This is a genomic window from Vibrio penaeicida (genome assembly GCF_019977755.1).
GTDB lineage: Bacteria > Pseudomonadota > Gammaproteobacteria > Enterobacterales > Vibrionaceae > Vibrio > Vibrio penaeicida.
In genome coordinates, this window is record NZ_AP025145.1 from 2,191,518 (window position 1) to 2,248,028 (window position 56,511).

The 56,511-nt window shown below is 45.1% G+C and carries 58 protein-coding genes and 1 pseudogene (1 of these 59 cut by a window edge); 20 read left to right on the forward strand and 39 right to left on the reverse strand.

Annotated features, from left to right (window positions below; all coding sequences use genetic code 11):
- The 3 genes in view from LDO37_RS28015 to LDO37_RS28025 are tightly spaced (at most 3 nt apart) and all read left to right on the forward strand, a layout consistent with a single transcriptional unit that may run on beyond the window.
- Window positions 1-703, forward strand: the 3' portion of a protein-coding gene (locus LDO37_RS28015) for a hypothetical protein (protein ID WP_224056074.1). 2,633 nt of this gene lie to the left of the window's left edge; the window shows 703 of its 3,336 coding nt (coding positions 2,634-3,336); its start codon lies beyond the left edge, outside the window; its stop codon occupies window positions 701-703.
- Between the two features lie 3 nt (window positions 704-706).
- Window positions 707-2,113, forward strand: a complete 1,407-nt coding sequence (locus tag LDO37_RS28020; protein WP_224055668.1) for a hypothetical protein — start codon at window positions 707-709, stop codon at window positions 2,111-2,113.
- Window positions 2,114-3,046 (forward strand): polymorphic toxin type 4 domain-containing protein, encoded by a 933-nt coding sequence (locus LDO37_RS28025; RefSeq protein ID WP_224055669.1) that lies wholly within the window; start codon window positions 2,114-2,116, stop codon window positions 3,044-3,046.
- Between the two features lie 56 nt (window positions 3,047-3,102).
- Here LDO37_RS28025 and LDO37_RS28030 read toward each other — a convergent pair whose 3' ends face one another.
- The 3 genes from LDO37_RS28030 to LDO37_RS28040 all read right to left on the reverse strand — a co-directional run bounded on the left by LDO37_RS28030 (window position 3,103) and on the right by LDO37_RS28040 (window position 7,745).
- Window positions 3,103-5,010: a methyl-accepting chemotaxis protein gene (locus tag LDO37_RS28030; protein ID WP_224055670.1), complete on the reverse strand. Its 1,908-nt coding sequence runs from the start codon at window positions 5,008-5,010 to the stop codon at window positions 3,103-3,105.
- A gap of 277 nt (window positions 5,011-5,287) precedes the next feature.
- Window positions 5,288-6,514: a sodium/glutamate symporter gene (gltS, locus tag LDO37_RS28035; protein WP_224055671.1), complete on the reverse strand. Its 1,227-nt coding sequence runs from the start codon at window positions 6,512-6,514 to the stop codon at window positions 5,288-5,290.
- 220 nt (window positions 6,515-6,734) lie between these two features.
- On the reverse strand, window positions 6,735-7,745 hold the full coding sequence (locus LDO37_RS28040; protein ID WP_224055672.1) for a D-cysteate sulfo-lyase: 1,011 nt from the start codon (window positions 7,743-7,745) through the stop codon (window positions 6,735-6,737).
- 233 nt (window positions 7,746-7,978) lie between these two features.
- Here LDO37_RS28040 and LDO37_RS28045 point away from each other — a divergent pair, with 233 nt between their 5' ends.
- Entirely contained in the window at window positions 7,979-8,869 is an 891-nt protein-coding gene (locus LDO37_RS28045; RefSeq protein WP_224055673.1) for a LysR family transcriptional regulator, read from the forward strand.
- Between the two features lie 36 nt (window positions 8,870-8,905).
- Here LDO37_RS28045 and LDO37_RS28050 read toward each other — a convergent pair whose 3' ends face one another.
- Window positions 8,906-9,826: a LysR family transcriptional regulator gene (locus LDO37_RS28050; RefSeq protein WP_224055674.1), complete on the reverse strand. Its 921-nt coding sequence runs from the start codon at window positions 9,824-9,826 to the stop codon at window positions 8,906-8,908.
- A gap of 339 nt (window positions 9,827-10,165) precedes the next feature.
- Between LDO37_RS28050 and dctP the strand changes: the two genes are divergently transcribed.
- From dctP to LDO37_RS28070, 4 genes are all read left to right on the forward strand, one after another.
- Window positions 10,166-11,161 carry a TRAP transporter substrate-binding protein DctP gene (gene dctP / locus LDO37_RS28055; protein WP_101111741.1) on the forward strand — a complete coding sequence of 332 codons (996 nt, stop codon included), beginning with the start codon at window positions 10,166-10,168 and terminating at the stop codon, window positions 11,159-11,161.
- Window positions 11,162-11,315: 154 nt separating this feature from the next.
- Window positions 11,316-11,822: a TRAP transporter small permease gene (locus tag LDO37_RS28060; protein WP_224055675.1), complete on the forward strand. Its 507-nt coding sequence runs from the start codon at window positions 11,316-11,318 to the stop codon at window positions 11,820-11,822.
- On the forward strand, window positions 11,822-13,123 hold the full coding sequence (locus tag LDO37_RS28065; RefSeq protein ID WP_101111743.1) for a TRAP transporter large permease: 1,302 nt from the start codon (window positions 11,822-11,824) through the stop codon (window positions 13,121-13,123). The genes LDO37_RS28060 and LDO37_RS28065 overlap by 1 nt, the downstream gene beginning before the upstream one ends.
- 8 nt (window positions 13,124-13,131) lie before the next feature.
- Window positions 13,132-13,887: an alpha/beta fold hydrolase gene (locus LDO37_RS28070; protein ID WP_224055676.1), complete on the forward strand. Its 756-nt coding sequence runs from the start codon at window positions 13,132-13,134 to the stop codon at window positions 13,885-13,887.
- Window positions 13,888-13,959: 72 nt separating this feature from the next.
- On the opposite strand, the gene LDO37_RS28075 is transcribed toward LDO37_RS28070, so the two are convergent.
- The 3 genes from LDO37_RS28075 to LDO37_RS28085 all read right to left on the reverse strand — a co-directional run bounded on the left by LDO37_RS28075 (window position 13,960) and on the right by LDO37_RS28085 (window position 15,814).
- Window positions 13,960-14,400, reverse strand: coding sequence for a GNAT family N-acetyltransferase (locus LDO37_RS28075; RefSeq protein ID WP_224055677.1), 441 nt, complete (start codon window positions 14,398-14,400; stop codon window positions 13,960-13,962).
- A 61-nt stretch (window positions 14,401-14,461) separates the two neighbouring features.
- Window positions 14,462-15,028 (reverse strand): chloramphenicol phosphotransferase CPT family protein, encoded by a 567-nt coding sequence (locus tag LDO37_RS28080; RefSeq protein WP_224055678.1) that lies wholly within the window; start codon window positions 15,026-15,028, stop codon window positions 14,462-14,464.
- Between the two features lie 18 nt (window positions 15,029-15,046).
- On the reverse strand, window positions 15,047-15,814 hold the full coding sequence (locus LDO37_RS28085) for an alpha/beta fold hydrolase (RefSeq protein ID WP_224055679.1): 768 nt from the start codon (window positions 15,812-15,814) through the stop codon (window positions 15,047-15,049).
- 185 nt (window positions 15,815-15,999) lie between these two features.
- On the opposite strand from LDO37_RS28085, the gene LDO37_RS28090 reads away from it, so the two are divergent.
- On the forward strand, window positions 16,000-16,662 hold the full coding sequence (locus tag LDO37_RS28090) for a CatA-like O-acetyltransferase (RefSeq protein ID WP_224055680.1): 663 nt from the start codon (window positions 16,000-16,002) through the stop codon (window positions 16,660-16,662).
- Between the two features lie 61 nt (window positions 16,663-16,723).
- Here LDO37_RS28090 and LDO37_RS28095 read toward each other — a convergent pair whose 3' ends face one another.
- The 3 genes from LDO37_RS28095 to LDO37_RS28105 form a co-directional block, all read right to left on the reverse strand.
- Window positions 16,724-17,320, reverse strand: coding sequence for an HAD family hydrolase (locus LDO37_RS28095; protein ID WP_224055681.1), 597 nt, complete (start codon window positions 17,318-17,320; stop codon window positions 16,724-16,726).
- A complete protein-coding gene (locus tag LDO37_RS28100; protein WP_224055682.1) occupies window positions 17,317-18,000 on the reverse strand; it encodes a hypothetical protein in 684 nt (227 codons plus the stop codon). The genes LDO37_RS28095 and LDO37_RS28100 overlap by 4 nt, the downstream gene beginning before the upstream one ends.
- Before the next feature lie 160 nt (window positions 18,001-18,160).
- Window positions 18,161-18,733 carry a MarR family winged helix-turn-helix transcriptional regulator gene (locus LDO37_RS28105; RefSeq protein ID WP_224055683.1) on the reverse strand — a complete coding sequence of 191 codons (573 nt, stop codon included), beginning with the start codon at window positions 18,731-18,733 and terminating at the stop codon, window positions 18,161-18,163.
- Window positions 18,734-18,896: 163 nt separating this feature from the next.
- On the opposite strand from LDO37_RS28105, the gene LDO37_RS28110 reads away from it, so the two are divergent.
- Window positions 18,897-19,664 (forward strand): hypothetical protein, encoded by a 768-nt coding sequence (locus LDO37_RS28110; protein WP_224055684.1) that lies wholly within the window; start codon window positions 18,897-18,899, stop codon window positions 19,662-19,664.
- Window positions 19,665-19,934: 270 nt separating this feature from the next.
- Entirely contained in the window at window positions 19,935-20,480 is a 546-nt protein-coding gene (locus LDO37_RS28115) for a redoxin domain-containing protein (RefSeq protein WP_101111754.1), read from the forward strand.
- Window positions 20,481-20,857: 377 nt separating this feature from the next.
- Here the strand turns inward: LDO37_RS28115 and LDO37_RS28120 are convergent, their stop codons facing one another.
- The 4 genes from LDO37_RS28120 to LDO37_RS28135 all read right to left on the reverse strand — a co-directional run bounded on the left by LDO37_RS28120 (window position 20,858) and on the right by LDO37_RS28135 (window position 22,975).
- A complete protein-coding gene (locus LDO37_RS28120; RefSeq protein WP_224055685.1) occupies window positions 20,858-21,133 on the reverse strand; it encodes a hypothetical protein in 276 nt (91 codons plus the stop codon).
- Window positions 21,134-21,204: 71 nt separating this feature from the next.
- Window positions 21,205-21,897 (reverse strand): alpha/beta fold hydrolase, encoded by a 693-nt coding sequence (locus tag LDO37_RS28125; RefSeq protein WP_224055686.1) that lies wholly within the window; start codon window positions 21,895-21,897, stop codon window positions 21,205-21,207.
- 59 nt (window positions 21,898-21,956) lie between these two features.
- A complete protein-coding gene (locus LDO37_RS28130) occupies window positions 21,957-22,400 on the reverse strand; it encodes a GNAT family N-acetyltransferase (protein ID WP_224055687.1) in 444 nt (147 codons plus the stop codon).
- 86 nt (window positions 22,401-22,486) lie between these two features.
- Window positions 22,487-22,975: an RDD family protein gene (locus LDO37_RS28135; RefSeq protein WP_224055688.1), complete on the reverse strand. Its 489-nt coding sequence runs from the start codon at window positions 22,973-22,975 to the stop codon at window positions 22,487-22,489.
- Between the two features lie 179 nt (window positions 22,976-23,154).
- Here LDO37_RS28135 and LDO37_RS28140 point away from each other — a divergent pair, with 179 nt between their 5' ends.
- Both LDO37_RS28140 and LDO37_RS28145 read left to right on the forward strand, forming a co-directional pair.
- Window positions 23,155-23,757, forward strand: coding sequence for a LysE family translocator (locus tag LDO37_RS28140; protein WP_224055689.1), 603 nt, complete (start codon window positions 23,155-23,157; stop codon window positions 23,755-23,757).
- 3 nt (window positions 23,758-23,760) lie between these two features.
- On the forward strand, window positions 23,761-24,582 hold the full coding sequence (locus LDO37_RS28145; protein WP_224055690.1) for a helix-turn-helix domain-containing protein: 822 nt from the start codon (window positions 23,761-23,763) through the stop codon (window positions 24,580-24,582).
- A 24-nt stretch (window positions 24,583-24,606) separates the two neighbouring features.
- Here LDO37_RS28145 and LDO37_RS28150 read toward each other — a convergent pair whose 3' ends face one another.
- From LDO37_RS28150 to LDO37_RS28165, 4 genes are all read right to left on the reverse strand, one after another.
- Window positions 24,607-25,173 (reverse strand): SOS response-associated peptidase, encoded by a 567-nt coding sequence (locus LDO37_RS28150; protein WP_224056075.1) that lies wholly within the window; start codon window positions 25,171-25,173, stop codon window positions 24,607-24,609.
- A gap of 186 nt (window positions 25,174-25,359) precedes the next feature.
- Window positions 25,360-25,962: a TfoX/Sxy family protein gene (locus tag LDO37_RS28155; RefSeq protein ID WP_224055693.1), complete on the reverse strand. Its 603-nt coding sequence runs from the start codon at window positions 25,960-25,962 to the stop codon at window positions 25,360-25,362.
- 105 nt (window positions 25,963-26,067) lie between these two features.
- On the reverse strand, window positions 26,068-26,886 hold the full coding sequence (locus LDO37_RS28160) for a TSUP family transporter (RefSeq protein ID WP_101111765.1): 819 nt from the start codon (window positions 26,884-26,886) through the stop codon (window positions 26,068-26,070).
- Window positions 26,887-26,959: 73 nt separating this feature from the next.
- Entirely contained in the window at window positions 26,960-27,817 is an 858-nt protein-coding gene (locus tag LDO37_RS28165; RefSeq protein ID WP_224055694.1) for a TauD/TfdA dioxygenase family protein, read from the reverse strand.
- A gap of 109 nt (window positions 27,818-27,926) precedes the next feature.
- On the opposite strand from LDO37_RS28165, the gene LDO37_RS28170 reads away from it, so the two are divergent.
- Window positions 27,927-28,844 (forward strand): LysR family transcriptional regulator, encoded by a 918-nt coding sequence (locus LDO37_RS28170; RefSeq protein WP_101111767.1) that lies wholly within the window; start codon window positions 27,927-27,929, stop codon window positions 28,842-28,844.
- A 101-nt stretch (window positions 28,845-28,945) separates the two neighbouring features.
- On the opposite strand, the gene LDO37_RS28175 is transcribed toward LDO37_RS28170, so the two are convergent.
- Entirely contained in the window at window positions 28,946-30,616 is a 1,671-nt protein-coding gene (locus tag LDO37_RS28175; RefSeq protein WP_224055695.1) for an amidohydrolase, read from the reverse strand.
- A 252-nt stretch (window positions 30,617-30,868) separates the two neighbouring features.
- On the opposite strand from LDO37_RS28175, the gene LDO37_RS28180 reads away from it, so the two are divergent.
- Window positions 30,869-32,431 carry a methyl-accepting chemotaxis protein gene (locus tag LDO37_RS28180; RefSeq protein ID WP_224055696.1) on the forward strand — a complete coding sequence of 521 codons (1,563 nt, stop codon included), beginning with the start codon at window positions 30,869-30,871 and terminating at the stop codon, window positions 32,429-32,431.
- A 111-nt stretch (window positions 32,432-32,542) separates the two neighbouring features.
- On the opposite strand, the gene nirD is transcribed toward LDO37_RS28180, so the two are convergent.
- The 12 genes and pseudogenes from nirD to LDO37_RS28240 all read right to left on the reverse strand — a co-directional run bounded on the left by nirD (window position 32,543) and on the right by LDO37_RS28240 (window position 46,702).
- Complete coding sequence (nirD, locus tag LDO37_RS28185; protein WP_317982783.1) at window positions 32,543-32,908, reverse strand: nitrite reductase small subunit NirD; 366 nt, start codon at window positions 32,906-32,908, stop codon at window positions 32,543-32,545.
- Window positions 32,905-35,403, reverse strand: coding sequence for a nitrite reductase large subunit NirB (gene nirB / locus LDO37_RS28190; protein WP_224055697.1), 2,499 nt, complete (start codon window positions 35,401-35,403; stop codon window positions 32,905-32,907). Before nirB ends, nirD begins: the two co-directional genes overlap by 4 nt.
- Before the next feature lie 14 nt (window positions 35,404-35,417).
- Window positions 35,418-36,308: an ABC transporter ATP-binding protein gene (locus tag LDO37_RS28195; RefSeq protein WP_224055698.1), complete on the reverse strand. Its 891-nt coding sequence runs from the start codon at window positions 36,306-36,308 to the stop codon at window positions 35,418-35,420.
- A 9-nt stretch (window positions 36,309-36,317) separates the two neighbouring features.
- The gene (locus tag LDO37_RS28200; RefSeq protein ID WP_224055699.1) at window positions 36,318-37,331 is read right to left on the reverse strand and encodes an ABC transporter permease; all 1,014 of its coding nucleotides are present in this window, start codon (window positions 37,329-37,331) and stop codon (window positions 36,318-36,320) included.
- A 1-nt stretch (window position 37,332) separates the two neighbouring features.
- A pseudogene (locus LDO37_RS28205) lies at window positions 37,333-38,726 on the reverse strand (CmpA/NrtA family ABC transporter substrate-binding protein).
- 294 nt (window positions 38,727-39,020) lie between these two features.
- A complete protein-coding gene (locus LDO37_RS28210) occupies window positions 39,021-39,620 on the reverse strand; it encodes an ANTAR domain-containing response regulator (RefSeq protein ID WP_224055700.1) in 600 nt (199 codons plus the stop codon).
- Window positions 39,621-39,669: 49 nt separating this feature from the next.
- Window positions 39,670-40,647, reverse strand: a complete 978-nt coding sequence (locus LDO37_RS28215; RefSeq protein WP_224055701.1) for a glycosyl transferase family protein — start codon at window positions 40,645-40,647, stop codon at window positions 39,670-39,672.
- 40 nt (window positions 40,648-40,687) lie between these two features.
- Window positions 40,688-41,557 carry a uroporphyrinogen-III C-methyltransferase gene (gene cobA, locus LDO37_RS28220; protein WP_224055702.1) on the reverse strand — a complete coding sequence of 290 codons (870 nt, stop codon included), beginning with the start codon at window positions 41,555-41,557 and terminating at the stop codon, window positions 40,688-40,690.
- A gap of 13 nt (window positions 41,558-41,570) precedes the next feature.
- The gene (locus LDO37_RS28225) at window positions 41,571-44,225 is read right to left on the reverse strand and encodes a nitrate reductase (protein WP_224055703.1); all 2,655 of its coding nucleotides are present in this window, start codon (window positions 44,223-44,225) and stop codon (window positions 41,571-41,573) included.
- 266 nt (window positions 44,226-44,491) lie between these two features.
- Window positions 44,492-45,238: a transglutaminase-like domain-containing protein gene (locus LDO37_RS28230; protein WP_224055704.1), complete on the reverse strand. Its 747-nt coding sequence runs from the start codon at window positions 45,236-45,238 to the stop codon at window positions 44,492-44,494.
- A gap of 92 nt (window positions 45,239-45,330) precedes the next feature.
- Window positions 45,331-46,071, reverse strand: coding sequence for a helix-turn-helix domain-containing protein (locus LDO37_RS28235; protein WP_224055705.1), 741 nt, complete (start codon window positions 46,069-46,071; stop codon window positions 45,331-45,333).
- Window positions 46,061-46,702 (reverse strand): LysE family translocator, encoded by a 642-nt coding sequence (locus LDO37_RS28240; RefSeq protein ID WP_224055706.1) that lies wholly within the window; start codon window positions 46,700-46,702, stop codon window positions 46,061-46,063. The genes LDO37_RS28235 and LDO37_RS28240 overlap by 11 nt, the downstream gene beginning before the upstream one ends.
- A 294-nt stretch (window positions 46,703-46,996) precedes the next feature.
- Between LDO37_RS28240 and LDO37_RS28245 the strand changes: the two genes are divergently transcribed.
- The gene (locus LDO37_RS28245; protein WP_224055707.1) at window positions 46,997-47,452 is read left to right on the forward strand and encodes a hypothetical protein; all 456 of its coding nucleotides are present in this window, start codon (window positions 46,997-46,999) and stop codon (window positions 47,450-47,452) included.
- Between the two features lie 49 nt (window positions 47,453-47,501).
- Here the strand turns inward: LDO37_RS28245 and LDO37_RS28250 are convergent, their stop codons facing one another.
- Window positions 47,502-47,828 (reverse strand): hypothetical protein, encoded by a 327-nt coding sequence (locus tag LDO37_RS28250; RefSeq protein ID WP_224055708.1) that lies wholly within the window; start codon window positions 47,826-47,828, stop codon window positions 47,502-47,504.
- A gap of 337 nt (window positions 47,829-48,165) precedes the next feature.
- Here LDO37_RS28250 and LDO37_RS28255 point away from each other — a divergent pair, with 337 nt between their 5' ends.
- Window positions 48,166-49,092, forward strand: a complete 927-nt coding sequence (locus LDO37_RS28255; protein ID WP_224055709.1) for a glycosyltransferase family 2 protein — start codon at window positions 48,166-48,168, stop codon at window positions 49,090-49,092.
- Between the two features lie 33 nt (window positions 49,093-49,125).
- Here LDO37_RS28255 and LDO37_RS28260 read toward each other — a convergent pair whose 3' ends face one another.
- Window positions 49,126-49,530 (reverse strand): GFA family protein, encoded by a 405-nt coding sequence (locus LDO37_RS28260; protein WP_224055710.1) that lies wholly within the window; start codon window positions 49,528-49,530, stop codon window positions 49,126-49,128.
- A gap of 301 nt (window positions 49,531-49,831) precedes the next feature.
- Here LDO37_RS28260 and LDO37_RS28265 point away from each other — a divergent pair, with 301 nt between their 5' ends.
- The 3 genes from LDO37_RS28265 to LDO37_RS28275 are packed head-to-tail and all read left to right on the forward strand — an operon-like array spanning window position 49,832 to window position 50,951.
- Window positions 49,832-50,326, forward strand: coding sequence for a GNAT family N-acetyltransferase (locus tag LDO37_RS28265; protein WP_224055711.1), 495 nt, complete (start codon window positions 49,832-49,834; stop codon window positions 50,324-50,326).
- A 21-nt stretch (window positions 50,327-50,347) separates the two neighbouring features.
- A complete protein-coding gene (locus LDO37_RS28270) occupies window positions 50,348-50,602 on the forward strand; it encodes a hypothetical protein (protein WP_224055712.1) in 255 nt (84 codons plus the stop codon).
- 46 nt (window positions 50,603-50,648) lie between these two features.
- Window positions 50,649-50,951, forward strand: coding sequence for a TM2 domain-containing protein (locus LDO37_RS28275; protein ID WP_224055713.1), 303 nt, complete (start codon window positions 50,649-50,651; stop codon window positions 50,949-50,951).
- A 285-nt stretch (window positions 50,952-51,236) separates the two neighbouring features.
- On the opposite strand, the gene LDO37_RS28280 is transcribed toward LDO37_RS28275, so the two are convergent.
- From LDO37_RS28280 to rbsK, 6 genes are all read right to left on the reverse strand, one after another.
- Window positions 51,237-52,799 carry a flavodoxin domain-containing protein gene (locus tag LDO37_RS28280; RefSeq protein ID WP_224055714.1) on the reverse strand — a complete coding sequence of 521 codons (1,563 nt, stop codon included), beginning with the start codon at window positions 52,797-52,799 and terminating at the stop codon, window positions 51,237-51,239.
- A 4-nt stretch (window positions 52,800-52,803) separates the two neighbouring features.
- Window positions 52,804-53,232, reverse strand: a complete 429-nt coding sequence (locus LDO37_RS28285) for a PAS domain-containing protein (protein ID WP_224055715.1) — start codon at window positions 53,230-53,232, stop codon at window positions 52,804-52,806.
- A gap of 168 nt (window positions 53,233-53,400) precedes the next feature.
- The gene (locus LDO37_RS28290; protein ID WP_224055716.1) at window positions 53,401-53,682 is read right to left on the reverse strand and encodes a class I SAM-dependent methyltransferase; all 282 of its coding nucleotides are present in this window, start codon (window positions 53,680-53,682) and stop codon (window positions 53,401-53,403) included.
- Between the two features lie 65 nt (window positions 53,683-53,747).
- Entirely contained in the window at window positions 53,748-54,386 is a 639-nt protein-coding gene (locus LDO37_RS28295) for a CAP domain-containing protein (RefSeq protein ID WP_224055717.1), read from the reverse strand.
- 150 nt (window positions 54,387-54,536) lie between these two features.
- Window positions 54,537-55,544: a substrate-binding domain-containing protein gene (locus LDO37_RS28300; protein WP_101111790.1), complete on the reverse strand. Its 1,008-nt coding sequence runs from the start codon at window positions 55,542-55,544 to the stop codon at window positions 54,537-54,539.
- 12 nt (window positions 55,545-55,556) lie between these two features.
- Window positions 55,557-56,474, reverse strand: coding sequence for a ribokinase (rbsK, locus tag LDO37_RS28305; RefSeq protein ID WP_224055718.1), 918 nt, complete (start codon window positions 56,472-56,474; stop codon window positions 55,557-55,559).
- Between the last annotated feature and the right edge of the window lie 37 nt (window positions 56,475-56,511).

Here is a 56,511-nt window from a genome sequence, read left to right on the forward strand (position 1 = left end):
GCAGTACGATGAAGAAAAAGAGCGCCACCAATCTAAGCTTGCCAGCAGCGACTTAAACCCTAGATTCAAAAAAGACATCATTCAGCGAGAGCTTCGCCAGCTCGCCCTTTATATGATTCAAAAGCCTTTCAACATCAAGGTGGCAAAGAATCACTACCGAGAGAGAAACGACAAGCTACCTAAACTCAAATTGACCGATAAACTGGATGAGCATAGCGATCAAGTCCGATTCTTCGAGCAAGCGTTTGATTGGGATCTGATGGCTTACCACTTATACCCTTATTACTATGCGAAAAACCGAAGTTGGAGTGCCAAACTCAGCACGCAAGTCTCACGTAATCGAACCTTTGATGCTTTTATCAACTCAGGCATGGCAAGGCTGGTTGTACCTATCCGTCTGGGGTTTGAAGACGCCGTAAGCTATTACCTACAAACCGGAAAAATCTGGTTTGGCAAAGGGCTCGTCATGGATTCAGAGAACGACTTATATTTGTCGATAGCTCAAGAATCGATTCAAGAAGAAGGCACTGTCCTAAACGATACTTGGCAAACGAAAGTACCCACCAATTTAACCATTGTGCAAGATCAAGCGGCTGCGCTTGTCGGGAATGGAATGCCATGTATAGACAATGAAGGGGTAGGACAAGGTAACAGCCAGTTAACACCTTTACCTCCTGAACCTGACACCCCAAACGGCGGCTAACCGATGAGCCACCAACGCCTGCATAGATGGGCTGATGAAATTATGGCAGAGCAGCCCATCACTGGTCGCTGCGATTACCAAATCATTAGCCCCGGTCAAACCAATTTGATCAAAATGGCGATCACCTGCGAGTCGAGCGCAACCGATCTGCCCATCATTCCGGACGTATTTGAAAGCCAAGAAACGACAACCAGTGTGTTCCATCTTTACATTGGTTTTAGCGCCGTTGAATTACTGAAGACCTATTACAAAAACGGGAATTCCGCGCAAGATGGTACGTTGTACGTCGAGATAAACGAAGGCGACCGATTCTCCGATGCCTTATTCATTAGCGCAATATCGGGTAACAATCGCGCTCAACAACTGCTCATGAGTTCTAAGCTCGCACACTTACTGCCTATTTTTGTCCGGATGTTTAATGGAAAGTCCGCTACCTCGTTGCTTTCACTAATCGGTCGCTCCCCTGAGCCAAAGGAAAACGAAGACAGTGACTTTTCTGATTTCATTGTTGAATCCATGGAAAGCCTTGTAAAAGCACTGGATAGTGTCAGCAAAGATCTCGCCTCGGATTTGCATGCACCAAAAGAACTCTGGCACCCGTCGGAGCGCCCTGCCGATTTCAATCAAACGGTAAAAAGTGCCGGGGAGTCTATCAACAATGGCATCACGCAGCTTATCGCTGAGCTGCAACGCGTAGTTATCGACGTAAACCAATCGGTCAGCTCGGCATTGGGTGAATTCGAAGTTTGGGCCAACGACGCGATAGACACCATTGCTGACTTATTCATTGGATTTTTCGACGCGGTTGATGAGCGTATTAACGCGGCAAAAGCCCTTATGCACTCCCTAACCGAGCTGATCACCCGATTTAGAAACGGCATCTCATCCTTTCTTGCGTTAGCATCCAGCGCGATCAATTGGCTAGATACCAACAGACCCGATTTCAGCGAAAGTATCGATACCTTGGTGGGGTACTTTAGTGGGCTTTGGGATGGCATAGTGGATGCCATATTAGGATTTATCGATACGATATCACTGGTCTTCCACATCATTATTGCCCTGTTCAAACATGGTGGGAAATTACATGATGTGTTCGAATTAATGCTGGAGATCATCGACGAGTTTCTCGCGGTATTGGAAAAAGTCCCTTGGGGCTCACTTTGGCAGATCATCACCGAGGATCTCTACCCTGAAGTTCGCGATTTCTTTATTGAGTCGACCGATGAGCTGATGTTCTCGATTGGTGATGCTATTTCCAGAACTCCAGCGGCCTCAGGGTATTATTTTGGTTACCTCGTGTACAACTTGGTGGAGATGTTTTTCCCACCAATGAAGTTTTCCAAAATTTCCGGTGTCGCCAACGACGCAGCCAACCTCACCAGTAAGTTCTTTAAGCGAATGGCAGGTTAGATGGCGACCAAACTTTCTAAAAAGGTGGGAGCGCGTAAAGCGGCAAACGCCCTCGATTTAAGCCCTCCCCTTAAAATAACCAAAATCATTAGCGTTGTTGATGTTCTCACTACATCGCTAAGAAAGCGCTTATTCAAGTCATCAAAAGGTTCCAAAAAAGGGTTGAGCGATACCGTTAAAGCGTACGCCAAGCAACTCCAAGCCGCCAAAAAGCGAGGGGCATATTTAAGAGCAAAGTCCATGTTAAACAGTGCGACTCGGCCAGTGAAAGCGATTTTAGACAAAAGTGATGTTGGCACACTTTTCAGCAAAGCCCCAAAAGTCTCCAAAATTTGGCTGCCATTTAAACTGAATCAAAAAAAATGGCATCAGACTCGAAATACTGGGGCAATACAGGAGATGAGGGCGTTAATCTTTCCAGATAAACGCGTCCAGTTTGATATTGCAGGGGAAGTAAAACCTTCGATTTCCCCTTTGCGCTCCGACAAAGGAATGGATTTTAAAGATGACCTTCCTTCTCCTTCAACTAGACGTTTTAACGGGCATTCATTAAAAGGATACGAACGCGCACACCTCTGGGGGCATGGATTTGGCGATGAAGCCAGAATGGGGTTGATGTACGCCCCTAAAGCACTCAATCAAGTGATTCAGAATAACGGGTTTGAAAAGTTCATTCGAGATGTCCAAATGCTGGCTCAACGCGAGGGAAAAAAGGTGCTGTGTAAGTGTAAAGCAGTCAGCCATCCACCAAAGGGGAACAGCAACCTTAGCCCCGGAAAAGGAGAACTACTGCTGTCAGAGGTATTTTATGACGTGGCGTATCAAACGAAAGATGGAAAGACGTTGCTGGCTCGTTTTGTTGCTACGGTATCTGAACCACCAGAAAGTAAAGTGGTGATGAATAAGGCAGAGTCGTTCATTACAGAATTTTAAAAGGCATGCCCGTGAGCATGCCTTTGGATGGTTAAAGTTCGTATTTAAAGCGATAGCTACACTTTGAACTGGCTCAGTAGCTGGTTTTGTTTTTCCACCACTTTTTGCTGTTCACCAATCGACTCCGTTAGGTTGCCCATAAAGTCAGACACCTCGACAGAAATATCTTTGGTAGCCTGCGCATTGCGATTCACTTCTTCACTCACGATGCTTTGTTGCTCAGCTGCTGACGCAATCTGATGAATCATATCTGTAATTTGACCCATTGCATGGCGAATGGCTTGCAGTGCCGTGTCAGCTTCTTGAGAGTGATCTAACGTTTTAGTCACTTCTTTCTGGCTGGATTCCATCACTTCTAACGCTGACTTAGAACCCATTTGCAGTTCATCGATCATGTTGCCAATTTCTTCAGTAGAAGCTTGAGTTTTCTGCGCTAACGTACGCACTTCATCCGCCACAACCGCAAAACCACGGCCCGACTCACCTGCACGTGCCGCTTCGATAGCTGCATTCAATGCCAGTAAGTTGGTTTGATCAGCGATGTCGTTAATTACCCCAAGGACCGACTCAATTCGGTTGGTTGCTTGATTGAGGTCGGAAACAACGGAGACTGCCTCCATCACTTTTTTAGACAAAGCTTCCGTTGATTGAGCTGAATCTTCCACCAGCACGGCACTTTTCTCGATATTGCCATTCGCGCTTTGAACCGCAGTAGATGCTTGCTGTGAGTGGTTTGCCACTTCTCTTGCGCTCACCGACATTTCATTAATAGCGGCTGCCAATTGATCAACTTCGCGCATTTGTTCTGAAATGTAGTTTTGTGCTTTCGCTGTGCCTTCGGTAGAAGATTTCATGCTGACAGAGATATCATCACCCAACGATTTGGTGTCTGAAATCAGGCTCTGTAGCTGACTCATTAATGCGTTGATGCTAAGTGCGACTTTACCTATTTCATCTTCATTATGCACAGCGATACTTTTGGTGAGATCGCCATCGCCTTTTGTCAGATCATCTACTTTAGCTTGCAAACGCTGCATTGGTTTAAACAGAAGTTGAAGCGTTCCCATGAGTGTTAAGCTGGCCAAAATTATTAAACCAAACGCAATCCAAGACATGGTGCTGAATAAATCACTTAAGCTCTTGTACGCGTTCTTTTGGTCAACACTCACAAGGTAATACCAAGATGTGTTCGAACCCAGTTTTACCTCGTTGTGGTAACCGATGCGTGTCAGACCAGAACTATCGAAGGTAAAGGAACCGTATCCCTTGCTGAGAATGATTGGCTTAGATTGGGCCAGTACTGAAATGTCACTAATGTTCGTTTCACCTGCGATACTTTTTGAAGAGGATGACGCAATCACCGTTCCTTTTGCATCAAATAAACTTGCAATCGCGCCAGCGGGCAAATTGTTGTTTATGTGTTCAGCGACAATTTCAAGGGTAAGATCGGCTAGCAGTACACCTTTCAACTCGGTTCCGTCATAGAAAGGTTCCGCAATACTCACCATCAATTTTTTGGTAGATGAACCGCGATAGATACCAGTGATGATGGTAGATCGTTTTGCTTTTGCTTGCTTGTACCACCCACGAACGCGTGGATCGTACTTGTTTGAATCGTATTTACCGGTTCGTGAGCTGAACGCACGTCCATCTTCAAAACCGATAACAATGGCAAAAACCTGTGACGCATTCGCCACCTGCGATATAAGCAACTCAGTATCTTCTTCAGAGAAAGGCTGAGCAAATGTTGGCGCTGATTTCACGAGTGTTTGAGAAACACTGCGCACCCAAGTTTCAATGGAATCACTGACTGCATCTGTTTTAAGGGAAGCACTGTAGTCAATGCTGTTTTGCTTGTCTTGAGCTAGAAAATAATAAGAAATACAAAGCGACACACTCAGTGAGATAACAAGCAGCAAGGCTGCAACCGTAATCACTCGTTGCTTAAATCCAAATTTAATCATTCTTTTACCTGTCTAATCATTCATCAACTCTTAGTGAGCCGATTGCTACAGGGCAAGAAGTGTACAGATCTAAAATAAAAATGGGAGTAACATCACATAAACGGATGGGTGTTCCGATTAATATTTATTAATTATCTTATTGTTTTATAAAAATAAAATATAATATGTTTAAAAGTGTCTATATTGTATTTAAATGTAACATTACTCAATAACACTCATAAAACAAGTATTAACTAGGTTGCTGTACAACCCCATAATGAGCTTTTAAAGAAACACTCTAATTTAGTAAACCAACAAAATATGGAATGATTAGCGCATTCGCTAAGTCAATAAAAAACGCGCATACAAGTGGAACAATAATGAACGCTTGATGGCTATTCCCGTACTTTTGTGCCACCGCTGACATATTAGCCATCGCCGTTGGTGTAGAGCCCAAGGAAATACCACCAAACCCAGCACACACAACAGCGGCATCGTACGTTTTTCCCATCAACGGAAAAACAACAAAAATAGCGACACAAATCGCCACAATAAATTGCACGCCAAGAATGGCGAAAATAGGACCCGCCAGATCAACGAGCGCCCACAGTTGCATGCTCATAAGTGACATGGCAAGGAATGCGCCTAATGCAATATCGGCAATTAATGCAATGGCAGGTGTTCGTTTTGGCCAACGTGTTCCGGTTAAGCGAGGGTACGAGTCTGGAATGAGGTTTGAAATGAGAATACCCGCGAACAAACAAGTCACGAACAATGGCAAGTCCAGTCCGAATTCTGAAACCGCTTCATTAAGAAATGCTCCCAATATCACACAGATATGAATAGCCAGCACAGCGTCTAAAAAGTCGTACGCATTGATACTGGGTTTAGGGTTATTGGGTGAAGTACCCACATCCATTTTTTCAACTTTCGCAGGGCTAAGGTTATGGCGATTAATGAGAAACTTGGCAATCGGTCCCCCCATCACGCTGGCCAAAATAAGCCCAAAGGTGGCACTGGCGATGCCGATCTCCATTGCCGTTTCTAAACCGAAGCTCTCACCAATTTTTGGTGACCACGCAATGGCAGTACCATGCCCTCCTATCAGCGAAACCGTGCCACTCAACAAGCCCACGATATCTGGCTGCCCCAACATGGTTGCAATACCAATCCCCGTTAGGTTCTGGATAAACATGTACCCTATCGTGATGGTGAGCAAGATGATAAGTGGTTTACCACCTTTGAAGAGATCTCTCAGGCTGGCGTTGATGCCGATGGTCGTGAAGAAGTAAACAAGCAGAAGGTCACGCGCCGCCAAATCAAATTCAACATCAATTCCGGATAGGTAGTGCAGAGCAGCAAATAGAATGGACACTAAAATCCCGCCGGATACGGGTTCTGGAATACTGAACTCTCTCAGCCATTTGCTCGCTTGTGTTAACCGACGCCCCAAAAACAGGACGACAATACCAAGTGTGACAGCGAGAAAAGATTCGACGTGCAGTATTCCATCCAAGTAGTTCATGGGCTCTCCATTGCCTAGGGTCTGTTGACCTTAAAGTTACGAACACTCAACATGTTAGGTAAGGTGACACTTATAAGCAACCAAAGGAGTATTAATTTTACAGATTCACCATGGAGCAACGCCCACAACTTCCCTCCCTTTGAATTGTCGGTAAAAACAAAAAAACTGGCGCAACATTTTGAGCCAGTTTTTTAATTAAAATGTTAGGTCGAAGTCTAAATCAATCATATTTTGGGTAGTTGAAGGCTTCACGATACCCATAAAGTGCTTGGCTACCGCCAGTATGAAGAAACACGATGTTATCTTCTTTATCGAAGTGGCCTTTACGCACAAGGTCAATCAGCCCTGCAGCGCCTTTTGCAGAATAAACTGGATCGAGCAGAATGGATTCCTTTCTCGCAAACAATTCAATGGCTTCAATGGCACCTTCTGTTGGGATACCGTAGCCTTCACCAACATAATCGCTGTTAGCCACTACGTCTTCACGCTTCACCACACCTTTAATGCCTAAAAACTCTGCCGTTCTCTCTGCCAAAGCAAAAACATTGTTCTCTTGCGCTTCCTTTGCAGCTCGGACACCAATGCCCAATACGGGTATTTGACTGTTCGACGCCACCAAACCCGTCACTAAACCTGCTTGCGTACCTGCACTGCCCGTCGCATGAACCAAATGATCAATCTTCAAACTCATGTCATTGCTCTGGCACAATAACTCTAATGCCGCATTCACGTACCCCAATGCCCCAATAGGGTTAGAGCCGCCTCCGGGGATAATGTAGGGGTTCTTACCTTCGCTTCGCAAAGACGCTGCAAGCTCTTCCATCGCTTGGTTCATATCAGTGCCCGCTGGAAGTTTTGTAAGCGGAGCGCCAAAGATCTGGTCGAGTAATACGTTGCCATTGTAGTTGTAGTCGATATCTTTGCTGCCAGTGCGATCTTCTAACAGGATATGGCATTCCATACCCAGCTTTGAAGCGATAGCCGCCGTCTGGCGTGCGTGGTTGGACTGTGTCGCACCTTGTGTGATGATGATATCTGCGCCTTTTTTAATGGCATCCCCCATTAAAAACTCTAGCTTGCGGGTTTTGTTTCCTCCGCCAGCAAGACCAGTACAGTCATCTCTTTTAATCCAAAGATTGGGGCCCCCTAAATACTTGCTTAACTCGCGCATTGGTTCGAGTGGCGTATTAAGGTGTGCAAAGTGTGCTCTTGGGTAACGTGATAAATGCATGGATTCATTCCCTTGTTGTCTGCAAATCCGTGTTCAACCGCTATGGTCTGAACACCGCTGTTTAAGAATTCGTATTTCAATCTGATGCGTTCATCGTAAACGTGAAATCCCAACACTCACCAATGCCGATTGTATTGCGACCGGTTACTTTTTGGCATAACCTGATATCCAGTGACCTCAGGATGCTGGATTCTAAGCCTCACATTCTGTTTCAGTTCAAGGAGAAGAACGCCATGGAATTAAAATGGCTGGAAGATTTTATCGCCCTCAACGAGCAAGGCAGCTTTTCAAAAGCCGCGCAGTCGCGTTTCGTCACCCAACCCGCATTTAGCCGAAGAATTCGCGCTCTGGAAAACTGGCTCGGTGTCGATTTAGTGGATCGCGAGCGATACCCAACCACGTTAACCAAAGAGGGGGAAGATTTTGTTTCTATCGCACAAAATTGGCTCACTCAGGTATACGTGACGCAGTCCCAACTTCAGCAGCAACAAAAGAGCGCCCAGCAAATAACACTCTCAGTTCAGCACTCGCTAGCGGTCACGTACTTACCCAAATTCCTAGCGCCACTCAACGAGATAAACCCGCATACGACCGTGAAAGTGAACACGGGCGATCTGCATGACTGCTTTGACGAGTTAATGTCTGGGCGAGCCGATTTCATGCTGAGTTATTACTCCCATCATGGCTTTCCCAATACACAAAATCCGAATCTGGTGTATTTAGAATTGGGGGAAGATTCGCTCGTTCCTGTCTCATTGGTGAACGAGCAAGGGAAGCAGCTTCATTCCATTAATGGTATTCATCCACTCAAACTCATTAACTACCCTGCAGACGCGTTTACCGGAAGAATCGTTCAATCGGATTGTCTTCCTCAAATCCAATCAAAAGTTCGCACACAAACCGTGTTAGAAAATGCCTTAGTGGAAAGCGTAAAAGCTTTGGTTTTGGCTGGGCATGGCGTAGCTTGGGTACCACATTCCATCATAGAGAAAGAGCTTGTAGAGCAACGCCTTAAATTGGTGACGGGTCTTCCTTCGGCCAAAATGAAAATCCGAGTGTATTGTTTAAACCCAGAGCGAACACCGGAAATGAGCAACTTATGGCGACACCTCAGCTCTAAGTAATCGGCGTGCTTTTTAATAGCGGAACACAGTATGCCACTACACCAGCAATTCCTCAGACATCTCTTTGGAGAGTTCCAATACCATTTGCTCGTGCTTGGATCGTGCTTCATGGTGGTAATACAAGCGAACATCGAATTCTATGTCCCATTCTTCCCCAGCGGCGCGACACAACCGACCTTCAGCTAGGTCATTCTCTATGGCGGATTTAGGAAGCCACGCCAAACCAAGGCGCTCCATCACCATCGATTTCAGGTTGTGGGCGAAGGGGTTTTCGTACCGGCGCGACAAATAATAGTCCAAACCGCTTTTCTTTAAGACTTGGTCAATCGATTTCCCAAACATCGACTCATGGGTATACGCGATAAAGGGGACGGGATCATCTGGCTGACCTGGGAAAGAAAAGAGCGGCTGATTGGGAATGTGAGAAGGCACAGAAACCAGTATCAGCACTTCTTTACCTACGGTGGTATACGAAAATCGATTGCCATCAATGGGGACACCCACCAATTCATTAGCGCAACAAAACATGTAATCAACTTTACCTTGGCTGAAAAGTTCGATGCAGTTGGGGAGCTTGTCTGATGTTAACCGTACATAGACTGAACCTAATCGCCTTTCTAGCCGTTTTGCCCACGTTAGGAATAGCGTTTGAGCAATCGAGTTTTGTGCCGCAACGGCAATTTCTTTTTCTTCTGTGTTGCCCATAACACTGAGCGCTTCACGTGCATTATAGAGTTTCCTCAATATTGCCTCCGCTTCCGAGACAAATAGCGCACCTTGAGGTGTCAGCTCAAACGACTTGCACTCTCGGTTGATCAGCTCCGCGCCTAGCCAGTCCTCCAGCGCCTTAATCCGACGGCTAAATGCCGATTGTGTCACCCGTCGCTCTAATGCCGCAGCCGTAAAATTCTGCAAATGAGCCAAACACACGAAATCTTTTAATAACTTAAAATGCACACCTACCTCCTTGCATGGTTCACTCCGTGTGAATACGCGCGTTCGTTACTGATTGTTTTGTCACCAACGAAGTTTGTCAACCAACCAAACGTAAACTTACGCCGATATCCATTCATTTCACTTCTCGTTTTTAATAATTTTTTCAATTTTAAGCACGAGCGATATACCGCGGTATTTAGCTTCAACAATTTTGGAATAGCAGCAGTCCAAAATAGCATTAGCTAATTTTCTAATCTGTGAAGATACTTTTTGTCGAGCTCAAAAACTTTAATTCGCCTTGTCGTTAAGAAAAAGTCGCGAAGAAAAATTCTGAAAGGACATCAAGGAAAGGAGATTCCAATGAAAGTCAGAAAGACCATCTGTACCCTTTTAGCAAGCTCTGTTGCTCTTGCACTCCCAATCACGGCAGTGCAGGCAAAAGAAATCATTCGGCTCTCTACCTATGTAAATGAAGCCGATATCCGATATGAAGGTTTCCAAAAACTCGCTCAGCTCGCCAGTGAGAAGTCGAACGGAGATTTGGATGTTCAAATTTTCCCTTCTTCTACACTCCACGGATGGAGTGAAGGGGTCGATGCCGTTCAAGGTGGTGTATCGGATATCAGCTGGATACCTGCCGACAAACGATTGAGCTGCTACCGAGTGACCTCTCTGTACCCTGCAGAAATCAATTTAGAACATCAAATTGAATTGGACGGAAAATACGCCGATCTTGTGAAAGCTGAATCGGCGAAAGTCGGGTTGATGCCTTTGTTCAACTCGAATTACTCCTACGACCAAGAGTGGTGGTTTGAAACCCCTGTTTCTCAATTGGATAAGCTGGATGGAAAACTGGTTCGTTCGATTGGGCCTTTAGTCAGTAGCATGATCGAATCTTGGGGCGGAAAACCCGTTTTCGTTGCGCCGAAAGAGGTATTCCAATCGGCAGAGCGTGGTGTAGTCGATGGCATCAATATGGGGGTTGCGACTTACAGTTCTTGGAAGTTGTGGAATGTCATGCCCCACATGCTCAATACCAACCTGTTCTATGCCAACATCATTTACATGATCAACAAAGACAAGTTTGATTCACTTTCTCCAGCGAACCAAAAAGCCTTAAAAGAGGCGGCACGTGAAGCTGAAGAGTGGTTGAAACCTCGTTACGAAGATTGGGTGGATCAACGTGTCGGCAATGCTGTGATGAAAGGGGGTGGTACGGCGGTTACTATCCCACAAGAAGATCGCCTAAGAATCATCAAGAATGCTCAGAACTCTTGGAATAGTGAAGTCGATAAGGCTTGTGGTAAAGAGTTGGCAGACGAGTATCGCGCGTTACTGGCTGCTCACAAAGACTGATTTCATCACCTTGCATCCCTATTTTCTCAATCATGACGGTTTCTATTTCATGAAAAGTGGGGATGCAATCTAACGACGTGAGAATCATGAACAGTCGATATCTGGTATCCATCAGATTCGTTGTTCACTGAATCTCTTTCATTGAGGGCATTTTATGCGCACAGCTATTGCTCAGTATTTGGAGCGAATTGCAAAACTGCTCATCTATTTAGGTGGGTTCGTTGTTCTCATCCAAGCGCTTTGGATTTCTTATGGGGTGTTTATGCGTTATGTCATGAACTCCCCAGATGGCATGGTGACAGAAGCCACCGCACTCATGCTGGTACCCGTTGCCTTTTTTGGTTTAGCGTACGCACTAAGCCAAGACGCTTACCCAAAAGTCACTTTGTTCCGCGATAAATTGCCAACACGTGTTCAAGGGTATCTCGATCGCTTAAACCTGGTCATCATGACGTTAACGGGTCTGTTTTTCAGTGTTGCTGCTTGTAAAGCAACCTTTAAAACATTTCACTCCGGTGCTGCATCAGAAATCCTTCTTTGGCCCCGGTTTTACTTCTGGATACCCGTATCCATTGCATTGGTTGTTTTCACGCTATTGGCGTTAGTCCAATTACTGAATTATCAACACCCCAGCACGCTTGAAGACAAGGAGATACCATAATGGAATGGTATATGGTTGGAATCGGGCTACTGGTTCTTCTGATCTTTTTTATTGCAATCGGTCTGCCTATTCCCTTTGCACTTGCGGCGGCATCTTTGCCCTTTCTTTTAGGTATTCAATCGTTTTCTACCTCTCTCATTACAGCGGAACTCAAGCTGTGGGGGGTATGGGTCGACTACATTTTGCTTGCTGTCCCTTTGTTTGTGTTGCTAGGCGAGCTGATTGGGCGCTCTGCAATCGGACCTAATTTATATTGGTTTATGCACAGTCGTGTCCCGTTTAAAGGCTCTGCCGCGTACGGCAGTATCGGTGCATGTGCAGGGTTTGGAGCGGTATGTGGTTCAAGCATGGTTGGTTCACTTACCATTGGGGGAGTGGCACTGCCAGAAATGCTCAAATTAGGATACAACAAGCGTCTTTCCAGTGGTGTATTGGCCGCAGGTGGCACATTGAGTGTTCTGATTCCACCAAGTTTGATTTTGCTGTTTTATGGCATCGTTACCGACCAATCCATTGGCGAACTGTTCATCGCAGGTGTCATACCTGGGGTGATATTGGTGTCGTTCTTCGCACTGGTCGTCACGGTGTGGGGCTGGCTAAGCCCAAAAGATATTCCAAATCGAGATGATAGCCAACCAATCCCTTGGGGGCTCGCTCTCAGCGCGATTCTTCCGGTGATCATTATTGGTCTTATCATCACAGTTTCCATTTACACAGGGATAGCCACCCCAACCGAAGCGGCCGGCGTCTCTTGCATTGCTACCATCATTCTTGCGTTTTCCGTAGGAGGGTTACGTTGGGACGGCTTTTTAGCGGCATTGCGATCCACGATGCAAACCATGGGTTACCTTGGGCTGCTGCTGTCAGCGGGTGTGTTATTTGGGTTTGTGATGTCTTACTACCGCGTGCCTCAACAGTTCACGGAAGTATTTAAAGCGATGGAGCTTTCCCCTTATGTGGTCCTCGCTGCCATCATTGTTTTCTATGTGATTCTGGGGATGTTTTTGGAACCTGTGTCCATGACATTTATCACTCTACCTACCTTGTACCCGTTGGTTTCTGCCGCTGGTTTTGACCTTATTTGGTTTGGTGTGATTTATACCATCACAATGGAAGTCGCTGTTTTAACGCCTCCCGTAGGTTTGAACCTTTATGTGATTCAAGCGCTTGCTCGAAAAGAAGTCACCATTGGTGATGTCATTATTGGTTGCCTGCCATTTATTGCCTGCTTAGTAACATTAATTGGCTTACTCGTTATGTTCCCAGACATTGCTCTGTGGCTACCTGAAGTCATGGAATAGGAGGTTACATGGGCTGTATTAGAGTAGGACAAGGGCAAACCTTGGTGCTGGTGCATGGCTTTTTAAGTGGGCTGCATTATTGGGATAAGCAGATAGAAAAACTGAGCACGCATTTTGATGTTATTGCGATGGATTTACCGGGCTATGGTGGTGAAGTCGCCAAAACGGGGCACAACAGTATTTCTGACTTTGCGCTATCGGTATTGAAAAAGCTTGATGACATGGGCATCCAAAATTTCCACTTAATAGGACACTCTATGGGTGGAATGATTGCGCAAGAAATTGCGCTCAGTGCCCCTCAGCGAGTCACACGTTTGGTGCTTTATGGTACGGGGCCAATGGGGGATCTGCCCGGTCGATTCGAATCACTCAGCCAGAGCATGGAGAAAGTTCAGCTGTTTGGTACTTCCGATGCCAAGTCTTACACAGTAGAAAGTTGGTTTCAAAAAGGCAAAGGCGACCCTAATTTCCTGCCTGGATTGGAGTTAGCGAAAGGCGTTTCGCTCCAAACTTACATCAATGGATTAGAAGCCATGGCGAATTGGAGCGCTGTTGATCGCTTAGGTCAAATTTTGGCGAAAACATTGGTTATTTGGGGGGATAAAGACAAAAGCTATATTTGGAACCAACCATACCTGCTGTGGCAAGAGATTAAGGATTCCAGCCTTGCGGTCATTCCCGACTGTTCACACAACGTGCACTTGGAAAAAGACTATTTGTTTAACACCATTGTGTTTGATTTTCTCACCGCAAGACCAACTTAGCCTAATCACCTAGCTAAACCGAAACAAGCTCATAGACGTTAGCGCTATGAGCTTGTTCGAGTGCCGCAACACTTATTGTGTGTGGTACATCATTTCAAATTCAATATCCGACTCACCGACAATTGAAAACCCAATTCTCTCATACAACACTTTTGCAGGGTTGTTCTTTAACACGCTTAATACGACCGACAATCCATCTTCTTCTGCCTGTTTAATTAAGCGGGTGATCACTGTCCGGCCAATTCCACAACCTTGAAATTTTGGGCTAACTTGGATTTGCATTAAATACCAACGTTGATGCTCCATTTGCAGTGCCGCCTTAAAGAGACCTACAGAAACACCATTGACCAAAACAATCTTCGCATGGTCAAACTGATATTCGATACGAGTAATGTGGTCTGCTTCCGTCGCTGGCGCTCCGATTTCTTTTAGATATGTTTCCATCGTAGAACGTCGCAGGGAATACAGAAAATCCATGTCTTGTAGAGTGGCTTTGCGAAGTGTTATTTCCAAATCATTTTCTCCTCACCTATTGTGGTGTGCTCCAAGTATGATGCGCAACCAAGGTTTAGGTCTAAGGCTTGATTGCCTCTGTAATCATCAATGCACTTTTTTGAGGCGACACTGACGTTGTGTCGATAACCAGATCGTATTTCACTCCACGATGCACTCGCTGCATCTGCTCTAGTGCAGACCCGAATTTTCGGTCGCCGCGAGCCAATTCTCTCTGCTCTAAAACCGCTTCACTGCATTTGATTCCGACATAAAAGCAGTGGTGTTCTTCCAATAAATTCCGCCATATTTCAATCTCTTGGTTTCCATCCGCCACCTCATCCACAATCACCTTTAACCCACTCTCCACTAGGTGCTTAACCGTTGTTCTGTATGCATCGTTCACCTGTGAACCATATGCTCCTTTCCGGACTCGGTAAATTGGCTCGCCACTGGTCTTTTGCGTTTCCCAGTAAAAGCCTTCTGCGGTTTCGGTGGCATCACTGAGTTTATTGGTCTTTTCTGGCATCATAGAGATGAACGTGTCAATGCCCATGATTAGATATGGCGCATCTAACATTTCTTGCAAAGCCTTTGCGAGGCTGCTTTTCCCGCTGCTACTCGGTCCATTCAGTAAGATGACATCCATTCTCTAATCTCTTCCAATTTACAATGTAAATGATAAGAAACGGTTCAATGCAAGACCGACCACTTCAGGGAATTCTTGGTGTGTTGCGTGGGCAGAAAAAGGCACATTCATAAACTCTGCGTCTGGCAATTGATTAACAGCTAAGAGTGCCTCGTTCGCTGACAATAGAAAATCATTATTACCGCGTATAACCAATGATGGGCAACCAATGCGCTGAATTGACTCGTTTGGGTACCCCGTCGATGTTTTATCTAACCATACCGCTTTTACTTTTTCTATTAGTGCACCGAAATCTGGGCTTGGGTTGATTTCTTGATATCTCGCAACATCTTTGGGAAATTGCTCTCGCCACATCTTCTCCGAAACCGAGCCCAATATTTCTTCCGATGAATCGTTTTTTGGTAACCGCCAATGCGAGCCTAACGTTACTATTTGCTCCACTAATTCCGGCTGACTAGCGGCAAGGCGATACGCTACTGTTCCACCGTCGCTGAATCCAAAAACAGAATAGTTCGATATGTTCAGTGATCTCAGCAACTGTTCTACGTCTTGTTGGTAACGCTCATAACTTAATGCCACCTCCCCTAGCGTGGATTGACCGTGCCCACGTAAATCGACCAATATCACTTTGTAGTCTTCGGGAACATAGTCCAGCAGTGGCATCAAGTCGTACATGCACCCTAACCCGCCATGAATCATCAGCAAGGGTTTGCCATTGGGATTGCCACTGACTTCGTAGTAAATATTTGCATTATCTATCTCGATAATCCCTTCTCTCTGGTACATAAAAGCCTCTGATTCTATTGGAATATCGATATCCTATTCGACTTATGTGTCAGATTTTGTCAGCAAGTACTTATGTTTAGAGGCACCACGAAGAAAATTTGATTTTCGGGTTTATCTGAAGGTATCGTCATTAAATGCAATTAAACTCATAATAATCACACAAAAACAAACGCTAGGAATTGAGTATGACAACGTCAGCAAGGGTTATAGATAAAAATACGTGGGGGCGAGCCCCGCATTATGATCATTTCAACCAAAGGGATTTTCCCTATGTTGGGTTTTGTGCAGAGGTAGAACTTACCAACTCATTTTACTATGCCAAAACACACTCGATTTCGATCTTCAATTTGGTTTCTTACGCGGTATTGGCAGCGGCTAATGACATTAGGGAGTTTAGATTGAGGGCACATGGTGACGAAATAGTAGAATACGAGTCTTTGCGGTTTGGATTTATCGCAATGACAAAAGAACCGCCGCTTTTTAGCTTTGGGGAGGTCGAAAAAGGCGAATCTTTTAACGAGTTTAATGATTTGATCGAATCCGAGAAATCTCGAATTTCACAAGAAATCATGTTGGAAACCAAACTGGAAAGTGATGATGTTATCTACACATCGTGCTTGCCTTGGTTGCGGTTTACCTCCTTTGTTCACCCAGTCAATTTAAATATTCCTTCGACCATTCCTCTGATTTCATGGGGGAAGATTATCGATAAGGATGGTTACGTCGATATGCCTGTGTCAGTACAAGCGAACCACGCCCTGATGGACGGTTGGCATATTTCCATGTACTACAAAAAACTGCAGCAATACTTAGCCGAGCCAGAAAAGCTGCTGGAAGAAATGCTTTAATCCTTAGGCTAGATCGAAAAATGGGAGCCCAGCGCTCCCATATGTATACCCAAAACAAAACTTACTCGTTCACGATTTCCCACTGGTACCATTTTTCGTCTGCAAGCGCGAGCATTGGCAAATCTTCATAGGTATCGCCATACGCGTATATTTTATCGAACTCTTCCAGCGCGACTGTGCGTTTTAGCAATGTGACTTTGTTTTCTTTACTGCAGTCTCCTTGACTGTATCGCCCAGTATAGCGACTATTTTTGACTTCTAGTTCGCTACACACAAGTGAGATGCCATAGGATTGGCACCAAACCTTTAAGTACACATCGAGCGATGCCGAAACCATGACTATTTTGTCTCCTTGCGCTTGGTGCCAACGGAGTTTTTCTGCTGCTTCCGGTCGGATTATCGTGGTTAGATAGTCTTTCGCATACTGGTTGGCGATTAGCGTGACATCCTTTTCTTTTCGATGCCAAAAAGCCACTTTAGACAAAATAGGGCGCGTTTTAGAGGCTTGCAGCCATCCAAGCTTATAAAGAAATATAATCGGCCATACCAGCAGTAAGCCGATCCCCATTCTGACCTTGGGCGTAGAATAAAAAATAAATTTTGTGTAGGTGTCTTCGCTGGTGATGGTGCCATCAAAATCAAACAGTGCTAGATTCATTCGCCGTTGTCCGGTTTAAGTCGCATTTCACAAGGCAGTGGCTCCACAGTGGAGAGATAGGTCATCAAGGTTGCAACGATCATTTTTGTCTCTTTCGCGGCTGTCTCATCTAGCCAGATGTAGTCTGCGTTGTTCAAACCGCCAGTCCAATGCCCTAAAGTGTATTCCGAGATGATTTTACTGTTCAGTGATATCGTGCCTGATGAAATGCTAAATGTATTTCCAGCATCATCTGTCAGCTTCATTGCATTCAACATCCATCGCTTATTATTGAATGTTAATACACCGATATTGGGATCGTGAGTGACCTTGATGCTTTCATACTCAGGTTTTTCATCGTAGGGCGGACGATACCCTTTCACAATGCAGTATTGCTTGTACTCCAATGCTGCCGACGTATTGTTTGGACCAAATTGCTTAATACTGACCGTGCGGGCATCATCTTCTTCCAAATACGGGCCGCTAAAATACACGTCTCTCTGCCCTGTTATTTTGCCTTTACTGACGTCACTGGAGTATTCGCCAAAATGAATATTCTTTCCTGGCATCCACCCTTCTCGCCCCTTCACTTCAAAGCGTTGGCTGTTTTTCAGAAAGGTGGGCTCCGCCTCTGTTGGCGTCATAAATACACAGCCTGAAAGCAACCCCGTCGTAGCCAAAACAATGAAAAACTTTTGCACTATGTCACCTCGCCTAAATTTATACCCAAGTCACTTCTACCGATAGTGAATCCAAATGAAACATATCACATATTTGAATTCAAACGTCCTCAAGATGTTGGATTCATTTGACTTAGTGCGACGAGCGTCGTGAACGCCATATTTTCAGGTGAAATCAGGTTTAAGCACAGTGCTCAATGCAGATCAAATTGATGTCCACTTTGCTTAATGGAGCCTGGGTAAGTCCACAGAGATGAGAGCCATCAGAAAGGGGGTGGTTATGGGTACAGCTAGCGCAAACGCCAAATGTGCGGAAGTGGTTCTGTTTTTGAATTGACGACAGGAGCAATTGCAGTTGCTCCTGTAAGAGGTCTGGGCGCAAATCTGAAACCGAATCGCCATCGGTCGCCAATGCACGCGTTAGGGCTTGGGAAGGAAAACAACCATCAACCAGATCTCGCCCTTTTTGGGATACCACTAAATGTGTAACTCTTTTGTCATCTGCGTCGGCAAGCTTCTCTATATAGCCCTTGTTTTCCAATACCTTAAGGCTTTGAGATACGGTTCCTTTCGTCAACCCTAAATACTCCGTCACCGCTTTGGGTGTATCGGAAAATCGATTACAAATAGCCAAATAGTGGAGTGCATCTAGCTGGACGGGCTGCAACCCATGCTCGGTTAAACCAGCACGGGTTTCATTTCTAACAAGGTTGCCGATTCGATCAAGCAACTGATGAACAAGATAAGTATTCATACCTAAATAGTATCGACTCAAAACCTTATTGACAAGTTTATTTATTTACTGTTAGATCTATTGGTATCGAGTCGATACCAAATAAACACTATAACCCACGAACCTAAACCAAAGATCTAAACCAAAGGCCTAAACCAAAAGTAGCTATATCGAAGGAAGTAGCATGAGCAAATTAAACTTAGTCAAAAAGACGTCGTCAATACTGATTGCATCTGCATTGCTGGTCACCTCCGCCCATACGGTTGCCCATTCAAAACATACGGGTGGGATCCAATCGGGCACCAGTGATTCCGTACTCTCTGCATTTGACATTATCCACACCAAAATCACGACGGAGGGCAACACGGCAACATTTCATATTGCCGTATCCGACAAAGCGGGGAGCGTTAAACCAACCCCAACAGGAAAGCTAGCAGGGAGCGACGTTTTTTCTTACGTTTGGCCGACCACCATGAACAGTGGGCAAATCGGGTTTAAAGATGATGCAGGAATTTTGGCTTTCGCGGTTACATCCCACCCCGATTTTGACGATACCCCGCTTTACGATGAAAACGGCGATGGCGACAAAGCAAACGACGGGGACGTTTGGCACAGTCACTGGGTGGTGTTGCAGCCTAATGAACAATGTGGACCTGGGGCTCTCGGAGTCGTTGATATTCCAGAGGGAAGTAAGCCCAAGGTACCAGACACATGGCCAGGCTTGCCGTTACTGATTGATAGCCCCGATTACACCCCTAACTTTGACGGCAATACTCTGAACGTGAAGGTTCAATTCGATGATATCGATACCGTCAAATTGGCCAAATTTGATGGGGTTACGTCAGGTTTGAGAGTTAATGCAAGCGCGCATTCACCGCTTCTTTGCATTGTTGATGTGTTTGATGTCGCCTCTGGTGATCTAAGCCTGCCGGGCATCGTTATACCCAAGTAACCGCTAGATGCTTTGTTCAGCGAGAATTAACTGGCTTTCAGGCAAGGCATCGATATGAAGATCTAGTCATTCTAAATCAAGAATTGATAACGCAGTATGAAAGCCAGTTAAACTCGCCCTTGGGAGCCCATATTCTGTTCCATTTCATCGTCAAAGAACTTGGAAAGGACTCGTCATTCCACTGCGTTCTTATCCTTGAACTGGAACAGAATATGAGGCTCTGAATCCTGCATCTAGAGGTTACTTGGGCATACTAAATAAGGAAAAACAATGAAATCATTACCACTAGCACCTGAACTAAAAACGGCGGGCTGGCTTAATTCTGATATCCCGATTGAGCTGAGAGATTTGCGAGGAAAAGTAGTTGTACTGCATACATTCCAAATGCTTTGCCCTGGATGTGTCAGCCACGGCTTGCCTCAGGCTTCTAAAATCCATCAGTTTTTTAAAGATGATGATGTACAAGTGATTGGACTACATACCGTATTTGAGCATCATCAAGGTATGCAGTTAGAGTCGCTAAAAGCCTTCGTCCACGAATATCGGTTAACGTTTCCGATCGGAATTGATGCGCCTTCTGGCGGTGATATCCCGCTCACAATGGCAGAGTACGGATTACCCGGCACACCTACATTGGTGTTGATCGATAAATCGGGTCAGATCCGATTTACGCATCATGGGATCATTGAAGATATGATGGTTGGGAAAATGATCACTTCATTGCTGCATGAACAGTACATAGACGCGGATCATTCATTGTCTGGAGATAAAAACAAAGGCTTGAGTTGCGACGAAGAAAAATGCTCAACAAACTAGTCGATATGATGCAGTAGTCCACATGAGTCATCCGATCCAAACCTTTAGGCGTGGTGCTTCCACTTTCCTTCCACGCCTCTTTTTATACTGCTATTCGTCAGGTTGCGCTTTATACCCAAGTGACCTCAAGGTGCAGGATTCAGAGCCTCATATTCTGCTTCAATTCAAGGAAAAGAACGCAGTGAAATGACGAGTCCTTTTCAAGTTCTTTGACGAAGAAATGGAGCAGAATATAGGCTCCCAAAGGCGAGTTTAACTGGCTTTCATACTGCGTTATCAATTCTTGATTTAGAACCACTAGATCTTCAAATCGATGCCTTGCCTGAAAGCCAGTTAACTCTCGCTGAACCTAGCATCTTGAGGTTACTTGGGTATATCTAGTCTTCTTCTCGTTTTTTCAGCTCGTTTTGGTACCAAGTTTCATTGATAAACCAACTCAGAGCACCGAAAACAAAGCCGCCACCTAAGCCAATCCCAGCCGCTTGCGACAAACTCACCAAGGCCGAAACATCGTGCTTCGATAATGCTGGTATTGAGTACGCTGCTAGTAAGGCAATGAAACCCGAGAAAATGGTCCAATTGAAAATGTACCGAACTTTTCCTGCTTCACGCTTTAGTTTCCAACGCTTAAATTTGTGCTCCAATGCATTCATCGCCATCTCCCACTTTTTTATAGTCTGTTGATCTCATTATTGTGGGATTATACCCAAGTAAAAGCAGGTTTTCAGGCTAGGCAATGCTGGATGTATTTTGCCAGCTGTTCAGGGTTTTCTAATGGCAGCATATGACCACTTCCTGAGATTCTGGTGACCGAGATATTCGACGCCAGAAATGTCGCTTCGTTATACCAGCTTAAGTCGACAAGTATGTCTTTCTCGCTGCAAAAAATGAACGTGTTGCAGGGGGCGCAAGCAAGTTCTTGATACAAATCTTTCCGGTGAGTCGTATGGTGGTACTGACTTAAAAAGGTGTCGATACCCGACTCGCGATCCATTTCCTGTATTTGCTCAATAAGCGAATCAGTCCGCTTACTTTCATCCAATAGAGCGGCGACTTTCGTGCGGCTAATACCTGAATACCCTTTTGCTTTAACGTACTGAAGTACATGGTTTCTTTGTTTTACCTCAGCGGATGGCAATTCGGTTAAACCATTCGATATAACAATAAGATTAGAGACGCGATCTGGGTATTGATGGGTGAAATGCCCTGCACTGTAGCCACCCAATGAAAAACCGATGAGGTTAAGTTCGTCGCCTTTTAAGGTTTCACTATAATACTCGGTAATTTCATCAAAGCTTTTGTCATTGGGAATTGGCAAATGAACTAGGTCAAAGTCATCGACTAGGTAGTTCGATAACTCAGACCATAGTTTTTCATTGCACATCGTGCCAGGGATTAGATAGAGAGTTTTACGCATGAACTTAACGTATCAGGTCACTGAGATAATGTCTCTGAACTTTATAATATCTCTGAATTTTATACGCTCAAAAAGTAACTGTAGTAGGCCGTATCTCGTTCATACCCTAAAGATTCATATAGCTTCTGCGCTGTGAGATTATCGTGTGCGGTTTCAAGTGCTAGCCCTTTGCCATTGGTACTGATTGCTAGCTCTTTTGCAGCGTTCATTAGAGCTTTACCTGCGCCTTGACCTCTCGCATCCCCTGTAACAAACAGATCATTTAAAATCCAAGAGCGCTGCGCAGAAACTGATGAAAAGGTCGGGTAAAGCTGCGTAAATCCGATACCTTCACCTTGTTCATTCAATGCAAGAAAGACGAAAGATTCGTTGTTTTCAAGCCTCTCTTGAATAAACGCCGTCGCGATACCGATATCACTTTCATGACCATAAAAGACTCGATATTGGTTAAATAGGTCCGCTACCATAGCGACATTTTCTGCATTTGCTTTAATTATATCCATATAAAAATCCGTTCTTTAATTAAGCCAATTATTCCGACATTGTCGTGTTCAGAGTGTATGAAAACAACTCGTTGATTACAAAAACTTTATTTATCTAACACTACAATCGTATTCGCTAATTTATCCCCTATTCTTTGTCTACCTTTACCCAATATAAAGAGAGCGTCGATAGTGCCAATTATGGGCGATAAAATATTGCGTAGAAATGCGCGCCACACAGTACAGCTTTTACCCGTAGATTTGTTGATGGTCGACATACCCAATACCAATTTTCCGATGCTTTTACCCCGTGGCAGGGCATCCGAGAATATAAAATAGGTGGCGGCAGCAGCGATAGAAGTCAGAACTTCAACATCGCTTCCAACTTGCAAATAGTCCGTTACGGCCATTACTGTGAGAAAAATCGCCCAAGAAATAGCACCGTCTATTATTTGCCCAACATATCGCCTACCGGGGCTCGCTAGAATACGCGTATCTTCCGTATCCTCTCCCCGCTTTCCCTGTCGAATTTGTTCTGGATTGGCATCCGCCATCTCTACAGCTTTTACATCACCGACTGTCGGTTCGATTTTCATTTAACCGTATCCATTTACTCTATTAAAAATAAAACGTGAACGAAAAAATCTAGCGGTTTCATTAGTGAAATGAAACGGCTGAGCGAAGGTTCTATTAGATGTGCCCCGCAATTTCGTTCAATACTTCAGTCAGTAATCTCGATACGTTTGTCTTTCCACGTCACTCAAGGAAATACAGAATGGAGTCTTTAGTCTTGTCTATGATTGTCTTCGCGTTTGCTGGCGCGGCGACACCTGGTCCGGTGAATATTATTGCTGCGGCATCTGGCGCTCAATACGGCTTACGCAAGGCTTCGGTTTATGTCGTTGGCGCATCTGTTTCTTACGCAATTGTTGTGCTGCTCAGTGGGCTAACGATTGGTTCACTTTTACTAACCCTACCTGCATTTACTTTCTACCTTAAATTGGTCGGGTCGGCTTTCTTGATCTATTTAGCGTATAAAATTGCTACCGCTTCCCCTGAACCGCTGAAGGCGACGAATATCGGGCAGCATGCGCCAGGGTTTGGCAAGGGTGCATTGACTCAAGTATTGAACCCTAAAGCATGGCTTTACGCCTCGTCTGGCGTGTCTTTGTTTGTTGCTGGCAGCAGTACCGAAGACTTGCATTTACCGCTATTCGTCACTATCTCTTTAGTAGTTTGCCTTTTTGGTGTCGGTATTTGGGCATGTTTTGGGCAAGCAATCGGTCAATGGCTCAATAGCGCTCAGCGTCAAAGAGCATTCAATTGGACAATGGGTTTGCTATTAACGGCAACGGTGATAGGGATGTGGTGGAGTTAAAACATGAAGCAAGATGATTCAGTATTTTTGACCCAATCTCAAAGCCTACCATTTGTCGAAATGCGCACAGCGTCTGATTCATTCGCATGCTATCAAGCTCACTCCCACGATGAGTTTTCTTTTGGTGTTATCGATGGTGAATGTGCAAGCTATCGCAACCTGAATCACACCCATCAGGTGCATCAAGGTCACACCGTGACGATTAACCCCGGAGACATGCATTCTTGCAACCCAGACAAAACGCAGTGGTCTTATAGAATGCTATTTGTCGATACCCAATGGATTGGCAAATTACAGCAAGAGTGGACCAAAAAAAGCGGTGTGGATTACCAACCTTTCTTCCATCAATACGAACAACGCTCAGATTTGTATTGGTTATTTCATCAACTCTATCAATCACTTTTATCAGAGAAAAACGCGTTGGTGACTGAATCGCTAATGGTGGAATATTTGGCAAGTATCTTTGAGCACCCTGTTAGCCAAAGCCTCAGTAAGCCCCTGAAAACGGAATCAAAATTGAATCGGGCAGCAGAGATGCTGTGCGATCAATTGGAAGTCAATGTCGCACTGGATAAGCTTGCAAGCGAAGTAGACATGAGTCGATACCAGTTGATTCGAGCATTCAATCGGCGGTATGGCGTTTCTCCTCATGCGTACCAATTAGACCAAAGGATAATCAAAGCAAAATCTCTACTTAAACGTGGGTTATCTTTAGCCGATACCGCCTCTGAAACTGGGTTTTCTGATCAGGCGCATTTTCAACGTCATTTCAAAAAACGCATGGCGATCACCCCTAAGCTTTATCAATCCTTTTTCATTACCTAGCTCGTATACCTTATTGGTCTCAGTTCAGCATTCCGTAACTTTCAAAAGCAAGTCACCGGAATGTTCAAGTAAATCGGTGGTATCGATTGAAGACGCACATAGCCACCGGTCTACTTCGTTAGGCGGGATGAGAAGCGGCATTCGATGGTGATAAAGTCCATAAGCTTTATCGGGTTTGGTCGTCAATGTAACAACATTATTCATGGACTCTAACCCAATCGCAGCCATATAAAGCGGCTCATCTTTTGGTGGTTCGAAAAGGTACTTTTGCTTTAAACCTTCATGTGATACCCATTCATACCAACCACTACAGGGCACTACCACGCGTGACGATTCATAAGCACTCCGGAATGTTGGCTTGGAAGCGACCGTTTCTGCTTGCGCATTAATGATGACTTTTTGGGCCCAATGGGGCTTGATACCCCAGCTAAGGTCGTATTGTTGTAAACCAAATGAGGCTGCGCCTACCACAGCAAGCGTATCCGTTGGCCTGACATCTGAGTTGGGTTGTGTCAAAAATCGAATACCAAGCTGCTCACAAACCTGCTGAGCAAATGGATCGTCCATAACATTAAGTCGGCCACACATCATAATTTCCACTGATTCCTACAGATTCAGTATAGCCTGCGGTTTTTACGTCATACCTATTTGTAAAAATAAAAAAAGCAGATCCGAAGATCTGCCAAACGAGTAGATTATTACGTGCTGTCATCGCGATAGGTACAAAGACTATCGCTCACTCAGCACTACATCATACGATGCATTGAAAAGTCTCAGTTAAGATGCTTGCTTGCCTACGATCATTTGATAATCGGCATCTAACCTGCGCTTTTCTTCTTCGGGTAGAACCGTCCAATGTTGGCCTGTTCTTGCCCCTTCAATTTCGTAAAGCAGCTTAGGCGACACATCCAAATCAAGCCCGAGCTTTACGATTTTGCTCACGATATCTGCAGTAGAGTCTTGTTGAAGTTCCGTCATAGAACCTATGCCAATTCTGCGGAACAACTTAAGATGCAGACGACGAACATTTGGCAACAACCGCAGAGGTTGGTTGGCTCGATGATCACGGTTAGCGGCTTCGATAGACAAATGAACCGCCTCGATAAATGTGACCTCATCAAGCTCAGAGAATAATGAAAAATAATGTGCGGCAATTTTAAAATCGCCCTTCATTTGTGGCTCTGGTTGGCATTCACCGCAACCCATTGCAACCAATTGGCCTTTGAGTTGGTCTCCTGCCCTTAGAAAAACATGTTCATCACGGGCCACCGCGAAAATGACATCGTTACAGAAAATCCCTGTGCCTCCAAACATTGCACGAGAGCTTACGCGTCCAAATCGCTGCGCGATGAGTATGGTTGAATCAACATTTACGTTCATACCCTTTCCCCCTTTTATTACATCCTTGGCGTTATGCCTCAGGAAACGCCAGCACCCTCATACTGGCTTCACAAATGTGTGATGTTTCCTTGCGTTTCAAGCCATTTATAGCTTGGATATCAGTGCCATCGTTTCAGATACGAACATGTGATGGTCACTGTCGACAATCAGTTTGACTGTCATGAGTAATGTAACGGTGATAAAGACTGGGCGAACCACTTTATCGCCGTTATGGATTACGATTTTGCTTCCGACGACTGAACCTAAAATCTGTCCAGCGCCCATTACAAGTCCCAGTGTGTAGTCCACGGAACCTAGCCCTATAAAAAACAGTAAAGAGACCAAGTTACCCATGAGGTTCAGCGGTTTTGTAGCGATGGTTGCTTGCTTGATCGTGACACCTAAAAGGATCACGAAAGCTACCATCCAGATCGAACCAGTACCTGGACCAAAAAAACCGTTATAGAACCCAATCGCTAATCCACAAATCAACATGAATCGACGATTGGAAATCTTGGCTTCAGCCGCTACGTTGTTTTTAATTCTTTTCGATAAAATCGAGTAAAATGTAATGCACACCATTAGAACTGGCAGAAGAAGTTGCAGTACTTCTTTTGAAAACAAACTCACCGAATAAGAGCCTAAAACTGCCCCTATTGCCGTGGTTAAAATGCCAAATCCAAATCCTTTGAGTTTTATCTCTTTATTTAGCCAATAGGTAATTAACGCTGTGGTTTCACCTATAACTGCCTGTAATCTGTTGGTTCCTAATACAACCAGTGGTGGTATACCTGCTAGCATCATACTTGGCACTGTTATTAGCCCACCACCACCAGCAATCGCATCCACGATGCCAGCAATCAATGCAGCGCAAAACAGCCAAATTAAAACACTTTCAGATACACTAAAAAGCGACAGCTCCATTTGTCAAAACTCCGTACAGGGCAAAAAAAAGCCGAGCCTTGTACCATTGACCAAGGCTCGGTAAAACATGGATTTAGGACGTTCTGCGATTCACAATTACACGGTGCATTACACGTAATGAACCATAGTAATCGTTTACCGCATGGTGTTGCACCGACCGGTTGTCCCACATAACAACCGTGCCATTTTCCCACTTAATGCGGGTGGTGAACTCGGGTCTTGCAACATATTCGTAGAGGTACTCTAGTATTGGGGTACTTTCTTCTACTGTCATGTTGGCAAATTTGTGTGTGTGCTCCTTATTAACGTATATAGAGGGATTGCCTGTATCTTCGTTAATCTTTGCTGCTGGGTGGATTGCTTCAAACGATGCGTTCGCTGTAGCAATCTCACTAAAATTGGTTAAATGTGGTGTCTTTTGTTTTGCTGACTGATGCTTATTCGAAATGTACACAGCATCATTGTTCAACAAGAACTCCTTCATCCCACTCGACAATCGGCTGAATGCCGTTTGGCTGTCAGAGAAAACGGTATCACCGCCCACTTCAGGCGTAGCTCGAGCAGTCAAAATGGTAAAATCGGGTGGGCTATCCAAATAAGTGGAATCCACATGCCACATCCCGCTAAAGTTTTCTTGCTGGTGAGGTTCTTTTCGTATTTCTACAATGTTTGGGTGCCCCTCAATACCACTTGAAAATGGGTACTTTTGTACTTCACCTAACTTGTCCGAAAATGCCATCAAATCTTCAGCTGAAATAAATTGATCTCTAAAAACCAATAATTTGTTTTCTAGCATTAGCTCTTTAACAAAGATAAGCCCGTCTTCGTCTAGCTCCGCTAATTTCAGCCCTTCAACTTCTAAGCCCATATGAGGTGCCAATCGCCTGACACGCGTTTCTATCTTAAATTGTGGTGTTGCAACCTTGTCCATGATCGTTAAGTCCGTCTTTTTGTTTAATTATGCGACGCCATTATTAGTATCAATTTTCAACATGTAGTTAAATTAATCATATCTAACTCCAATATTAAGGTTGAACTTAATGCTTACTTCACAGGACCTTGAATTTTTCGATACGATCGCCAACAGCCCTTCATTGGCTGCGGCTGCCAGAACGCTCAACGTTACCCCCCCAAGTATTTCGCAAAGGTTGCAGGCACTGGAAAAAAAATTAAATGTAAAATTAGTTGAAAGAAGCGTTCGTTCCACAACACTCACTGAAGAAGGGGAAAAGCTGGCCAAACGGGGGCGCAAGCTACTTGTAGACATTGAATCATTACAGAATGAAATACTCGCTGATAAACAAGTCATTGAGGGAGAATTGAGGGTATTATCCCCATTAGGATTTGGCATCGATTACATTGCTCCTCTTGTCACAGAGTTTCAAGAACGATACACAAATATTGATATCGACCTGACTCTTTCAGACATACCACGCTGGACAGACCGGCAACATCCGGATGTAATGGTTTACATTGGTGAACTTAAGAACTCTTCACTCAAATGCATACATCTTGCAGAAAATCGACGCCTTTTGCTTGCATCTCCTCAATACTTGAGAAATTCGCCACCTTTGCTCTGTCCGCAAGATTTGCACAAGCATCAATGTATCGCATTGCGAGAAAATGATGAAGATGTGACCATGTGGAAGTTTGAAGCCACCAGCAATCAGCCACTCACTGGGGTAAGAATCCACCCCAAATTATCCAGTAATGTAGGGCAAGTTATTAAAGATTGGGCAGTGGATGGGAAAGGAATCATCCAACGCTCAGAGTGGGATGTGACCAAAGAACTCAAATCCGGTGAGCTGGTTTCACTCTTACCAGACTTCCCTATTCCAAGAGCCGATGTGGTGGCGCTAGTGTCTGATGACAGGCAACAACGTCCATTGAAAGTAAACTTATTCTTAGACTTTATTAAAGCGCGTCTTTCAAACCGACCATGGTTTAACAAAGCATAGGTTTAACAAAGCATAGGTTCAGCAAAGCTTGAGGTTAATTCGCAGGAGAAAGAGCCACTCACATAAAAATTACTCTTGTAAACAATTACTCAAGTAAATAATCACTCAAGTAAGAAAACAATATTCCCCATCACCATGGTGAGCCAAATAGGGGCGTATGGGATATCTTCAGGAGACATTTTTGTAATGTCGTCTCCGAGTATGACTAAATCAGCGGATTTACCGACTTCCAATGTACCCGTTAAATGCTCTATCCCTAAGCTTATCGCTGGGTTTTGAGTGTACGCCTTTATCGCAGCGTCGATATCGGGAAGCCCCTGATTCCCCATCTTCAAGCTATTAGCAATACCTGCTAATGGGCTGATTGGATGGACATTCCAATCACTGCTTAAGCTTACATTCGCCCCTGAACGATATAGCTTGTTCAAAGGCATCAAATCGTGGATGCGTTTCTTTCCAATAAATGGCTTCGCCCAATCGTGGTCTTGCTGTGCAACGTAGTCAGACCCAACCTGCATGTCTGCTGTCACACCCAGCCTCGCAAATCTCGGTATGTCTTTTTTGCTTATCATCTCGACATGCGTCAGCGTGTAGTAAGCGGTTTTGGCTTGATTATCTAGGCTTTCAATAGCATCTAACGATGCTCGGACGGCTTTATCGCCAATCGCGTGGATGTGAGCGCCATAACCAATGCCATTTAACAAATGTAGCCACTCTTCCATCTCGCCTGGTGGAATGTAGTACAACCCATCTTTACTTTTAGGCATGTAAGAAAACAAATACGGTGCTAACGTTTTCGCCGTGCCATTAATCAATATTCCATCACTGTACATTTTCACCTGATCAATGCGTAACCATCCTTGATCATCGTTCCGATAAATACGCTCTAAGTATTTCAGTTGCTTAAGCATGTCATCTTGAGGATAAATCCACGGACGAAGAGATACTCTAGCAGTTAAAGCACCATTGATTTCAGCCTGCTGCCAAACTTCTAGCCAACCTCGCTTCCAATACATCCGGCCATCGCCAATGGTGGTAATACCATGCTGTGCGGTCTCGTTTAACCCATTTATAAGCCCTCTGTAACTGGCTTCAAAAAGATTATCGGAGCTGTTCCAAGCAAGCTCCATGATCACGTCTCCAGCGTTATCCAATAAAATACCGTTGAGCTTACCTGTGCGTTTGTCTTTCAGAATACGACCGCCAGCAGGATGAGGGGTTTTCGCAGTAAAATTGGCAGCAGCAAGAGCAGCAGAATTGACCCACATAGAGTGTGATGTTTGCTCCATGAGAACCACTGGCTTATCTGGAAACACACTATCAAGTACCTCTAACGGAGTGCGTTTGTTCGATTTATGCAAAATATGATCGAGTTGAAAACCGTACCCGATGATCCACTTTTGCTTCTCTCCATATTCTTTGCAATAGCGTAAATAGGGGATTTGTTCTTCAAGAAAAACGTCTGGATCCACATAACAATCGCCGCCCACTTCGGAAGCTGATTCAAAAACGTGGTTATGGTTATCAATAAACCCCGGTAAAACTAACGCACCGTTGGCGTTTATGATTTTGGTTTCAACGTCAATATAATCTTCTACACCGGCTTCACTTCCAAGATAGTCAATTTTTCCTTCTCGGATCGCCATCGCAGAGACACGAAAGCCTTTTCCTGTATAAATATTGGCGTTACGCACAACAGAATCCGCTTTTAAAACGGCAAATGAAGGAAAACAAATAAAAAGTAATGAACACCAAACAGTTAGACGTGCCATTCCACCACTCCAAGTGAGACCTGACTATATATAATAGGTCATTCTAAGATGGCTTCCGCTATGAGAAATAACTAAACGAGATAAGAATCAAATGTAAGATTATTTTTTTTAAAGCTCAAAATAAAATCAATGCGGGGATTTTATGAGCTACTGATCATATAAATTTACTTTTGTAGAATTTTATTTTGTATTCCTCACAATTGTTGTGATTATATTGGGCCCAACAAATTGCTCATATGGAATAAAAATCACATGCCTCAAACCCTTTCAAAATCAGCTCAAGAAGTTCTAGTAGGTGAAAATGAACAGCTTGTTTCTACAACCGACTTAAAGGGCGTTATCACGTATTGTAACCCTGCCTTTTGTAGAGTCGCTGGTTTTGAAGAGAGCGAGCTTTTAGGACAGAACCATAACCTTGTTCGCCACACCGACATGCCAAAAGCGGCGTTTGCTGATATGTGGTCGCACCTAAAGAAGGGTAACGCTTGGCGAGGGATTGTGAAAAATCGAACCAAGAATGGGGGGTTCTACTGGGTAGATGCGTACGTAACCCCTATTTACGAACAAGGCAGAATCGCAGGTTATCAATCGGTCCGAGTGAAACCAAAATCAAAATGGGTTGATGTAGCTTCAAAAGCCTACCAAAAGCTTCTAGAAGCAGAAAAGAACGGACGCAGCTTTGCTTTTGGTTTGCCTACAGCATTCAAATATTCCGCACTTGCTGCAGCATGTGCCGTCCCTATCATTGCGAATATGATGGAAAGTGGCGTGTCGTGGCAACTTATGATGAGCGCATTACCTGCTGCTGTGCTTGCGGTTTTCTTCCGCCAAGAACTCATTGATACCCCTGCGTTTTTGAAAAAGCTGCAATCAGAATACGACAGTGTCAGCCGATTGGTTTATTCTGGTAACCACATTGCGTCTTCTGCAGATTTCCATATCAAGTTGCTACAAGCACGTATTCGCACTGTGTTGGGAAGAATGACCGATTCCGCTGCGCCTCTTCACCAGTTATCCGATGATTTAAGCAATACTGCAATCCGAGCCATGGGTGCCATTCGACAACAAAACACCGACATTCACCACGTTGCCAGCGCGGTGAACGATATGGCTTCTTCGGCTAATCAAGTATTTGAGCATGCATCCCAAACTCAAGTGCTGATCAACGATACTCAATCGCAATGCGACCAAACCCGAGCCAAAATTGATGCGACTGAAAATCAGTTGAATCAACTTGCTGCTAATGCAGAAAAAGCTACGCAAACCACTTATCAATTGAGCGAACAAGCACAAAAAGTTGGCTCAGTGATGTCTGAGATCAGTGGCATTGCCGAACAAACGAACTTGTTGGCACTGAATGCTGCGATAGAAGCGGCGCGAGCAGGAGAACAAGGCCGTGGATTTGCCGTTGTTGCCGACGAAGTTCGTGCGCTTTCATCACGTACCCAAAATGCAACCGAGACTATTCAGGCAAGCTTGGGGCAAATGTTGTCGACCATTTCGACATGGCAAAAAGAAATTGAACGCAGCCGAGACCAGACTGGCGACTGTGTTGTGATTGCTCAGGAGGGCGCGCAAAGCCTACAGCAAATTGAGCAAATGATGACTGAAATTCACGGTTTGATTGACCAAGTATCTAACTCGGCCAACCAACAAACTCAACTGTCTAGTCAAGTCAGCGATCGCGTACATTCAATTGCTCAAACATCTGAGAAAAATTTAGCAGAGACGGATCTGGTTGAGCAAAACAGCCAAGTATTGAAACAAGGTGTCGATAGGCTGTTCCAATTGGCGAAACAGTTCGAGCAGAAATAAAGGCGCTTTCGTTCTATCTCTAACAGGGCACTTTCGCTGACTCAGTAAAGAAAGGGGAGAGCCATTAAATAAATGCCTCTCCCCTTTTAATTTCATTGGCTAAGTTAGATCTTAGGGCTGTTTAGATTTGATCCATACTTCGTCATTTTTTATCTGAACTTGCCACGTTCTTAAACTCTGTTCCGGCATTTCTAAACACGCGCCAGTCTCTAAGCTAAAATGCTGTTTGTACATAGGAGAGGCGACGCACAACTCCTCCCCCTGATTTCCAACAATTCCTCGACTCATTACGTAAGCCCTTGCTATTGGGTCCCAATTCCCGACAGCAAACACGCGGGGCGAATTATCCGGTTTACTTGAACCCACAAACGCTTCGTCCGGCACCAAAAATAGCGCGACCTGATGATCGTCAAACACACTCCCAACGCCTTGATAGGGCGAAAGCTGGTTGATATCGCAAATCTTCTTCCACATCATTTCACCTCTGAATTTTGAATCGGAATTGTACTGGGTATACGTTGCCCTCGAACTCTCTGGTAAGGCAGCGGAACGCTATCACCTTCGTGATTTATGAATGGACGGAATCGGGCACGTTTTTTATCCGACATCACAGCGGTTTTCCATTCACATTGATACGAATCCACCACATGTTGCATCTGCGCTTCTAATTGAGCATTGATTCCCAATGAATCCCCTATCACGACACTTTGCAGGTACTCCACCCCTCCATCAAGATTGTCCATCCATACTGAGGTTCGTTGAAGCTTATCTGCCGTTTGAACGTAGAACATCAGCACACGGTCAATCAAGGTAATCAGCTCGTCTTTCGACAAATCAGAAGCCAGCAAGTCCGCATGGCGAGGACGCATTCCCCCGTTGCCGCAAACATACAAATTCCAACCATTTTCTGTGGCAATCACGCCGATATCTTTGCTCTGCGCTTCCGCACATTCCCGTGTACATCCGGACACCGCCATTTTTAGCTTGTGGGGCGAACGCAAACCTTTGTAGCGATTTTCAAGCTCAATGGCGAAGCCAACGGAATCATCGACGCCATATCGACACCATGTTGAACCAACGCACGATTTCACTGTTCGCAGCGACTTGCCATAGGCATGCCCTGTCTCAAAGCCCGCTTCGATGAGTTGTTCCCATATTTCAGGCAACTGCTCCATCTTGGCACCAAACAAGTCAACGCGTTGCCCACCAGTAATTTTGGTGTAGAGATCGTATTGCTTTGCAACCTGCCCTAAACGGATAAGCTTTTCTGGTGTTATCTCTCCGCCGGGAACGCGAGGCACAACGGAGTAAGAACCGTCTTTTTGCAGGTTAGCCATAAAGGCATCGTTCGAATCTTGCAGCGCTTGGTGTTGTGGCTCCAAAATGTGTTCATTCCATAGAGATGCAAAAATCGACGCCGCTGTCGGCTTACATAGGTCGCACCCAACACCATTACCGTATCGGGTGAGTAAAGTTTCAAAATCGTGGATCGCCTCAACCTGACAGATATGGAACAACTCCTGTCTTGAATACACAAAGTGCTCGCAGATATGGTTGTTTACCTCCATGCCCATCGCAGCCAATTCTGCATCCAACACGGTTTTCACCATGTTGCTGCACCCGCCACAGCCTGTGCCTGCTTTGGTTTCAGATTTCAAGGTATTGAGATCGTGTGCACCAGCTTGAATGGCAACCACCAAATCGCTTTTAGTGACATTATGACAAGAGCAGATAAGCGTGTTATCGCCGATTTCCCCCGATAGGGGTGAAGCATCTAACAGCAACTCCGCTGGATATTCAGGTAGCGGTGACTGATTCAGGTAACACTGAAGCAAAGCATCATAATCAGTATTGTCCCCTACCAATATCGCGCCCAACAATTGCGCCCCAGATGCATCGGTAATCAGCTTCTTGTAAATACCGGTATTAGCATCTTGAAGAATGAGTTCTTGAGCGCCTTCTGTCGTCATCTGCGCATCGCCAATCGAGGCAACATCCACCCCAAGCAGTTTGAGCTTAGTGCTCATATCCGCGCCAGTGAACGTGCTGTCTCCACCCGATAATTGCTCGGCCACCGTCCTTGCCATTTGGTAACCAGGAGCCACCAGCCCGAAGATTTTTTGTTGCCATAAAGCGCATTCCCCAATGGCGTAGACGTTCGGATCGCTCGTAATACAGTGGTCATCAATCACAATGCCACCTCGCTCTCCTACGGCAATCCCAGCCTGCCTTGCTAACGCGTCTTGAGGTCGAATCCCAGCAGAAAAAACGATAACATCGACTTCCAACGGGTCTTTATCTTTCAAATTCATGCGATGAAATGCGCTTTCTCCATCGATAATTTCTTCTGTAGCAGTGCCTGTATGCACCAGTAAACCGAGCGACTCTATTTTGCTTTTCAGCATATTGCCAGCCCCACCATCAAGCTGAACAGGCATCAATCTCGGTGCAAACTCAATCACGTGGGTATCCAACCCAAGTAGCCTTAACGCGTTGGCCGCTTCTAGACCAAGCAACCCACCACCGATCACTGCGCCGGATTTCGCCCCTTTACAGGCTGCTTGAATCTCAGAAAGGTCGTCCAGCGTTCGATAGACAAAACAGTTTTTACGCTCATACCCAGGAATGGGAGGGACAAACGGATAAGATCCCGTTGCAAGAACCAATTTGTCGTACTGAAGAATAACGTTGTCATCGATCACCACTTGCTGATTTTCAGTTTTAATAGACGTAACCTGACGACCAAGAATTAGCTCTACCCCATATTTTTTATACCAGTCCTCACTTCCAAGCTTTAAGTCTTCGTGAGACTTACCAGAAAAGAGAGCAGACAACTGTACTCTGTCGTACGCGATGCAAGTCTCCTCCCCAATCACTGTAATTTGATAGTGTAAGTGAGCGTGTTTTTCTACCAGTGAAGCCACCAATTGATGCCCCACCATTCCGTTCCCAACAATGACCAAACGTTCCATATTGCTCACCTTCCTTATGCGCTTTTGGGAGCTTCTAACGGCTCCTCTTGTTTTTGGGTTGCCAGTACGGTTTGTGGCGGCTTGGCTTGTTTTTCGTACAGAAAACGTAAAACCGATTGGCGATATTTTTGATACTGGACGTTATCCGCCAGCTGGACGCGATTTCGCGGTCTGTCCAGATTTACATCGAGTACTTCACCAATCGTGGCTGCTGGTCCGTTGGTCATCATGACAATTCGATCCGACAACAAAACAGCTTCGTCTACATCGTGCGTTATCATGATCACGGTGGTATCGAGCTCCGCATGAATCGCCATCAGTGCATCTTGCAAGTGGGCTCTGGTTAACGCATCTAATGCGCCAAAGGGTTCATCCATCAGTAGCACTTTTGGCTGCAAAGCAAGTGCTCGCGCAATGCCGACTCGCTGTTTCATGCCACCTGAAATTTCATCGGGCTTTTTGTCACTGGCGTGAGTCATTTGCACTAATTCAAGGTAATGCTGAACCTGATCCCGCACCCATGATTTGTTTTTCTTTATCCCTGTATGGGTTGTGGCTAGATTCTTGGCGGCTAAGTTCTTGGTGGCTAACTGTTTTACCGCCAGTTCCACATTTTGGTAAACCGACAGCCAAGGCAGCAACGAGTGGTTTTGAAACACGACAGCGCGCTCTGGTCCCGGTCCATCGACTTCTCGTCCTTGCAATATCACGCCGCCATCGGTTGGGTCGTGCAACCCAGCAACAAGGTTAAGTACCGTTGACTTTCCGCAGCCAGAGTGACCAATCAGTGAAATGAATTCGCCCTCTTGAATGCGTAAATCCACTTTTTTCAGAGCAACAAATTCGCCTTTGGGAGTGGGGAATCGCATACCTAACTGAGTCAGGTTTAAAAATGTATTTGGCATAATGCTCTCCTAACGCAGTATTTGCTGCTTGTCCCAAGACACTGACTTTTGTAGCACCAGCATTCCTCTATCGAGCAACAGCCCGATGAACCCAATCGTGATCACAGCAACCATGATCCGTCCTAGTGAGGCTGAGCTGCCGTTCTGAAATTCATCCCATACGAACTTTCCTAGCCCCGGGTTTTGCGCCAACATTTCTGCGGCAATCAGCACCATCCACGCAACGCCTAACGAAAGGCGCAAGCCAGTAAAAATCATGGGAATGGCTGAAGGAAGAACAATCGTCCAGATGTGTTTCCACCACGATAGGCGTAACACTCGGCTTACGTTCACCAGATCTTTATCGACGCTCGTTACACCTACAGCTGTGTTGATTAGCGTCGGCCACAAACTGCACAGCGCTACGGTAAGCAAAGAGTTCACAAAGGATTTTGCGACTAAAGGATCGGAGCTAACGTATGTGGCACTCACCACCATGGTGACAATGGGTAACCATGCCAACGGTGAAACTGGCTTAAGTAACTGGATAACTGGGTTGAATGCTTGGTACAAATTGTGATTTAACCCCAATACGATACCCGCAGGAATGGCGATAAATGAGGCGAGAAGAAAGCCACACGCGACGGTGATCAAGCTGGTCGCTATCTGGTCGAAAAAGGTTGGCTTACCGGTATAAGGGCGAATTTTCACTTTGGCATCTGGATCTTTCTCCAGTTTGGCTGCATTGCGCTTTTCTTGACGCTCAACAAACGCCACTTCTTTCTCTCTTTCTGCCCAGTGGTCGGAAACCAAATGACCAAACTGCTGCGCTGTTTGAACGGGTCCCGGCAATGTGCCGAGTGAGGTTTGTACCTGGCGAGCTGACAAATGCCAAAGCATCAAGAATAACAATATCCCAAGCAAAGGAAGCAACAATGCTCTGCTGTGATTGGCGACTTGCGTTTTATTTGGGAATAACGAAAACACGTTGTTTTCCGATATTTTATTCTTAGGCAAGGGTTTCTTAGATAACTGACTGTCCATATTAGATTTCCTCTGCGCCTTTCAGCCCGATATTGAACTTCTTCAAATAAGCATTTGGCTTTTTACCGTCGTACACGATGTTGTCGATAAAATGCGTTTGTGGCTGGCGGTAACCATCTTGTGAACTGAATTCTGGGAAATCTGATTTGCTCACACTCCATCTTTGATGAGGGATTCTGCAGCCTGTTGGTAAATGTCGGGGCGATACACTTGTTTCGCGATATTGGCGTACCAATCGTCAGGCTTTTCTTCAGGAATTTGCCCCCAGCGACGCATTTGCGTGAGGTACCAAATAGCGTCGCTGTAATAGGGGTAGGTCGCGTTATAGCGGAAAAACACGTTGAAGTCTGGTACTGAACGTTTGTCGCCTTTTTCATACTCAAACGTGCCTGTCATACTGTTGGCGATCACATCCGCATCTGCGCCAACGTATTGGCTTTTAGCCAGTATCTTCACCGCTTCTTCACGGTTGGCGTTGTTGTTCTCGTCTAACCAATGGGCCGCTCGAATTAATGCCTTAACTACGCGAATGTGTGTATTCGGGTACTTTTCAGCCCAAGCTTTAGAGACACCAAACACTTTTTCAGGATTGTTTTTCCATATCTCGTAATCGGTGACCACAGGAACGCCTATTCCCTTGATAACCGCTTGCTGATTCCACGGTTCGCCGACGCAGTATCCCATTATGGTTCCCGCTTCCATCGTGGCGGGCATTTGCGGTGGAGGGGTGACACTCAGCAGTACATCAGCGTCTAACTGACCACTGTTGTCTCCTGTTTTCGGTGCGTAATACCCCGGGTGAATCCCCCCAGCCGCTAGCCAGTAGCGTAATTCGTAATTATGGGTAGAAACCGGAAACACCATCCCCATGTTGAATGGCTTCCCTTTGTCGAGGTAACTTTCTACAACAGGTTTTAACGCATCGGCTTTGATTGGGTGGACAGGTTTCCCATCCGCCTGTTTGTTTACGTGGGGCTTCATCTGCTGCCATATATCGTTAGAAACCGTGATGGCGTTGCCATTCAAATCCATACTAAACGCGGTGATCACCTCTGCTTTTGTACCTATGCCAATGGTGGCCCCCAGCGGCTGCCCCGACAGCATGTGCGCACCATCCAATTCACCATCAATCACTCTATCGAGTAACACTTTCCAGTTGGCTTGCGCTTCCAGCGTTACGTACAGCCCCTCGTCCTCAAAAAAACCTTTTTCGTACGCCACCGCAAGAGGCGCCATGTCGGTCAGCTTAATAAAGCCAAACTTCAAGTCCTCTAACTCAGGTTCCCCAACCTGTGCAAAAGCAGAATGCGCACTTAATGAGAGAGCACCGAATGAAAGTGTTAAACCCACTGTTTTTAGTAACCAAGATCTTATTCTGTTTTTCCGACAACCCATTCGAACGCTCCTGTTCAAAATTCCAATAATAAAAACTTAAAAAAAAAGCGCGGCTGCACCTAGAGTGCAGTCGCGCCATTGCTTAGCTATTGACCACCGCCGTTGATGGTCTATTGGAGCATTGCTCCGCTTATAGTTTTTATTATTTCAAGTTGCGTGCCAAATGAAAATTTTAATTAAAATCATTAATTTAAATTATAATCACATTGTTAACTTAGCTCTTTTGCCGCTTTGTAGTGCATCCCTGCACCAGATCGAGTGTTATTCAAACCCACGTAATCTATGGAGTCTGAGTTAACCAATCGCATCAAACGTTAGCATTAGGTTCTTAGCCACAAGGCCGATTGGCTGGCTGGATTTCATCGCGCTAGTTCGAAGTGCTTTATAGGCTTCTTCTTCATCTATGCAGTGCATTTTCATCAAAGAGCCTTTGGCTTTTTCGATCCACTTTCGATCATCGAGCTTTTGATGTAGCGATGCGATTTCTTGTTCCACTTTATCCATATTTTCACGTAATCGCGCAGCGTGTTGGAGCCACATGGCTAAATCATGATCGGAACGATAAGGAAGGATGACATATTGGTTTGCGAAAGGCAGGTGAGCAATGTTATCGACCTGAAGTGTTTCTACAAGGATGACTAATGCACACTTTTTGGCGGCAGCATATTCAATGAGGCACTTCAATTCAGTGGTTGGGGCAGCCCATGAAACCACCAACGCCTGACGATTGAAATTGAGTTCTGGTTCTATGCCCGAATCTGCTTCGTTCAGCATCGCGTCTATATGTGCCAACTGGCAACGCACAACCTTCATTTGCTGCGTGGCCAGTTGTTCACAAATTCGCTTTTGGTGTTCTAAGTTATCGCTGAGTACGAAAACCGTATGATCCTTCATAACATGTCCTTTTTATCGCATTCCGACTTCTGTTATGAAGTGGGATGGGTTAGGAGACTAAGGCTGTCTTAGCTAGATATTGGCCCCAATATTCGTTTGCCAATTTTTGTGCCTTTTCTTTGTCTCCATGAATCGCAAACAGCGCTGACACTAGCGTCGCGACAACGCTGTGCGACATCAATTCAATTTCGGCAGGTGCCGTTCCGAGCACACAATTTTCCGCGACTTTGACGCTCTGAGAAGCGCTTTCTTCCCAATAGACGGGCTCGACTTTTCCGTGGTCGCACACCCAAACGGTTTGGCTCACTTTTGGGTTGAATTCGGTTTCACCCGATGTCCCTTTAAACGACAGTACACGACCAGATTCAGCGCAGACTTTTTGTTCTACTTTGGCGTGCAGCTCCTGAAAACCTGGGTGAAAGCTGCCTCTTAGCCCATAAGGTAATTGACCCGGGTTAAGCGCTCGCACTACCGTATTGATTGGTGTTCTTACGCCATATCGCGCGTTCCAACTTAGTAACGTTACTATTTTGGGCTGAAAAGCCTCTAATGGCAGGTATGCGATGCCCTCGGATTGAATGACTTTTTCTGCGTGCTCCAAACTCTCTGCTTTAACAATGCCGACCGCTTCTAGAGACTGCTCGGCATGATTTTTTGTTAAGTGTCTTTGCGCATGACCGTGCAATAGAATCTTGTGACCGTTATCCGCCAAAATTTTAGCCGCGACCAAATGCCAAGCTCTGTCGGTCGTTTTGTTCTCGTGAACGCGCTTTCCGGCATACAAAGGCCAATCCAAATCCGCTTTGATAGGTTCAAAGCCTTCATGAAATGCACGGACAAATCCTGCTATTTCTTCCGGCGTTTCGTTGTTCACCCGCATTAATACCAATGCCATCGCCAGTTGGTCGTCGGCAACTTGCCCATCAAACCATCCTCTCAACAAATCAAACGATTCTTGTTCAGTGAGCGGTCTTCTTCCACGCTCACCTTTCCCGAGAGCCTTAATACACTGAATAGCGATAGACATTTACTGCTTCCTTTTACTGCACCTTTTGACGAAGTGGTCACTATACAGAAAACTCCACGCTCTGTGATATCAAAGCTGAAATACTTGCTCTTATATTCACCACTTCGCCCAAGATCATCAGTGCAGGGCTAATGCCCTTTAATTTCTTGGCAGCATCATTTAGTTGGTTCAGTGTTAGGGTATGAATGTTTTCGTCATCGCTGCATCCGTTGGTCACAATGGCGACAGGCGTTTCTCCCTTTAATCCATTTTTAATCAGCCCTTGCTGGATCTCGTTTGCTTTTTCTAAGCCCATGTAAAAAACCAGCGTTTGCCCGCTATTCACCAAACCACTCCAAGCAGGTAAAGCGCCCGTCACCACGTTCCCTGTAACTAGCGTGACGCTGCGCGAAACTTCTCGATGAGTCAGAGGAATCAGTGAACTGGCAGCACAGCCGATCGCAGCAGTAATGCCAGGTATCACTTCAAACGGGATCTGATATTTCGCTAATTCCAATGCTTCTTCACCACCCCGACCAAATATAAAAGGGTCGCCCCCCTTTAGCCTTACGACCTGTTTGCCTTCCTTGGCTAACCGGACAAGTAATGCGTTTATCGCTTCTTGCTTCATACTTGGATGACCGCAGCGTTTACCAACATAAATGGTTTCCACATGTGGGCTGGCGAGCGTTAAAATGTCTTGGTTGATCAAGCGATCATACACCAACACTTGGGCATCTTGAATGGCTTTAAATGCTTTGATGGTTAGCAATTCGGGGTCACTCGGACCACACCCCACCAATTTAACTGTTCCCCCACCCTTTCCGTTTGTCTGATGCGTTGTGGGTGCGCGCGCATCTAAGCTAACTTTCTTAAACAGCAGAGGTCTGAATGAAGTCGATCTACAATCCGTTTGCATTACTTTTGTCATTCCAGAATATCCCCTACTTCATAAAAATTACGTTTTGTTCCAAAGCGTTACTGAGCTCGGGAATGCATGACCCGCAGTTGGTTCCGCACTTAAGTACGGCCTGCAATTGGTGTAATGATTGAATGTTGTGTTGCTCAATCGCTTGCTGAATTTGACTGTCTGACACCCTAAAACAGCTGCAAACCAAGGTGCCTCGCTCACGACCAGACAACCCTTGAGATAAGTTTCGAATATCAAGTGGCTTTCCTAACATCTCTGCAATTTCATTGGCATTCACAGGCATAGGTTTGTGGCTGATCACCGTTATCGCGTCTGTCACAAAGCATTTTTCTAACGGTTCAAACCGTCCTGCGATTACGCACCAGCCTTGTGGTATGTCTAGAATCAGACATCCAGAAAGCGCCTGCATTAATGATGGTTTGGAATAAGAAGTTGAAGTGCAATAACGCCAAACAACACTGGAATCGAGCGTTTGCATTGATGAATAAATAGGATGACTCTGCACAATGACATTCGGTTTGTTGTGATCACCACGGCGCTGAACATGAGTGATGTAACTGCCCACTTTTGCGGGCATCAGAGATACGGGTTGGGATTTGAATGCGGGCTGCCCAGAAAGAGGATCGACCACCGATTCGAGTACTCGATTTATTTGGCTTGCTGACTCATCATGGCCACTGTAGCAACCGGCCCAGTGCATGCTCATAAACACTTGCTTGGCATTCAGCCCTTTATCCCATTTTGCTTTGGCGTAAACAATAGAACCTTCGGCAAGAGTTGGATGCTGAATTTTAACCAGTTCACCTTCACTAACGCCTAGCATTTCACCGCTCAGTGAGTTGAGATACAAGGTAGGTTCTGGATCGAGTTCTGAAAGGTGCTCGATGTGCCCTGTTCGCGTCATCGTATGCCATTGGTCTCGGTGTCGCCCCGTATTCAGCCACCATGTTGGATCGGCTTTATCCGATTCGTTGGGCTTGGTCACCAAGAAGTTGGCTCTGCCAGAAGCCGTGCTAAACCGACCATTACGATAAGGGGCGGCGTCTTCATTTAAAGGCCATCGAGCTGGCGTCCAGTGTTGATACTCATCATCTGAGATGTCTGCCAATTCTGATATATCGAGCAGAAGCGGCGAATCGTGATTTATGGATGTCATTCGCGCGTATTCTCGAAATACATCGGCTTCAGACTCGAAATCAAACCCGCTTTCTATGCCCATTTTTTCGCACAATGCCCGACCTACCGCGCTGATGGTTTCCCAATCGGTTTTGGCTTCACCCGGCGGTGCCATAAAACGGCGCTGACGCGACATGCATCGCTCGGAGTTTGTCACCATGCCTTGTTTTTCGCCCCATCCAGCCGCGGGAAGCAATACATCAGCGTATTGAGCAGTGTCGCTGTCTGGCGTAATGTCGGAGACGATCACCATGCCACACTGAGCGAGTGCACGGCGCACTTTGTCGGCATTCGGCATGGAAACCACTGGGTTGGTAGCCATAACCCAAATGACTTTTACCTCCCCTTTTTCCACCGCGTCGAATAAATCCACGGCTTTCAAACCCGGTTTGGTTGCTATGTTTGGCGCCCCCCAAAACTGAGCCACTTTTTCAATCGAATTCTCATCAAAGCCTCGATGCACGGCTAGCATATTCGCTAGACCACCCACTTCTCTCCCGCCCATGGCGTTGGGTTGCCCAGTTATTGAAAAAGACCCGCTGCCCACTTTACCTATTTTTCCGGTAAGTAAGTGGGCGTTGATAATGCTATTGGCCTTATCGACGCCTTCACTAGACTGATTGATTCCTTGGCAAAATACGGTAATTGCGGTGGGAGACAGTGCGAACCATTGGTAGAAAGTACGTAATGGTCCTACATCCAGCCCTAACGTTTGCGCAACGTTGCGAAGCTCATATTCAGGCGTGGTAACAAGTTGAGACAGCGATTCAAAACCATTGGTGTGGTGCTCAATAAAGCGCTCGTCCATATGCCCGTTTTCAATACAAAAACGAATCAAGCCGTTATAAAGCAAGATGTCGCCATCGTTTTCTAATGCCAAGTGTAAATCGGCTTGCTCCGCAGTGACGGTTTTACGAGGGTCTAGCACCACTAAACGTAAATGCGGGTTTTGTTCTCGTGCTTGCTGGATCTGACGAAAAATCACAGGATGAGTCCATGCGGTATTCGCCCCGGTTATGACAATCAGATCGGTTTTAAGTAGGTCGTCGTAGTTAACGGGTACGACATCTTCACCAAACGCACGAATGTGTGCAGCCACCGCCGACGACATACACAACCGTGAGTTGGTATCAATATTGGCGCTCCCGACATACCCCTTCATCAATTTATTGGCGACGTAGTAATCTTCGGTGAGTATTTGCCCTGAGACATACATGGCTACGGAGTCCGGTCCGTGCTTTTCTATTGTGTCTTTCAGCTTGTCTGAAATGGTATCTATCGCCCGCTGCCAAGTCACCGTCTCGCCCTTAATTCGGGGATAAAGTAACCGCGATGGCATATTCAAACTTTCTTTCAGAGCGGCGCCTTTTACGCATAACGCACCTTTGTTGGCTGGGTGCTTTTCATCACCTTTGATTTGATCTTCAGCAACGCTTACACCGCACCCAACCCCACAGTAAGGGCAGGTAGATTGTATTTCACATTTCGACATGCAGACTTCCCTTGGCAGATTATGCTCCGTAACCTTGTTAACCTCGCCTATCGAGGTTGCTTGGATACAAAAAAAGGCACCCAACCAGCGAAAGCTGGAAAGGCACCATTGCCTTTGACATTGTTTTGAATTTTGAACCCAAGACACTCATATCACATCGCTTCCGTACGCTTATATGAGGTAAAAAGACAAGAGCAAAGAATGAGCCAAAAGATAATCTACATATAATTCAATACATTAATAAAACCACCTTACACCGAGTTGCACTACTTCTGAGCAATTCCACCCAATATAGTGCGGATGCCTTCACCCCGAATGCGATTCACATTCCGATTCATTAGATGACGCAAAACATAGCGAAACAGGACGCGTTTTACTCCTTTCAGGTTACTCCCTTTTTCGGCATAAAAAGCATCAGGGTGAGTGTAAACACCAAAGTCATCGACAATACCTTCTCGCTGAATATAGGTGTTCCCACCATTCCAATCATTTTCCGGATTTTGTAAGCATGAAGTCGCAATTCCATAACCACGAAAGGCATCACATTGGTCTGAGAATCGTTGCTGTACCCGAGAAAGGTAATCACTGTCGATGATATAACCTTCAACCTCCCGCCATTGATCCCCATACCAAATTTCAACCCAGCTATGGATAATTCTTTTTGGCGCCGCCACAAACAAGTAAGCCGGAATCGCCCCTTTTTGAAGTTGGTTGTCGATAGTAAACCCATGAAAACGAGTGTGAACCCCCACCGCGCGGAGCAGTGCTATCAACAAAGTGCCTTTAGTATTGCATTGCCCATACCCATCTTTCAGAACTTGGCTTGCTGGGATCGTATCGTCGAAGTTATAGCCGAAGAGAATGTCGTCACGGACGAAGTTGTATATGGCTTTTATAGCGCGAAAAGGAGGTAGCGCACGCCAACCCTTTCGCTCAATTAGGGATTGGATGGAAGGGTGCTCAAAATCCACCATAGGGCTAGATACAAGATATTGGTTGAAATCGTTATTCATATTACCTCCTGCGATTTAGAGGTCTCAGATTACGAAAACAGCCAGAAAAGAAATTGAATAAACTGGCTATAAAAACTGGTTATATGAACGACCTAATGCTGCTCAAAGAGCTTTATGGCTTCGCGAATGGTTAGCCCAAAGTGTTGTTTAAACGTTCGGCTCAGATGAGCACTGTCGGCAAATCCTGACATATAGGCAGACTCGGTCGCACTCTTCCCTGAATTCAACATACCAATGGCACAAAGCAGACGACGCCAAAGTAAGTAAGGTCGCCATGCGATCCCCATATTTTCTTTAAACAAATGTAGGAATCGGCTCTCGGATAAAGCGACATCTTCGGCAACATCACTCGCTCCCCAATGATCTGGCTTTACGCACACTTGCCCAAAACACTGGTTCAGCCGTTCCAATAAACCCTGTATTCGGCTGTCGAGCTGAACATATTCCGTTTCCATTGGAAAGCGATGCCTACTGAGATGAGGCGATTGTTTTTCGATCCTCTCTGACACAAAATCAAACTGTTGATTTATATCGACATCACACGACAACGCCTTCACAGATATGCAAGTGTCTCCATTGAGTCGTTCCAGAAAGACTTCCCCCAATGTCGACTCAGGTTCAACCAGCCAAACCCACCCAGACTCCATATCGAGTTGGTGCATAACATTAGGGGCTAATAGTGAAGCACCACTGAACGTAGCACCTTCGATAGCCAGCTCCGCACTTCCATCGGGGATAGTAAGCTGAATCGCATGGTGGCGGTGGCTACCCGCTTCTAACATTTGGCTATAGCAGGCAAATAAGCCCGGTTGAAGCCGAAAATTAGCTGGCATTCGACGTAATCATTAACTTGATGCCGAAGTAACCAAACAGCGAACCTGCTGCGCGTTTTGTCCAGCGGATAATGGTTTCGCTTTGCTGTACTTTTTTGCTGACTTTTGCTGAGCTCCAAGAAAGGAACAGCAACCAGAACATGCCGTTAACGTTAAATACAACACCAAGTATCAAAAAGGCTAGTGCTTTGCTGTCACTTTCCGCAGAAATAAACTGAGGAACAAAAGCGAGGAAAAACAGCGCCACCTTAGGGTTAAGAACGTTGGTAAGAAAGCCTTGTAGAAAAATATTCTTTAAAGGGGCTTTATTCAGTTTTGCTGGTGCGTCTGAGTTGGAATTAGAAGGCTTAGAAAACAGCAGCATTGCCGCCATATAAAGAAGATATAAACCACCTATAATTTTGACGACCGTAAACGCCATAGCCGAGGTGGCTAAAACAGCGGATAGACCAAATGCCGCTGCAAAAATGTGAAACAAAGTACCCGCGCCAATACCTGCCCCAGCCACAACTCCTGCCTTCATTCCTTGTGTGGCACTTCTCCCCATCACATACAAAGAGTCGGGGCCAGGAATCAAATTAAGCGCAATTCCTGAAACAACAAACAGCCAAAAGTTTTCAATACCGAACATTCAAATTCCTTTTTCGAGGTGGGTAAGAAAGGATTGTACTCTTCTAAAAGTAAATTGAATATTATCAAAAAGTATATTCGAAAGAATACGTTATGAGTCATGCACATAAGTGCGAATGGGGTCGAGATAAAGGAGTTAAGTAGTGGATAACAAACTTAAAAAAATGAAGTCAGTCGAAGTAATAATGAAAACCTGACGTCCAATTAGCACAGCTGATGGAGATCAAGGTAGCGAGACGGGAACACTCTATAGTGGCGAGTCACTGAGTGTCATTCTCTAAAAAAGGTTAAACCAATGAAATTTATACTGTATTTTTTCGTTCTGGTCCTCGCTGCTGCAATCGGCTTCGTCGTTCATGTTATCGAAGCTGAATGGCTTAGAGCTTGGATATCTCAGCAAATGACAGGGAAATCGGTGATGCCGAGTTGGGATGTCCGATATGTCGCAATGGCTTTGGCGATAGAGTCTTCCATTGGTGTCTTTATTGTATACCTGCTATTACGCCAAAAAATCGGTAACTGCAGTTTATTGATACAAGTAGGTGCGCTCAGCGGCATTATTCTAGCGATGAAATCGATGTTAATCCGCCAGCCTGTAATGGATTTTATTATCGGGAACCCAATTCACGTTGTTGCTGCCCAGAATTTGTTGAAATGGATGACCCCAATTCTCATGTCCACAATCATTGTTGTCGGTTACTTTTTGATAGAGAGATTTTTTGTAAATAGCGGGCTGCGTATAAGAAAGTGAGAGATGCCGAAAACAGCAAGCGACATAGCCCACCCACAACAAAAAACGTTTATCGAGTAAGGCGGACCCAAGCGACGACAGAACGATTTCCTTCGCACACTTCTCTATCATGAAATGCTAAGTTTCCGTTTGTAGTAAACGCCGTTAATACCAGTGAGAACTTTCTATTTGCAACGGCTTCATTTGGACTTTTTACTCGATAAAGGTTTGATCCACAGCCATTTCTTACTGAAGAGTTAAACTCAAAAACCGTCGCATCGCTATCAAGCTGATATACGTAATTCACGTTACTTTTATGAATATCTTTAGCTGCAAAGCTAAAACCAGAAACAGAAAGCAATAAAGCGGACGTAATCAGAATTTTAAAAGGTTTCATTTCAATCTCCATGTTTAAACAAGAAATAAGCAACTCACACCATATCAAATAAAGGTTTTATTTTTCAAAAAGTTAAGACCACAATTTGTGATAAGAGTCTAATATATAAATCATTTTTACAATCCGAGCTGATTAAAATGCATGGAAAGAAACACCCTCTTTCTTTAAAAATCACCTAACCTATCAATCTGCAATTCAAAATGCAGAATAAAGAAGCACTTCCCCAAACATACGCACTCTAGACACCCAATCATATTTAAAATCAGTACGTTAATGAGTGGCACAAATAGTGCTTTATTGGGCTATCAGTGTTTAGAGTATTAAAAAGGAAAGCTTGATGGCTAAAGTATCGGTGATTATTCCCACTTATAACTGCATTGCTTATCTACCCAAAGCAATTAACAGTGTTTTGGACCAAACTTTTGACGACTATGAAGTGATCGTCATCAATGACAACAGCACTGATGACACCAGCACCTATTTAAATCAAATCACTGATACAAGGTTAAAAGTTCTGACAACGAAAGGCGTTGGAGCGTCTGAGGCTCGAAATATAGGGATACGAGAAACGAATGGGGAATTTGTCGCTTTCTTAGATGCCGATGATTTTTGGCACCCAGAAAAGCTAGAGAAACAGCTGAATCTTCACGCCAATTACCCCAACCTAGCCATGAGCTTTACAAACTACGATCACCTAGATGAACAATACCAACTCATTATCGACTGCTTTGGGTATTGGAATCAGTTTCAGGTGACCGAGCAGGATCTTTGCCTAAGCAAACCGCTAGAATGCGTTATCGAAAACAACATCGTCGGCACATCTACCGTTATGGTAAAGCGTGTGGTTCTGGAACAGTTAGGCATGTTTGATGCGCAAACCACTTATGCTGAAGATTGGGAGCTTTGGCTAAGAATATGTGACCAGCATGACGTGGGTGTCGTAAATTCCGTTTTAACGGGATACCTGATGCGCAATGGCTCAGCAACCCAAACAGATAGCCGTCGATTAGATAACCTAAAAAGTGTCGAATCCATTATTAAGAAATATCAAAGCGCCCGTGATTTAGAACGCGTAGGTTATGCCTCTTTTAACAAAGCCAACGCAAGAGTTCTTGAAGGGTACGCGGATTACTATCGGGGGCTAAAGCAATTTTCCACAGCCATCTTATTCGATCTACGAGCGCTGAAATTGGACCCTCAAATCAGAAGATTTCGAAGCTTGTTGGGGGATTGCAAGAAACTCACGCGCTTGATTATTCAGTAACACCTGAATTCAGTTTACATTGTAAATTCTTGGCTATGCGTCTCTCGGCGGTGCTTCCTCGTACTGCGGTACGCCATCGGCAATCAATTCCCACGTCGATTTGGAACCCACATAAATATGCCGACTGAGCGAAATTTCTGGGTCGCCATTGATGCAGCCCAAAGTAACGCCATGTACTTCGCCGTTGAATACACCGGTCAGCGTCGAGCCGCATTTTGAACAAAACTGCAGCCCGAATCCGTGTTCGCCAACATAAGATGTCAATTTATCTTCACCAGACAACCATTCAAATTCGCCTTCTTTCACCAGCGCATACGCTGAAGCCTGAGCACTAAATGCTTTTCGGCATCGAGAACAATGACAAGATCGAGCATCGTGAAGCGTTCCATTGATCTTGTATTTTATGTCACCGCAAAAGCACTCACCTGTCATCGACATGACGTATCCTTATGTCTATGGTTTGAAAACTAGATTACACCGAATAAAAGTTCATTTCTTACTCCCGAACCAGTTCTGGGATTTTTTTGTACAGAAAATTCAATTGCACATAAAGGTATTTTATATTTTCATTTGCTACGAAGTGGTTTCTTGCTTCATATCAGTCTATGTGGATTTACCCAAGCATACTGAACGCTTCTAACGTCTTTTCTCGTGCTGCCTTAAATCCGTGGCATAATCCGATGAAACTAAAGGAATAGTGTCTTTTCCTTTGCAACGTTACGTCTTATAGGAATCCAAAATGAAGCTTGTGCAGTTAAGTCCGATTCAGTTTGAACACATCTTAGTTGGTGAGCCGACTTTTTCTCATATGGACGATGCGATTCCGCCTAATCACGTGTTAATACGAGCATGGGAGCAATATCAAAACGCTGTAGATGTTATGTGGGCGTTACCCTATTTCATTGAAGTCGAAGGAGAAGTAGTGGGTAGCTGCGGTTTTAAATACGCCCCGAAAGATGATGGCGTAGAAATAGGTTATAACGTTGCCCCTCGTGCTCAAGGAATGGGGATTGCGACATCTGCTGTAAAAGCACTCAACAAAATTGCCTTTCATTCCGGCATCATCAATCATACCAAGGCGCTGATATCAAAAGATAATATGGCATCTTTAAACGTCATTAAAAAGAATGGCTTTGTTTACAAAGGGATAGTTGTGGACAGTGATGGTGAGCAATTGGAATATTGGGAATTAAGCCAACCCCTGTACTCAGTGATTAACAATGGTGACACTTAACGGAAAATCAGGAGTGATTAGATGAAGATCATTTATTTTGCGACGGGTATCGGCATTTCTTGGGTGGGGATCGAAATCATCTCATCAGGAAACTCTGTTGTTCCCGGTTGGATACTATTACTTGTCGGTGTACTAACCGTTGTTTACTCCTTTTTTGCCTCTGAAAATCGCCCCGCTAACCGAGGCGGCAGTGATGGCTCAGGTTCTGGTCCGCATCATTATTATGACAGTAGTAATGATAGCGGCGGAGATGGTGGCGGTGGTGGCGGTGACTAGCTACGTCAATATGGCTTTAGGCAGCAAATAGTGTATAGGAGCATGTATGACAGAAACTTCAAATCAGAAAAATCGAATATTCGCACTGGTGTTAGGGATGTTTCTCGGTGTCCTAGGGGCAGACCGGTTTTATCTTGGTAAAAAGAAATCAGCCATATTGAAAATGGTCACGCTTGGTGGGCTGGGTTTGTGGTGGTTTATTGATAATGCGATGTTAATGATTGACGCCTTTTTATATACCCTTGGTAAAGACACTGGAATGGTAAAGGATGCATCCGGAAACCATCTTAAATATGGTTTATCTCTCTATCGCTATAAAAATGGTCAGTTTGAGAGAGATTGGTGTTGATCCAATTCATCTTCATTCATCGTATTGGTACGCACATCGTCTTTTAATGTGCTCTTGTTTTCCTTAGCCATTTACAATTATTGAAAATACTGACGCACCCAACCGAGAACCTACATGCCGCCAAAAGAACGAAATCTGCCATCCCAACGTATTTCTAGGTTTGGCAAATTCGCATCACTCGCCGCACGTGTTGCCGGTAACGTCTTAGCGTAAGGCTCTATACAATTGGCTAAATTGGCACTTGCCAGCTATTCCTTCAGTTGACAAGTGCGCGGTAGGGGCAGCTTAGAATAAATCTAAATGCAGTTTTTCCTCTGCAACTAACTTATTGTACAAATTAGCCTCAGAAGATGAACTCTCAGACGTCTGTAATGCATTAAACATCGGTTCAATTTGGCTGGCTAGATTCTGCTTTCTCCCACATACATACACGTTCGCTCCCTGATAAATAAGATTCTGAACAAGATCTCCCTGCTCTTTCACGGAATCCTGCACGTAACGCTTACTTTCTTGGTCGCGAGAAAATGCCACAAAGCAGTTTTGCAGAACACCTGTTTTCAACCAATGCGCGATTTCATCGCGATAGACATAGTCTTCGCCTTCGTGCTTTTCGCCATAAAACAGGATGCAAGGTGCTAACGCTTTTTGCTGTGCTCTGGATTGCAGATACCCAATAAAGGGGGCGATACCAGCACCCGTTGCAATAAGAATGCTAGGGGCATTGAAGTCAAAGTGAAAATGCGGGTTAGAACGTACAAAGATTGGAACACTATCCCCAACGTTTAGCGATTGCAGATACGCCGTCGAACACCCCGGTGTCGGCTCTGCATTTTCTGGATCGCTCCACACTTCTCGTACGCATAATTCCAAAGCATCAGCATCGGCAAGTTGGCTAGATGCAATGGAGTAAGTGCGAGGCTCCACGCTGTTCAGAAGCTCAGAAAAGTCCATTATCGACATGGTTTGGGGAGGGTAAAAGTCCCGTAATAAATCGATAAATTGGTGCCTTTTAACGTATTCCATCAACGCGACTTTATTACGATTTTTCAGTAACGCTTTTAAGTCGCTATTTGGGAAACGCTGAGTAACTTTGCGAATAGCCGATTTACTGATCCGAGCAATTTCCTTGTCTTTCAAACAAGTCTCTACCTCACCGACTGGCAGACTAAAGAAATCCGCATAAGGCATAAGAAGCGATTCCGTATTGCTCAGCATCAAATGAACAATATCGCCCGGTTGATAACGAATACCGCTGCCTTCTATCGATAAATGAATTCGGTATAAGCTAGGAAAAGTACCCGAGATTTGAGATGCAGAAATCAAGCTGGCTGGATAAGCAGCATGTTCACCATAAGACGTGACCGAAATATCGAGATCTTTCCCTGCTTGTAAATCATTGTTCAGTAGCACAGCTTTCAGCGTTGATTTCCACATTTCAAACAGTGCTGGGTAATTGAGGTCGGAATCGACTCGGTTGATCAGTTTTTCTGCTCCGCGTGTCGACAATGCATCATCCAAGTTTTTACTGAACCCACAAAAATTGGAATAAGCGGTATCACCGAGCCCAAAAACACCGTAAGAAAACGATAAGGATGCTGTATTTTCTTGAAATATCTGCCAAAAATTTTCGGCGTTACTTGGGGGTTCACCGTCGCCAAACGAGCTGGAAATAAAGGCGACAAAGGAATCTGTTGTAAGGTTGGACGGTTCGAATTCATCCAGCTCTTGAAGAGTTATATCAAAGCGCTGCGTCAGTTCGCTATCGGAAAAGAGCTGGGCTGCCAGCTCTTGTGCATTTCCGGAAACAGAACCATACACAACATAAACGTTCTGAATGGCTGGCTGCATACATTTATGCCTCGTCGTAGTATTCGTCGTAGACTTCCTTAGAAAATTCAACGGCATCAAAATCCGCCATAAGGTCGTTAATTACACGCCTAACACTGATGTATTCGGTGATCTCTCCTTTCTCATCAAATACTGGCTGTACCGACGTATCCACCACGTAAATACCGCCGCCTTTGCCTTTGTTCGGCACAATGCCTGTCCAGATTTTTCCTGATTTAATCGTATCCCACATGTCTTTGTACACGGCTTTCGACACTTGCTCTACGCGTACAATACTGTGTGGTTGACCAATCAACTCATGTTCTTCGTAACCTGTTAACTCGCAAAAAAGAGAATTTACATAGGTAATATTACCTTCTAGATCCGTTTTGGAGATAACCATTGCGTTATGAACTGCGGTCATAATTTGGTCATTTAGGGTTACTTGACTCATGTGTTAAACCTCTTTTTGATAATGGTTATCATTAAGACTAATATAAGTTGTATTTTAAATGCAACTTATATTTTCATATTAATTCAATCAGTATAACGTGCTGATTTTTATTGCTTTAAAATTGAAAATGTCGCAGCAAGATCACTTGTTTGAGATTGCTTTTTACGCTCAAGGCTGGCTGTACCCAAGTAACCTAGAGATGCTTGGGTATTTTTGGGCGATATCAAGAAACACTTGTAAGGGCTCCACAGACACGACTTGATACCCAAGGCGAGACAGTGCTGCTGAGTTTTGCCCCACGCCAGACCCCACATCCAATACTCTGCTTAATATCCGTGGTAAGAAAGGGATAAACTCTTGGTTAACCTCTTCAAATTTGAGATTCAGGCTCGCCTGCGCAAACGCGTCGACGCCTTGTTCGTATCCTTGTGTACCTTTAACTGTATTCAAAAAAATTCAACCTCATACCATTGCATCATTAGTGCCTTTTTCACCGTCCTAAAACTCTGGCTTAATTACTTTGCCGCACCAAATACCTGTGTCCAATAATAACGATATTTGGCATCGCTGTTTTCAACCATGGCAGCACCTACTTCCTTAAACCCAGCTCGCATGATGTTTTCGCAGTGCCCTTTACTCGACATCCACCCTGCCATTACATCATGAATATTGGTTCGCCCTGCTGAAATATTTTCACCGACGTAATTTCCGGCATAGCCTACATCTTTGGCTCGATCTGCTGGTTTCTTGCCATCCAATCCATCGTGGTCAAAAAAATTGTAATTTGCCATATTAGACGAGTGCACATGTGCCGCTTCGGTCAGTTGTGTGTTCCAGGTAAGAGGTGCTACGGCTGGCATGCTCCTGCCCCCGCACACCTGAGAAGAAGCCCGATACTCATTGATTACTTCAAGCATTTCTTTGGCAAAGGCTTCTTGCTCTATGGGTGGCTTTGTTGGTTTTGTTGGTTTTGTTGTAGGCGGTTGAGTAGTGGGCGGCTGAGTTGTTGGTGGCTGAGTTGTGGGTGGCTGAGTTGTGGGTGGATTAGTCGTTTGCCCTCCCGTTGATGTGCTCGAGCTGTTGTCACTGCCACACCCCGCCAGAATAGATAAAGAAACTGCAAGTAAAGTACCTGTTTTTACACCATATAACATAAAATTCCTTAGCTTCTGGATTAGAGAGTCCCGACGCTAAACGGAAATTTATAAAAGTTAAACAGGCAAACAGCATTACTGATTAACTGTTTTCAGAGCACTGACATTACGCTGAAATTGTGAGAAGTAATCTGAGGAAATGGACTGTTTTTAACCAATAACATCGACGCTGTTTCTGATCACCAATGTTGGCTCTAACTGCACCACTTGAGGCTCTGTTGTCTCTTTCTCCAGTTTCTTGAGCAACGTCTCTACCGCCGCTTTCCCTAAGCTGTGCTTGGGCTGGTGAATAGTAGTAAGTGGTGGTGTCATGAACTTTGCGATATGAATGTCATCGTAGCCAATCAGTGACACGTCGTCTGGGATTTGAATGCCCATTTCATGTGCGGCGTTGATTGCCCCCATCGCCATCATGTCGTTACAAACAAATATGGCACTCGGCAACGGCCCTTTTGCGTGCATTTTCTTGAATGCTTCATACCCGCCCTCACATTCAAAGTCCGATTCAATGATCCAATCTGGGTTGAATGCTAACCCTTCCTCATTCATTGCGCGTTTATAGCCTTCATAACGCATTTGCGCCTGATGTTTGGCTAACGGACCAGTAATGCAACCAATGTTTTGGTGCCCTGATTCAATCAGGTGCTTCGCGGCCATGTAACCACCGCGCAGGGAGTTATCTTGAATTTTGTCGCTGGCAAACAGCATCGGCCCCCAATCCATCACCACCACTGGAATATCAGGGTAGCGATCGAAAACGTCGATTTTCTCACCTTCAAGGGTGGAACACATCAGCAGTAAGCCATCGACGCGCCTTTGCAGTAACGTATCGATAGAGGCTTTCATGCGTTCATTGTCACCTTCGGTGTTACACAAAATGAGGTTGTAGCCCTTTTGATAACAACTGCGCTCGACCCCTTTTACCACTTCTCCGAAGAAGGGGTTGGTCGAGGTTGTCACTAGCATGCCTATGGTTTGAGTACGATTGATTTTGAGGCTACGCGCCAAAGCTGAAGGCGCGTAGTAATTGAGTTCTTTGGCGGCGTTGTTGACACGAAGCGAGATTTCTTCGCTGACATAACGAGATTTATTTATGACATGGCTAACAGTCGATGTAGAAACTCCTGCGAGTTTTGCTATGTCTTTCATCGTTGCCATGCAGTTCTCCGTTTAATGGTCAGCAATAAATGCCTCGACTTCTTCACGAGTCGGAATAGATGTTTGCGCTCCGAAACGAGTAACGGAAATGGCTGCCGCAGCATGCGCAAACTGGATAGCTGATTCTAAAGGCATATCTTCTAATAAACCAGTGACCAATGCCCCATTAAACGTATCTCCTGCAGCCGTTGTATCCACAGCGTCCACACGGAATCCGGGTACCGATTCACCTCGCCCATTCTGGCTCAGCCATACGCCTTTCGCTCCCAGCGTAATCATAACGATCTCGATGCCTTTTTGGTGCAAGACATCCGCCGCTCGCTGTGCAGATTCATCGTCGGTAACCGTGATTCCCGTTAGCACTTCTGCCTCAGTTTCATTTGGGGTTATTACGTCGACGCATTCAAGCAAACTGTCTGGTAATTCACGGGCGGGGGCAGGGTTTAAGATAACGTTGGTGCGGCTTTCCTTCGCGATTTGAGCGGCTTTTTCAACCCCATCTAATGGCGTTTCTAGCTGCATTAATAAGAATTTCGCACTGCGAATCTGCGCTAGATTTGGCTCCAATGCCTGTGCGGTTAATTTTGCGTTCGCCTCGGCAGACAAGCAAATGGTGTTTTCACCACTATCTGAGACTTGAATCATGGCGATGCCCGTAGGGCAGTTGGTCTGCACTTGAACACCAGAGATGTTGATACCATCCGATTGGAAGCTTTCACGTATATTGATGCCAAACGCATCATCACCCACACACGCAATAAAACCGACGTCGGCTTTCAAACGCGCGGCAGCAACCGCTTGATTGGCACCTTTGCCACCGGGAATCACCTGATAATTATCCCCGTGCAGTGTTTCTCCTGGTCTCGGAAAAGAAGGGACTTGAAGAACGTGGTCTGCATTAACACTACCTAAAACCACTAACTTATTCATACGGTTGTCCTTGGGTCAATTTGAACGCTTTGAATGT

Excerpts from the sequence above, each read along its gene's own strand:
- LDO37_RS28020 (WP_224055668.1), top strand. The coding sequence starts at position 707 with ATGAGCCACCAACGCCTGCATAGATGGGCTGATGAAATTATGGCAGAG.
- gltS (WP_224055671.1), bottom strand. The coding sequence starts at position 6,514 with ATGAACTACTTGGATGGAATACTGCACGTCGAATCTTTTCTCGCTGTC.
- LDO37_RS28165 (WP_224055694.1), bottom strand. The coding sequence starts at position 27,817 with ATGGACAAGGTTGCAACACCACAATTTAAGATAGAAACGCGTGTCAGG.
- LDO37_RS28060 (WP_224055675.1), top strand. The coding sequence starts at position 11,316 with ATGCGCACAGCTATTGCTCAGTATTTGGAGCGAATTGCAAAACTGCTC.
- LDO37_RS28295 (WP_224055717.1), bottom strand. The coding sequence starts at position 54,386 with ATGTTATATGGTGTAAAAACAGGTACTTTACTTGCAGTTTCTTTATCT.
- LDO37_RS28200 (WP_224055699.1), bottom strand. The coding sequence starts at position 37,331 with ATGGACAGTCAGTTATCTAAGAAACCCTTGCCTAAGAATAAAATATCG.
- LDO37_RS28080 (WP_224055678.1), bottom strand. The coding sequence starts at position 15,028 with ATGGATGTCATCTTACTGAATGGACCGAGTAGCAGCGGGAAAAGCAGC.
- LDO37_RS28245 (WP_224055707.1), top strand. The coding sequence starts at position 46,997 with ATGAAATTTATACTGTATTTTTTCGTTCTGGTCCTCGCTGCTGCAATC.
- LDO37_RS28145 (WP_224055690.1), top strand. The coding sequence starts at position 23,761 with ATGAAGCAAGATGATTCAGTATTTTTGACCCAATCTCAAAGCCTACCA.
- LDO37_RS28135 (WP_224055688.1), bottom strand. The coding sequence starts at position 22,975 with ATGAAAATCGAACCGACAGTCGGTGATGTAAAAGCTGTAGAGATGGCG.
- LDO37_RS28065 (WP_101111743.1), top strand. The coding sequence starts at position 11,822 with ATGGAATGGTATATGGTTGGAATCGGGCTACTGGTTCTTCTGATCTTT.
- rbsK (WP_224055718.1), bottom strand. The coding sequence starts at position 56,474 with ATGAATAAGTTAGTGGTTTTAGGTAGTGTTAATGCAGACCACGTTCTT.
- LDO37_RS28270 (WP_224055712.1), top strand. The coding sequence starts at position 50,348 with ATGAAGATCATTTATTTTGCGACGGGTATCGGCATTTCTTGGGTGGGG.
- LDO37_RS28045 (WP_224055673.1), top strand. The coding sequence starts at position 7,979 with ATGGAATTAAAATGGCTGGAAGATTTTATCGCCCTCAACGAGCAAGGC.
- LDO37_RS28285 (WP_224055715.1), bottom strand. The coding sequence starts at position 53,232 with ATGAGTCAAGTAACCCTAAATGACCAAATTATGACCGCAGTTCATAAC.
- LDO37_RS28275 (WP_224055713.1), top strand. The coding sequence starts at position 50,649 with ATGACAGAAACTTCAAATCAGAAAAATCGAATATTCGCACTGGTGTTA.
- LDO37_RS28265 (WP_224055711.1), top strand. The coding sequence starts at position 49,832 with ATGAAGCTTGTGCAGTTAAGTCCGATTCAGTTTGAACACATCTTAGTT.
- LDO37_RS28130 (WP_224055687.1), bottom strand. The coding sequence starts at position 22,400 with ATGGATATAATTAAAGCAAATGCAGAAAATGTCGCTATGGTAGCGGAC.
- LDO37_RS28095 (WP_224055681.1), bottom strand. The coding sequence starts at position 17,320 with ATGAATCTAGCACTGTTTGATTTTGATGGCACCATCACCAGCGAAGAC.
- LDO37_RS28235 (WP_224055705.1), bottom strand. The coding sequence starts at position 46,071 with ATGCCAGCTAATTTTCGGCTTCAACCGGGCTTATTTGCCTGCTATAGC.
- LDO37_RS28250 (WP_224055708.1), bottom strand. The coding sequence starts at position 47,828 with ATGAAACCTTTTAAAATTCTGATTACGTCCGCTTTATTGCTTTCTGTT.
- LDO37_RS28160 (WP_101111765.1), bottom strand. The coding sequence starts at position 26,886 with ATGGAGCTGTCGCTTTTTAGTGTATCTGAAAGTGTTTTAATTTGGCTG.
- nirB (WP_224055697.1), bottom strand. The coding sequence starts at position 35,403 with ATGGAACGTTTGGTCATTGTTGGGAACGGAATGGTGGGGCATCAATTG.
- LDO37_RS28140 (WP_224055689.1), top strand. The coding sequence starts at position 23,155 with ATGGAGTCTTTAGTCTTGTCTATGATTGTCTTCGCGTTTGCTGGCGCG.
- nirD (WP_317982783.1), bottom strand. The coding sequence starts at position 32,908 with ATGATGTGGAAGAAGATTTGCGATATCAACCAGCTTTCGCCCTATCAA.
- LDO37_RS28240 (WP_224055706.1), bottom strand. The coding sequence starts at position 46,702 with ATGTTCGGTATTGAAAACTTTTGGCTGTTTGTTGTTTCAGGAATTGCG.
- dctP (WP_101111741.1), top strand. The coding sequence starts at position 10,166 with ATGAAAGTCAGAAAGACCATCTGTACCCTTTTAGCAAGCTCTGTTGCT.
- LDO37_RS28260 (WP_224055710.1), bottom strand. The coding sequence starts at position 49,530 with ATGTCGATGACAGGTGAGTGCTTTTGCGGTGACATAAAATACAAGATC.
- LDO37_RS28110 (WP_224055684.1), top strand. The coding sequence starts at position 18,897 with ATGAGCAAATTAAACTTAGTCAAAAAGACGTCGTCAATACTGATTGCA.
- LDO37_RS28175 (WP_224055695.1), bottom strand. The coding sequence starts at position 30,616 with ATGGCACGTCTAACTGTTTGGTGTTCATTACTTTTTATTTGTTTTCCT.
- LDO37_RS28090 (WP_224055680.1), top strand. The coding sequence starts at position 16,000 with ATGACAACGTCAGCAAGGGTTATAGATAAAAATACGTGGGGGCGAGCC.
- LDO37_RS28280 (WP_224055714.1), bottom strand. The coding sequence starts at position 52,799 with ATGCAGCCAGCCATTCAGAACGTTTATGTTGTGTATGGTTCTGTTTCC.
- LDO37_RS28085 (WP_224055679.1), bottom strand. The coding sequence starts at position 15,814 with ATGTACCAGAGAGAAGGGATTATCGAGATAGATAATGCAAATATTTAC.
- LDO37_RS28025 (WP_224055669.1), top strand. The coding sequence starts at position 2,114 with ATGGCGACCAAACTTTCTAAAAAGGTGGGAGCGCGTAAAGCGGCAAAC.
- LDO37_RS28125 (WP_224055686.1), bottom strand. The coding sequence starts at position 21,897 with ATGCGTAAAACTCTCTATCTAATCCCTGGCACGATGTGCAATGAAAAA.
- LDO37_RS28225 (WP_224055703.1), bottom strand. The coding sequence starts at position 44,225 with ATGTCGAAATGTGAAATACAATCTACCTGCCCTTACTGTGGGGTTGGG.
- LDO37_RS28170 (WP_101111767.1), top strand. The coding sequence starts at position 27,927 with ATGCTTACTTCACAGGACCTTGAATTTTTCGATACGATCGCCAACAGC.
- LDO37_RS28210 (WP_224055700.1), bottom strand. The coding sequence starts at position 39,620 with ATGAAGGATCATACGGTTTTCGTACTCAGCGATAACTTAGAACACCAA.
- LDO37_RS28070 (WP_224055676.1), top strand. The coding sequence starts at position 13,132 with ATGGGCTGTATTAGAGTAGGACAAGGGCAAACCTTGGTGCTGGTGCAT.
- LDO37_RS28120 (WP_224055685.1), bottom strand. The coding sequence starts at position 21,133 with ATGAATGCATTGGAGCACAAATTTAAGCGTTGGAAACTAAAGCGTGAA.
- LDO37_RS28180 (WP_224055696.1), top strand. The coding sequence starts at position 30,869 with ATGCCTCAAACCCTTTCAAAATCAGCTCAAGAAGTTCTAGTAGGTGAA.
- LDO37_RS28230 (WP_224055704.1), bottom strand. The coding sequence starts at position 45,238 with ATGAATAACGATTTCAACCAATATCTTGTATCTAGCCCTATGGTGGAT.
- LDO37_RS28115 (WP_101111754.1), top strand. The coding sequence starts at position 19,935 with ATGAAATCATTACCACTAGCACCTGAACTAAAAACGGCGGGCTGGCTT.
- LDO37_RS28105 (WP_224055683.1), bottom strand. The coding sequence starts at position 18,733 with ATGAATACTTATCTTGTTCATCAGTTGCTTGATCGAATCGGCAACCTT.
- LDO37_RS28300 (WP_101111790.1), bottom strand. The coding sequence starts at position 55,544 with ATGGCAACGATGAAAGACATAGCAAAACTCGCAGGAGTTTCTACATCG.
- LDO37_RS28040 (WP_224055672.1), bottom strand. The coding sequence starts at position 7,745 with ATGCATTTATCACGTTACCCAAGAGCACACTTTGCACACCTTAATACG.
- LDO37_RS28255 (WP_224055709.1), top strand. The coding sequence starts at position 48,166 with ATGGCTAAAGTATCGGTGATTATTCCCACTTATAACTGCATTGCTTAT.
- cobA (WP_224055702.1), bottom strand. The coding sequence starts at position 41,557 with ATGACAAAAGTAATGCAAACGGATTGTAGATCGACTTCATTCAGACCT.
- LDO37_RS28195 (WP_224055698.1), bottom strand. The coding sequence starts at position 36,308 with ATGCCAAATACATTTTTAAACCTGACTCAGTTAGGTATGCGATTCCCC.
- LDO37_RS28150 (WP_224056075.1), bottom strand. The coding sequence starts at position 25,173 with ATGATGTGTGGCCGACTTAATGTTATGGACGATCCATTTGCTCAGCAG.
- LDO37_RS28215 (WP_224055701.1), bottom strand. The coding sequence starts at position 40,647 with ATGTCTATCGCTATTCAGTGTATTAAGGCTCTCGGGAAAGGTGAGCGT.
- LDO37_RS28030 (WP_224055670.1), bottom strand. The coding sequence starts at position 5,010 with ATGATTAAATTTGGATTTAAGCAACGAGTGATTACGGTTGCAGCCTTG.
- LDO37_RS28155 (WP_224055693.1), bottom strand. The coding sequence starts at position 25,962 with ATGAACGTAAATGTTGATTCAACCATACTCATCGCGCAGCGATTTGGA.